The organism is Nocardioides sp. Z24_21 (assembly GCF_058134345.1).
The window spans coordinates 111,228-167,329 of the sequence record NZ_JBYTTH010000006.1; the positions used below are offsets into that span (position 1 = coordinate 111,228).

Annotated in this window: 56 protein-coding genes (2 of these 56 cut by a window edge); 40 read left to right on the forward strand and 16 right to left on the reverse strand. The window is 71.7% G+C overall.

Features of this window, described 5'->3' with window-relative positions:
* A protein-coding gene (locus AC3X7Z_RS17895) for a maleylpyruvate isomerase family mycothiol-dependent enzyme (RefSeq protein ID WP_489976780.1) crosses the window boundary here: on the reverse strand, window positions 1-515 show its 5' portion. The gene continues 202 nt to the left of window position 1, outside the view; the window shows 515 of its 717 coding nt (coding positions 1-515); its start codon is at window positions 513-515; its stop codon lies off the left edge, out of view.
* Between the two features lie 169 nt (window positions 516-684).
* Between AC3X7Z_RS17895 and uvrA the strand changes: the two genes are divergently transcribed.
* From uvrA to AC3X7Z_RS17950, 11 genes are all read left to right on the forward strand, one after another.
* Window positions 685-3,702 (forward strand): excinuclease ABC subunit UvrA, encoded by a 3,018-nt coding sequence (gene uvrA / locus AC3X7Z_RS17900; protein WP_489976781.1) that lies wholly within the window; start codon window positions 685-687, stop codon window positions 3,700-3,702.
* Window positions 3,703-3,746: 44 nt separating this feature from the next.
* Window positions 3,747-4,220 carry a Rieske (2Fe-2S) protein gene (locus AC3X7Z_RS17905; RefSeq protein WP_186342604.1) on the forward strand — a complete coding sequence of 158 codons (474 nt, stop codon included), beginning with the start codon at window positions 3,747-3,749 and terminating at the stop codon, window positions 4,218-4,220.
* A 55-nt stretch (window positions 4,221-4,275) separates the two neighbouring features.
* Window positions 4,276-6,303: an excinuclease ABC subunit UvrC gene (gene uvrC / locus AC3X7Z_RS17910; protein ID WP_489976782.1), complete on the forward strand. Its 2,028-nt coding sequence runs from the start codon at window positions 4,276-4,278 to the stop codon at window positions 6,301-6,303.
* Between the two features lie 14 nt (window positions 6,304-6,317).
* Complete coding sequence (rapZ, locus tag AC3X7Z_RS17915; protein ID WP_186342623.1) at window positions 6,318-7,187, forward strand: RNase adapter RapZ; 870 nt, start codon at window positions 6,318-6,320, stop codon at window positions 7,185-7,187.
* A 1-nt stretch (window position 7,188) separates the two neighbouring features.
* Window positions 7,189-8,157, forward strand: coding sequence for a gluconeogenesis factor YvcK family protein (locus AC3X7Z_RS17920; RefSeq protein ID WP_206054369.1), 969 nt, complete (start codon window positions 7,189-7,191; stop codon window positions 8,155-8,157).
* Window positions 8,158-8,226: 69 nt separating this feature from the next.
* Entirely contained in the window at window positions 8,227-9,213 is a 987-nt protein-coding gene (gene whiA, locus AC3X7Z_RS17925; RefSeq protein ID WP_186342602.1) for a DNA-binding protein WhiA, read from the forward strand.
* A 159-nt stretch (window positions 9,214-9,372) separates the two neighbouring features.
* On the forward strand, window positions 9,373-10,368 hold the full coding sequence (gap, locus tag AC3X7Z_RS17930; protein ID WP_186342601.1) for a type I glyceraldehyde-3-phosphate dehydrogenase: 996 nt from the start codon (window positions 9,373-9,375) through the stop codon (window positions 10,366-10,368).
* Window positions 10,369-10,373: 5 nt separating this feature from the next.
* The gene (locus AC3X7Z_RS17935) at window positions 10,374-11,603 is read left to right on the forward strand and encodes a phosphoglycerate kinase (RefSeq protein ID WP_489976783.1); all 1,230 of its coding nucleotides are present in this window, start codon (window positions 10,374-10,376) and stop codon (window positions 11,601-11,603) included.
* A gap of 35 nt (window positions 11,604-11,638) precedes the next feature.
* A complete protein-coding gene (gene tpiA, locus AC3X7Z_RS17940; RefSeq protein ID WP_206054628.1) occupies window positions 11,639-12,409 on the forward strand; it encodes a triose-phosphate isomerase in 771 nt (256 codons plus the stop codon).
* A gap of 43 nt (window positions 12,410-12,452) precedes the next feature.
* The gene (gene secG, locus AC3X7Z_RS17945; RefSeq protein WP_186342598.1) at window positions 12,453-12,692 is read left to right on the forward strand and encodes a preprotein translocase subunit SecG; all 240 of its coding nucleotides are present in this window, start codon (window positions 12,453-12,455) and stop codon (window positions 12,690-12,692) included.
* Between the two features lie 36 nt (window positions 12,693-12,728).
* A complete protein-coding gene (locus tag AC3X7Z_RS17950; protein ID WP_186342597.1) occupies window positions 12,729-13,088 on the forward strand; it encodes an RNA polymerase-binding protein RbpA in 360 nt (119 codons plus the stop codon).
* An 84-nt stretch (window positions 13,089-13,172) separates the two neighbouring features.
* Here the strand turns inward: AC3X7Z_RS17950 and AC3X7Z_RS17955 are convergent, their stop codons facing one another.
* The 7 genes from AC3X7Z_RS17955 to tkt form a co-directional block, all read right to left on the reverse strand.
* Window positions 13,173-14,126 carry a type IV toxin-antitoxin system AbiEi family antitoxin domain-containing protein gene (locus AC3X7Z_RS17955; protein WP_186342596.1) on the reverse strand — a complete coding sequence of 318 codons (954 nt, stop codon included), beginning with the start codon at window positions 14,124-14,126 and terminating at the stop codon, window positions 13,173-13,175.
* Between the two features lie 94 nt (window positions 14,127-14,220).
* Entirely contained in the window at window positions 14,221-14,946 is a 726-nt protein-coding gene (gene pgl / locus AC3X7Z_RS17960) for a 6-phosphogluconolactonase (protein ID WP_489976784.1), read from the reverse strand.
* Window positions 14,943-15,854, reverse strand: coding sequence for a glucose-6-phosphate dehydrogenase assembly protein OpcA (locus AC3X7Z_RS17965; protein WP_489976785.1), 912 nt, complete (start codon window positions 15,852-15,854; stop codon window positions 14,943-14,945). The genes pgl and AC3X7Z_RS17965 overlap by 4 nt, the downstream gene beginning before the upstream one ends.
* 55 nt (window positions 15,855-15,909) lie before the next feature.
* On the reverse strand, window positions 15,910-17,433 hold the full coding sequence (gene zwf, locus AC3X7Z_RS17970) for a glucose-6-phosphate dehydrogenase (RefSeq protein ID WP_186342593.1): 1,524 nt from the start codon (window positions 17,431-17,433) through the stop codon (window positions 15,910-15,912).
* On the reverse strand, window positions 17,430-19,118 hold the full coding sequence (pgi, locus tag AC3X7Z_RS17975) for a glucose-6-phosphate isomerase (protein ID WP_489976786.1): 1,689 nt from the start codon (window positions 19,116-19,118) through the stop codon (window positions 17,430-17,432). Before pgi ends, zwf begins: the two co-directional genes overlap by 4 nt.
* Window positions 19,115-20,230: a transaldolase gene (gene tal, locus AC3X7Z_RS17980; RefSeq protein WP_186342591.1), complete on the reverse strand. Its 1,116-nt coding sequence runs from the start codon at window positions 20,228-20,230 to the stop codon at window positions 19,115-19,117. Before tal ends, pgi begins: the two co-directional genes overlap by 4 nt.
* Before the next feature lie 35 nt (window positions 20,231-20,265).
* Entirely contained in the window at window positions 20,266-22,380 is a 2,115-nt protein-coding gene (gene tkt, locus AC3X7Z_RS17985) for a transketolase (protein ID WP_489976861.1), read from the reverse strand.
* Between the two features lie 225 nt (window positions 22,381-22,605).
* Here tkt and AC3X7Z_RS17990 point away from each other — a divergent pair, with 225 nt between their 5' ends.
* The 3 genes from AC3X7Z_RS17990 (at window position 22,606) to AC3X7Z_RS18000 (ending at window position 25,212) form a co-directional block, all read left to right on the forward strand.
* Window positions 22,606-23,571 carry a heme o synthase gene (locus AC3X7Z_RS17990; protein WP_489976787.1) on the forward strand — a complete coding sequence of 322 codons (966 nt, stop codon included), beginning with the start codon at window positions 22,606-22,608 and terminating at the stop codon, window positions 23,569-23,571.
* Between the two features lie 262 nt (window positions 23,572-23,833).
* Window positions 23,834-24,733 carry a hypothetical protein gene (locus AC3X7Z_RS17995; protein ID WP_186342588.1) on the forward strand — a complete coding sequence of 300 codons (900 nt, stop codon included), beginning with the start codon at window positions 23,834-23,836 and terminating at the stop codon, window positions 24,731-24,733.
* Window positions 24,734-24,756: 23 nt separating this feature from the next.
* Complete coding sequence (locus AC3X7Z_RS18000; RefSeq protein ID WP_489976788.1) at window positions 24,757-25,212, forward strand: class F sortase; 456 nt, start codon at window positions 24,757-24,759, stop codon at window positions 25,210-25,212.
* Between the two features lie 16 nt (window positions 25,213-25,228).
* On the opposite strand, the gene AC3X7Z_RS18005 is transcribed toward AC3X7Z_RS18000, so the two are convergent.
* From AC3X7Z_RS18005 to AC3X7Z_RS18015, 3 genes are read right to left on the reverse strand one after another with little or no spacing between them, the layout of a single operon-like run.
* A complete protein-coding gene (locus AC3X7Z_RS18005; protein WP_489976789.1) occupies window positions 25,229-26,164 on the reverse strand; it encodes a COX15/CtaA family protein in 936 nt (311 codons plus the stop codon).
* Entirely contained in the window at window positions 26,164-27,009 is an 846-nt protein-coding gene (locus AC3X7Z_RS18010; RefSeq protein ID WP_313960529.1) for an ABC transporter permease, read from the reverse strand. Before AC3X7Z_RS18010 ends, AC3X7Z_RS18005 begins: the two co-directional genes overlap by 1 nt.
* Entirely contained in the window at window positions 27,006-27,944 is a 939-nt protein-coding gene (locus tag AC3X7Z_RS18015) for an ABC transporter ATP-binding protein (RefSeq protein WP_489976790.1), read from the reverse strand. Before AC3X7Z_RS18015 ends, AC3X7Z_RS18010 begins: the two co-directional genes overlap by 4 nt.
* Window positions 27,945-28,008: 64 nt before the next feature.
* Between AC3X7Z_RS18015 and AC3X7Z_RS18020 the strand changes: the two genes are divergently transcribed.
* The 10 genes from AC3X7Z_RS18020 to AC3X7Z_RS18065 all read left to right on the forward strand — a co-directional run bounded on the left by AC3X7Z_RS18020 (window position 28,009) and on the right by AC3X7Z_RS18065 (window position 36,595).
* Window positions 28,009-29,022: an ATP-binding cassette domain-containing protein gene (locus tag AC3X7Z_RS18020; protein ID WP_186342585.1), complete on the forward strand. Its 1,014-nt coding sequence runs from the start codon at window positions 28,009-28,011 to the stop codon at window positions 29,020-29,022.
* Window positions 29,019-29,843 (forward strand): ABC transporter permease, encoded by an 825-nt coding sequence (locus AC3X7Z_RS18025; RefSeq protein WP_186342584.1) that lies wholly within the window; start codon window positions 29,019-29,021, stop codon window positions 29,841-29,843. The genes AC3X7Z_RS18020 and AC3X7Z_RS18025 overlap by 4 nt, the downstream gene beginning before the upstream one ends.
* 96 nt (window positions 29,844-29,939) lie before the next feature.
* Window positions 29,940-30,662 carry a helix-turn-helix transcriptional regulator gene (locus AC3X7Z_RS18030; protein ID WP_313960528.1) on the forward strand — a complete coding sequence of 241 codons (723 nt, stop codon included), beginning with the start codon at window positions 29,940-29,942 and terminating at the stop codon, window positions 30,660-30,662.
* On the forward strand, window positions 30,659-32,086 hold the full coding sequence (gene sufB, locus AC3X7Z_RS18035) for a Fe-S cluster assembly protein SufB (RefSeq protein WP_186342583.1): 1,428 nt from the start codon (window positions 30,659-30,661) through the stop codon (window positions 32,084-32,086). Before AC3X7Z_RS18030 ends, sufB begins: the two co-directional genes overlap by 4 nt.
* 43 nt (window positions 32,087-32,129) lie before the next feature.
* Window positions 32,130-33,350, forward strand: coding sequence for a Fe-S cluster assembly protein SufD (gene sufD / locus AC3X7Z_RS18040; RefSeq protein ID WP_186342582.1), 1,221 nt, complete (start codon window positions 32,130-32,132; stop codon window positions 33,348-33,350).
* A complete protein-coding gene (locus AC3X7Z_RS18045) occupies window positions 33,350-33,685 on the forward strand; it encodes a non-heme iron oxygenase ferredoxin subunit (RefSeq protein WP_186342581.1) in 336 nt (111 codons plus the stop codon). Before sufD ends, AC3X7Z_RS18045 begins: the two co-directional genes overlap by 1 nt.
* Window positions 33,682-34,440: a Fe-S cluster assembly ATPase SufC gene (sufC, locus tag AC3X7Z_RS18050; protein WP_489976791.1), complete on the forward strand. Its 759-nt coding sequence runs from the start codon at window positions 33,682-33,684 to the stop codon at window positions 34,438-34,440. Before AC3X7Z_RS18045 ends, sufC begins: the two co-directional genes overlap by 4 nt.
* A 70-nt stretch (window positions 34,441-34,510) precedes the next feature.
* Window positions 34,511-35,746: a cysteine desulfurase gene (locus AC3X7Z_RS18055; RefSeq protein ID WP_186342579.1), complete on the forward strand. Its 1,236-nt coding sequence runs from the start codon at window positions 34,511-34,513 to the stop codon at window positions 35,744-35,746.
* A gap of 1 nt (window position 35,747) precedes the next feature.
* Entirely contained in the window at window positions 35,748-36,203 is a 456-nt protein-coding gene (sufU, locus tag AC3X7Z_RS18060) for a Fe-S cluster assembly sulfur transfer protein SufU (protein ID WP_489976792.1), read from the forward strand.
* Window positions 36,200-36,595, forward strand: a complete 396-nt coding sequence (locus AC3X7Z_RS18065; protein ID WP_186342577.1) for a metal-sulfur cluster assembly factor — start codon at window positions 36,200-36,202, stop codon at window positions 36,593-36,595. The genes sufU and AC3X7Z_RS18065 overlap by 4 nt, the downstream gene beginning before the upstream one ends.
* Window positions 36,596-36,604: 9 nt before the next feature.
* Here the strand turns inward: AC3X7Z_RS18065 and AC3X7Z_RS18070 are convergent, their stop codons facing one another.
* Window positions 36,605-37,561 (reverse strand): NHL repeat-containing protein, encoded by a 957-nt coding sequence (locus AC3X7Z_RS18070; protein WP_489976793.1) that lies wholly within the window; start codon window positions 37,559-37,561, stop codon window positions 36,605-36,607.
* Between the two features lie 147 nt (window positions 37,562-37,708).
* On the opposite strand from AC3X7Z_RS18070, the gene AC3X7Z_RS18075 reads away from it, so the two are divergent.
* The 11 genes from AC3X7Z_RS18075 to AC3X7Z_RS18125 all read left to right on the forward strand — a co-directional run bounded on the left by AC3X7Z_RS18075 (window position 37,709) and on the right by AC3X7Z_RS18125 (window position 46,565).
* On the forward strand, window positions 37,709-38,491 hold the full coding sequence (locus AC3X7Z_RS18075; protein WP_489976794.1) for an aminoglycoside adenylyltransferase domain-containing protein: 783 nt from the start codon (window positions 37,709-37,711) through the stop codon (window positions 38,489-38,491).
* Window positions 38,492-38,509: 18 nt separating this feature from the next.
* Window positions 38,510-38,893 carry an ASCH domain-containing protein gene (locus AC3X7Z_RS18080; RefSeq protein WP_186342574.1) on the forward strand — a complete coding sequence of 128 codons (384 nt, stop codon included), beginning with the start codon at window positions 38,510-38,512 and terminating at the stop codon, window positions 38,891-38,893.
* A gap of 54 nt (window positions 38,894-38,947) precedes the next feature.
* Window positions 38,948-39,493: an NYN domain-containing protein gene (locus AC3X7Z_RS18085; RefSeq protein WP_186342573.1), complete on the forward strand. Its 546-nt coding sequence runs from the start codon at window positions 38,948-38,950 to the stop codon at window positions 39,491-39,493.
* Window positions 39,494-39,566: 73 nt separating this feature from the next.
* Entirely contained in the window at window positions 39,567-40,493 is a 927-nt protein-coding gene (locus AC3X7Z_RS18090) for an ABC transporter ATP-binding protein (protein ID WP_186342572.1), read from the forward strand.
* A 1-nt stretch (window position 40,494) separates the two neighbouring features.
* Window positions 40,495-41,370, forward strand: coding sequence for an ABC transporter permease (locus tag AC3X7Z_RS18095; RefSeq protein ID WP_186342571.1), 876 nt, complete (start codon window positions 40,495-40,497; stop codon window positions 41,368-41,370).
* A complete protein-coding gene (locus AC3X7Z_RS18100; RefSeq protein WP_489976795.1) occupies window positions 41,367-41,609 on the forward strand; it encodes a helix-turn-helix transcriptional regulator in 243 nt (80 codons plus the stop codon). The genes AC3X7Z_RS18095 and AC3X7Z_RS18100 overlap by 4 nt, the downstream gene beginning before the upstream one ends.
* A 20-nt stretch (window positions 41,610-41,629) precedes the next feature.
* A complete protein-coding gene (locus AC3X7Z_RS18105; protein ID WP_489976796.1) occupies window positions 41,630-42,235 on the forward strand; it encodes an acVLRF1 family peptidyl-tRNA hydrolase in 606 nt (201 codons plus the stop codon).
* A 33-nt stretch (window positions 42,236-42,268) separates the two neighbouring features.
* Complete coding sequence (locus AC3X7Z_RS18110) at window positions 42,269-43,186, forward strand: ABC transporter ATP-binding protein (RefSeq protein ID WP_489976797.1); 918 nt, start codon at window positions 42,269-42,271, stop codon at window positions 43,184-43,186.
* Window positions 43,183-44,760: an ABC transporter permease gene (locus AC3X7Z_RS18115; protein ID WP_489976798.1), complete on the forward strand. Its 1,578-nt coding sequence runs from the start codon at window positions 43,183-43,185 to the stop codon at window positions 44,758-44,760. The genes AC3X7Z_RS18110 and AC3X7Z_RS18115 overlap by 4 nt, the downstream gene beginning before the upstream one ends.
* Window positions 44,761-44,770: 10 nt before the next feature.
* Complete coding sequence (locus AC3X7Z_RS18120; RefSeq protein WP_489976799.1) at window positions 44,771-45,700, forward strand: phosphotransferase; 930 nt, start codon at window positions 44,771-44,773, stop codon at window positions 45,698-45,700.
* Window positions 45,701-45,788: 88 nt separating this feature from the next.
* Window positions 45,789-46,565, forward strand: coding sequence for a phosphotransferase family protein (locus AC3X7Z_RS18125; RefSeq protein ID WP_489976800.1), 777 nt, complete (start codon window positions 45,789-45,791; stop codon window positions 46,563-46,565).
* On the opposite strand, the gene AC3X7Z_RS18130 is transcribed toward AC3X7Z_RS18125, so the two are convergent.
* The gene (locus AC3X7Z_RS18130; RefSeq protein WP_489976801.1) at window positions 46,559-47,422 is read right to left on the reverse strand and encodes a hypothetical protein; all 864 of its coding nucleotides are present in this window, start codon (window positions 47,420-47,422) and stop codon (window positions 46,559-46,561) included. The genes AC3X7Z_RS18125 and AC3X7Z_RS18130 overlap by 7 nt on opposite strands.
* Before the next feature lie 471 nt (window positions 47,423-47,893).
* Here AC3X7Z_RS18130 and AC3X7Z_RS18135 point away from each other — a divergent pair, with 471 nt between their 5' ends.
* The gene (locus AC3X7Z_RS18135; RefSeq protein WP_489976802.1) at window positions 47,894-48,532 is read left to right on the forward strand and encodes a GNAT family N-acetyltransferase; all 639 of its coding nucleotides are present in this window, start codon (window positions 47,894-47,896) and stop codon (window positions 48,530-48,532) included.
* A gap of 37 nt (window positions 48,533-48,569) precedes the next feature.
* On the opposite strand, the gene AC3X7Z_RS18140 is transcribed toward AC3X7Z_RS18135, so the two are convergent.
* Together AC3X7Z_RS18140 and ypfJ are read right to left on the reverse strand one after the other, a co-directional pair.
* Window positions 48,570-49,148 (reverse strand): DinB family protein, encoded by a 579-nt coding sequence (locus tag AC3X7Z_RS18140; RefSeq protein WP_489976803.1) that lies wholly within the window; start codon window positions 49,146-49,148, stop codon window positions 48,570-48,572.
* 90 nt (window positions 49,149-49,238) lie between these two features.
* On the reverse strand, window positions 49,239-50,177 hold the full coding sequence (gene ypfJ / locus AC3X7Z_RS18145) for a KPN_02809 family neutral zinc metallopeptidase (protein WP_489976804.1): 939 nt from the start codon (window positions 50,175-50,177) through the stop codon (window positions 49,239-49,241).
* 109 nt (window positions 50,178-50,286) lie between these two features.
* Between ypfJ and AC3X7Z_RS18150 the strand changes: the two genes are divergently transcribed.
* The 3 genes from AC3X7Z_RS18150 to AC3X7Z_RS18160 all read left to right on the forward strand — a co-directional run bounded on the left by AC3X7Z_RS18150 (window position 50,287) and on the right by AC3X7Z_RS18160 (window position 54,826).
* Window positions 50,287-51,885, forward strand: coding sequence for an ABC-F family ATP-binding cassette domain-containing protein (locus AC3X7Z_RS18150; RefSeq protein ID WP_186342561.1), 1,599 nt, complete (start codon window positions 50,287-50,289; stop codon window positions 51,883-51,885).
* Window positions 51,886-52,058: 173 nt separating this feature from the next.
* On the forward strand, window positions 52,059-52,844 hold the full coding sequence (locus AC3X7Z_RS18155) for an enoyl-CoA hydratase/isomerase family protein (RefSeq protein WP_489976805.1): 786 nt from the start codon (window positions 52,059-52,061) through the stop codon (window positions 52,842-52,844).
* Between the two features lie 98 nt (window positions 52,845-52,942).
* Complete coding sequence (locus AC3X7Z_RS18160; RefSeq protein ID WP_489976862.1) at window positions 52,943-54,826, forward strand: ABC transporter ATP-binding protein; 1,884 nt, start codon at window positions 52,943-52,945, stop codon at window positions 54,824-54,826.
* Here AC3X7Z_RS18160 and AC3X7Z_RS18165 read toward each other — a convergent pair.
* A complete protein-coding gene (locus AC3X7Z_RS18165; RefSeq protein ID WP_489976863.1) occupies window positions 54,823-55,686 on the reverse strand; it encodes an SURF1 family cytochrome oxidase biogenesis protein in 864 nt (287 codons plus the stop codon). The two genes, AC3X7Z_RS18160 and AC3X7Z_RS18165, sit on opposite strands and share 4 nt — an antisense overlap.
* Window positions 55,687-55,764: 78 nt before the next feature.
* On the opposite strand from AC3X7Z_RS18165, the gene moaA reads away from it, so the two are divergent.
* Window positions 55,765-56,102, forward strand: the start of a protein-coding gene (moaA, locus tag AC3X7Z_RS18170; RefSeq protein ID WP_489976806.1) for a GTP 3',8-cyclase MoaA. The gene runs 652 nt beyond the window's last position; 338 of the gene's 990 nt are visible here — the first part of the coding sequence; it begins with the start codon at window positions 55,765-55,767; its stop codon lies off the right edge, out of view.

The following is a 56,102-nucleotide window of genomic DNA, read 5'->3' on the forward strand; positions in this document are numbered from 1 at the left end:
TTGGTCATCGACTCCAGCAGCATCGCGCGGAAGTCCTCGGGCCAGTCGTCGGCCGTGTAGCCGGTGCCGAGGTCGGCGTGGTGGATCTCCACCTCGCGCAGCCGCATCAGCACCGCGTTGCGCAGCGCGAAGCCAGGTCCGCCCGGAGTGCGCTCGAACCGGCCGTCCCAGTCGTCGGGCCGCATCGCGGTGAGCGCCTCGCCGAAGCGGGCCGTCGACGCCGCGAGGCGCTCGCGCAGCTCCTCCGGCCCGGTCGACGCGAGGTCGTCGATGTCGGCGTCGCGCGCCTGCGGCGAGGCGTACATCGGCTGGGGTCGTCCGGTGCGGGCTCCGTGCAGGACGCCGGCGAGACCCTCGGCGTTGAGCGCGAGGTGCGCGAGCACGTGGCTGCGGGTCCAGCCCGGCAGTTGGGAGGCCTCCGCATACTGGGCACCAGCGAGCGCCTCGACCGTGCGGCCGAGCGCTCGATCGGCTCGGGCGACGGTGTCCGGGCCTGGTCTCGGGAGGTCGATCACCCGACCATCGTGCCACCACCGGCGCCTCCGTGCGGTCCACCCTGCCGGGTGGACGATGGGGCGCTGTCGGTGCTGCGTGAGAGGGTGGATCGGTGCGTCGACTTGATCGCGGCGCGCCTCCGGGACGAACATGCGTTCGACTCCGTCAAAAGCCAGAACGAGGACCACTGTGGCCGACCAGCTCATCATCAGGGGCGCCCGCGAGCACAACCTGAAGGACGTCTCGCTCGACCTGCCGCGCGACTCGCTCATCGTCTTCACGGGCCTGTCCGGCTCGGGCAAGTCGAGCCTCGCCTTCGACACCATCTTCGCCGAGGGCCAGCGCCGCTACGTCGAGTCGCTGTCGGCCTACGCCCGCCAGTTCCTCGGCCAGATGGACAAGCCCGACGTCGACTTCATCGAGGGCCTGAGCCCGGCCGTCAGCATCGACCAGAAGTCCACCTCGAAGAACCCCCGCTCGACGGTGGGCACGATCACCGAGGTCTACGACTACCTCCGCCTGCTCTACGCCCGCGCGGGCCGCGCCCACTGCCCCACCTGCGGTGCCCCGATCGAGCGGCAGACGCCGCAGCAGATCGTCGACCGCATCCTCGCGCTGGAGGAGGGCCGCCGGTTCCAAGTGCTGGCGCCGGTGATCCGCGGCCGCAAGGGGGAGTACGTCGAGCTGTTCCGCCAGCTGCAGCAGCAGGGCTTCAGCCGGGCGCGCGTCGACGGCCAGACCCACTCCCTCGACGACCCGCCGACCCTCGACAAGAAGCTCAAGCACACGATCGAGGTCGTGGTCGACCGGCTCGCGGTCAAGGAGTCGTCCAAGCGCCGCCTCACCGACTCGGTGGAGACCGCCCTCGGCCTCGCCGGCGGGCTCGTCGTCTTCGACTTCGTCGACCTCGACGCCAAGGACCCGGGCCGGGAGATGAAGTTCTCCGAGAAGATGGCCTGCCCCAACGACCACCCCATCGACACCGACGACCTCGAGCCGCGCTCGTTCTCGTTCAACTCGCCGTTCGGAGCGTGCCCGGTCTGCTCCGGCCTCGGCACCCGGATGGAGGTCGACCCCGACCTCGTCGTCCCCGACCCCCGCGCCACGCTCGGCGAGGGCGCGATCGCCCCGTGGAGCGGCGCGCACGTCGCCGACTACTTCCTGCGCCTGGTCAACGCGCTGGGCGAGGAGCTCGGCTTCGACCTCAACACGCCCTGGGAGGACCTGCCGGCCAAGGTGCGCACCTCCCTGCTGGAGGGTCACAAGACCAAGGTCCACGTCGTCACCCGCAACCGCTACGGCCGCCAGCGGGCCTACTACGCCGCGTTCGAGGGCGTGCGCCCCTACGTCGAGCGCCGCCACCGCGAGGCCGAGTCCGACACGAGCCGCGAGCGGTTCGAGGGCTTCATGCGCGAGGTGCCGTGCCCGGCCTGCCGGGGCACCCGCCTCAAGCCGGTCTCGGTGTCGGTCACCCTCGGTGCCCGCGACCAGGGCGGCAAGAACATCGCCGAGGTGTGCGCCCTCCCGATCGACGAGGCCGCCCACTACCTCCGCACCGTGGAGCTCTCCGCGCGCGAGCGCCAGATCGGCGAGCAGGTGCTCAAGGAGATCCAGGAGCGCCTGCGGTTCCTGCTCGACGTCGGCCTCGACTACCTCTCCCTCGACCGGCCCAGCGGGTCGCTGTCGGGTGGCGAGGCCCAGCGGATCCGGCTCGCCACGCAGATCGGCGCCGGCCTCGTCGGCGTCCTCTACGTGCTCGACGAGCCCTCCATCGGCCTCCACCAGCGCGACAACCAGCGCCTGATCGAGACCCTCGTGCGGCTCAAGGAGCTCGGCAACACGCTGATCGTCGTCGAGCACGACGAGGAGACCGTCCGGGTGGCCGACTGGGTCGTCGACATCGGCCCCGGCGCCGGTGAGCACGGCGGCCAGGTCGTCCACTCCGGCACCGTCGAGGGTCTGCTCGCCCACCCCGACTCGATGACCGGGCAATACCTCAGCGGCCGCCGCGAGATCCCGGTGCCGGCCGTGCGCCGCCCGCGCACCAAGGGCCGCGAGCTCGTCGTCCACGGTGCGCGCGAGCACAACCTCCGCGACGTCGACGTCGCCTTCCCGCTCGGGGTCTTCACCGCCGTCACCGGCGTCTCGGGCTCGGGCAAGTCGACGCTGGTCAACGACATCCTCTACACGTCGCTGGCCAAGCAGATCTACAACGCCCGCACCGTTCCCGGCCGCCACACCAAGATCACCGGCCTCGAGCACGTCGACAAGGTGATCCACGTCGACCAGTCGCCGATCGGCCGCACCCCGCGCTCCAACCCGGCCACCTACACCGGCGTCTTCGACCACGTGCGCCGGCTCTTCGCCTCCACCCCCGAGGCCAAGATGCGCGGCTACCTCCAGGGCCGGTTCTCGTTCAACGTCAAGGGCGGGCGCTGCGAGGCGTGCTCCGGCGACGGCACGATCAAGATCGAGATGAACTTCCTCCCCGACGTCTACGTCCCGTGCGAGGTGTGCCACGGCGCCCGCTACAACCGCGAGACGCTCGAGGTGCACTACAAGGGCAAGACCATCGCCGAGGTCCTCGACATGCCGATCGAGGAGGCCGCCGAGTTCTTCGCCGCGGTGCCCGCGATCGCGCGCCACATGAAGACCCTGGAGGAGGTCGGGCTCGGCTACGTCCGTCTCGGGCAGCCCGCGACCACGCTGTCCGGCGGCGAGGCGCAGCGCGTCAAGCTCGCCAGCGAGCTGCAGAAGCGGTCCACCGGCCGCACGGTCTACGTCCTCGACGAGCCCACGACCGGCCTCCACTTCGAGGACATCCGCAAGCTGCTCGGCGTGCTGTCGAGCCTGGTCGACAAGGGCAACACCGTCCTGGTGATCGAGCACAACCTCGACGTCATCAAGACCGCCGACTGGATCATCGACATGGGTCCCGAGGGCGGCTCGCGGGGCGGCATGGTCGTCGCCGAGGGGACGCCCGAGCAGGTCGCGGCGGTCCCGGAGAGCCACACCGGTCACTTCCTCGCGCCGACCCTGGAGGGTCGCGGCGCCCAGCAGCCGGGGGCACCGCGCCGGCAGCCGGCCGTGGCCGCGAAGTCGGGGCCGGCGACGCGCACCGCGACGAAGGCCACCGCGAAGAAGACGGCGGCGAAGAAGGCCCCTGCCAAGAAGACCGCGGCCAGGAAGACGACGAAGAAGTCCTGACCGACCATCAGGTTTCTCACAGGTCCGCTGGCTAGGGTCGCGGCATGACCGCCCTCAACAGACGTCGCGCCCTCACCGGATCGGCGGCGATCGCCGTCGGTGTCCCCGTCCTCGCCGCCTGCGGCTCCGACGGCGACTCGACGGCCACCGACCCCGCCGACTCGGCAACGCCCTCGCCGAGCGACACGAGCTCGGCGCCGAGCACCGACGGCACCCAGACGCCGAGCGGCGGCGCGGCGCTGGCGAGCGCCTCGGACGTGCCCGTCGGCGGGTGCGTGGTCAACACGGACGCGAAGGTCGTGGTGACCCAGCCGACCGAGGGCGACTTCAAGGCGTTCTCGGCCGTGTGCACCCACCAGGGCTGCCTCGTCCAGTCCAGCAGCGAGGGCGACATCCCCTGCCCGTGCCACATGAGCCGGTTCTCGCTGGACGACGGCTCGCCGCTGTCCGGACCCGCCACCGCGCCGCTCGCCGCGGTGCAGATCACCGTCGACGGGGACTCGATCACCGAGGCCTGATCGGCAGCGCAGCGGGGCCCTCCGGGCTGTCGGGGGGCGCCCGTAGGGTTGACCCGTGGCCAGTCCGAGCTCCTATCGACCCGCACCTGGATCGATCCCGACGAAGCCGGGGGTCTACCGCTTCCGCGACGCCAAGGGCCGCGTCATCTACGTCGGCAAGGCCAAGAGCCTGCGGCCCCGCCTCTCGTCCTACTTCCAGGACATCGGCAACCTCCACCCGCGCACGGCGAGCATGGTCACCACCGGTGCCAGCGTCGAGTGGACGGTCGTCGACACCGAGGTCGAGGCGCTCCAGCTGGAGTACAGCTGGATCAAGGAGTTCGACCCCCGCTTCAACGTCAAGTACCGCGACGACAAGTCCTACCCCTGGCTGGCGGTGACCGTCGGCGAGGAGTTCCCCCGGGTCATGGTGGGCCGCGGCGCCAAGCGCAAGGGCACCCGCTACTTCGGCCCCTACAGCCACGCGTGGGCGATCCGCGAGACCGTCGACCTGCTCCTGCGCGTCTTCCCGATGCGGTCGTGCAGCAACGGCGTCTTCAAGCGCTCCGCCCAGATCGGCCGTCCCTGCCTGCTGGGCTACATCGACAAGTGCGCGGCTCCCTGCGTGGGCAACGTCACCGCCGAGCAGCACCGCGAGATCGTCGACGACTTCTGCGACTTCATGGCCGGCAACACCGCGGCGTTCACCCGGCGCATCGAGCGCGAGATGTACGCCGCCTCCGAGGCGCTCGACTTCGAGAAGGCCGCCCGGCTGCGCGACGACCTCGGGGCGCTCACCAAGGCGCTGGAGAAGCAGGCGGTGGTGCTGCGTGACGGCACCGACGCCGACGTGATCGCGCTCGCGGAGGACCCCCTCGAGGTGGCGGTCCAGATCTTCTACGTCCGCGGCGGCCGCATCCGCGGCCAGCGTGGGTGGGTCGCCGACCGCACCGACGAGGGCGGCACGCCCGAGCTGGTCCAGGACTTCCTCCTCCAGCTCTACGGCGGCGAGGACGACTCCATCCCGCGCGAGGTGCTGGTGCCGGCCCTGCCGCCCGACAGCGACGTGCTCGAGCAGTTACTCAGCGAGCGGCGGGGGAGCAGGGTCGTCATCCGGGTCCCGCAGCGCGGCGACAAGCGCGACCTCCAGCAGACGGTCGCCAACAACGCCGCCCAGGCGCTCGCCCTCCACAAGACCAAGCGCGCCAGCGACCTCACCACCCGCAACCGCGCCCTCGAGGAGATCCAGAGGTCGCTGGGCCTCGACGAGGTGCCGTTGCGCATCGAGTGCTACGACGTGTCCAACCTCCAGGGCACCGAGGTCGTCGCCTCGATGGTGGTCTTCGAGGACGGTCTGGCCCGCAAGTCCGAATACCGCCGCTTCGTCATCCGCGGCGTCGACGGGCAGAACGACGTCGCCTCGATGCACGAGGTGATCACCCGTCGGTTCCGCCGGCTGCTCGACGAGCAGGCCCGCAGTGAGCTCCAAGACGCTCCTCGGGCGGCGCCAGCGGGCTCGGCTGCTTCGCCGGCTCAGCAGGACGAGCCGCAGGCGCCCCTCCTCGTCGACCCGGAGACCGGGCGTCCCCGCAAGTTCGCCTACGCGCCCTCGCTGGTGGTCGTCGACGGTGGCCCGCCCCAGGTGGCGGCGGCCCAGCAGGCGCTCGCCGAGCTCGGCATCGACGACATCCCCGTCTGCGGGCTCGCCAAGCGCCTCGAGGAGGTGTGGCTGCCGGGGGAGGAGGACCCGGTGATCATGGCGCGCACCAGCGAGGGCCTCTACCTGCTCCAGCGGATCCGCGACGAGGCGCACCGCTTCGCGATCACCCACCACCGCGGCCGGCGGTCCAAGTCGATGGTGGAGAGCGCCCTCGACGACGTCCCCGGCCTGGGCGAGGTGCGGCGCAAGACCCTGCTCAAGCACTTCGGCTCGCTCAAGAAGCTGCGCGAGGCCGACATCGACCAGATCGCGCTCGTGCCCGGCATCGGGCCGCGCACGGCGACGGCGATCAAGGACGCGGTCGCGCAGGCCGACGCGACGCGCAAGACTGCTCCCCGCGAGCCGGCCGTCAACACCGCCACCGGCGAGATCCTGGAGGACTGAGAGGCATGCCCGCGATGAACGAGACCGCCCCCGGCGAGCTGGTGATCGTCACCGGCATGACCGGTGCAGGCCGCAGCACCGCCGCCAAGGAGCTGGAGGACCTCGGCTACTTCGTCGTCGACAACCTCCCGCCCACCCTGGTGCGCGACGTGGTGCGGCTCGTCGACGACAGTCGCGGCGTCCACCAGCCGATCGCCGTGGTGGTCGACGTGCGCTCCGGCTCGTTCTTCGACTCCCTCCAGGCCAACCGCCACCAGCAGGTGACCGGGCGGCCCACCACCCTGCTGTTCCTCGAGGCCACCGACGAGGTGCTGGTTCGGCGCCAGGAGGCGGCGCGCCGGCCCCACCCGCTGCAGGGTGGCGGACGGCTGCTGCACGGCCTGCACCGCGAGCGGACCGCGCTGGCCGACCTCCGAGGCGACGCCGACGTCCTCCTCGACACCTCCAACTTCAACGTCCACCAGCTCAAGGACCGCATCGCCGAGCTCTTCGGCACGGCCGCGTCGACGCGGCTCAAGGTCACCGTGATCAGCTTCGGCTTCAAGTACGGCATCCCGGTCGACGCCGACTGGGTCGCCGACATGCGCTTCCTGCCCAACCCCCACTGGATCCCCGATCTGCGTCCCCAGGACGGCCGCGACCCCGACGTGTCGGCCTACGTGCTCTCGCAGCCCGGTGCCGGGCGGTTCCTCGAGCAGTACCTCCCGGTGCTCGAGACGGTGGCCGAGGGCTACCTCACCGAGGGCAAGCGGTTCATGCGCGTGGCGGTCGGGTGCACCGGCGGCAAGCACCGCAGTGTCGCGATGAGCGAGGCCATCGGCGCGCTGCTGCGCGAGTCCGGCTACGACGTGCGCACCTCCCACCGCGACCTCGGCAGGGAGTGACGTGGCCCGCGACACCGCCCAGGCCGCGGTGGCGCTCGGCGGCGGCCACGGCCTCTACGCGACCCTGTCGGCGCTGCGCCGCCTGCACGACGACCTCACCATCGACGACCTCACGGCGGTCGTGACCGTCGCCGACAACGGCGGCTCGTCCGGACGGCTGCGCGGCGAGTTCGGCGTGCTGCCGCCGGGCGACCTGCGGATGGCGCTCGCGGCTCTGTGCGGCGACGACGAGTGGGGCCGCACCTGGGCCGAGGTCCTGCAGCACCGCTTCGCGGGACAGGGCCAGATGAACGGCCACGTGGTGGGCAACCTGCTCATCGTCGGCCTCTGGGAGCTGATGGGCGACCCGGTGCGGGCGCTCGACTGGGTCGGGCGGCTGCTCGGGGCCCACGGCCGCGTCCTGCCGATGGCGACCACGCCGATGGACATCACCGCTCGGGTGCGCGGCGCCGAGGCCGCGCATCCCGACGCGGTCACCGTCGTACGCGGGCAGGTCGAGGTCGCCACGACCGCGGGACGCATCGAGTCGGTCGCCCTGGTGCCGGAGGACCCGCAGGCGTGCGCCGAGGCGGTCGACGCGATCCTCGCCGCGGAGTGGGTGGTGCTGGGTCCGGGCTCGTGGTTCAGCTCGGTGATCCCGCACCTGATGGTCCCCGGGCTGCGCCGGGCGCTCGCCGAGACCGCCGCGCGGCTCGTCGTCGTGCTCAACCTCGAGGCCCAGCCGGGGGAGACCACCGGCTTCGGTCCCGCCGACCACCTGGCCGTGCTGTTCGAGCACGCCCCCGACCTCACGGTCCACGCGGTGCTGGTCGACTCCTCGGCGCTCGCCGACGACCACGAACGGCTCGCGAAGGACGTCGCCGAGCGGGGCGCCCGGCTCGTCGTCGCCGACATCGCCGTGCCGGGGGAGCCGCGCCACGACCCGGAGAGCCTGGCCGCGGCGTTCCGGCGGATCGTGGAGGAGGCATGAGTCACGCCGGGAGGGCGGTTGCCGCCGTTCCCGCCGGGGGTCGTTGACCCGCGTGGCAGGATTCGCCTCATGGCTATGACGGCGCAGGTGAAGGCAGAGCTCGCCTCCACCCAGATCACCAAGACCTGCTGCCGCAAGGCCGAAGTGGCCTCGATGCTGCGCTTCGCCGGGGGCCTGCACATCGTGAGCGGGCGCATCGTCGTGGAGGCCGAGCTCGACACCGGCGCCGCCGCGCGGCGGCTCCGCACCGACATCGCCGAGGTCTACGGGCACCCCTCCGACGTGGTCATGGTGCAGGGCAACGGCATCCGCAAGGGCAGCCGCTACCTCGTGCGGGTGACCAAGGACGGCGAGGCGCTGGCGCGCCAGACCGGGCTGCTCGACCAGCGCGGTCGGCCCGTACGCGGGCTGCCGCCGGCCGTGGTCAGCGGCGGCGGGTGCGACGCGGTCGCAGCGTGGCGCGGCGCGTTCCTCGCGCACGGCTCGCTCACCGAGCCCGGACGCTCGTCCTCGCTCGAGATCACCTGCCCCGGCCCCGAGGCCGCACTGGCCATCGTCGGCGTCGCCCGCCGGCTCGGCATCTCCGCCAAGGCACGCGAGGTCCGCGGCGTCGACCGGGTCGTGATCCGCGACGGCGACGCGATCGGCGCGCTCCTCACCCGGCTCGGCGCTCACGAGTCGCTGATGGCGTGGGAGGAGCGCCGGATGCGGCGCGAGGTGCGGGCCACCGCCAACCGGCTCGCCAACTTCGACGACGCCAACCTGCGCCGCTCGGCCCGTGCCGCCGTCGCCGCCGGTGCCCGCGTGGAGCGGGCCCTGGAGATCCTCGGCGAGGAGATCCCCGACCACCTGCGCCAGGCCGGACACCTGCGCCTCGAGCACAAGCAGGCGTCGCTGGAGGAGCTCGGGCAGCTCCACGAGCCGGTCCTGACCAAGGACGCCATCGCCGGCCGCATCCGCCGGTTGCTGGCCATGGCCGACAAGCGCGCCGAGGACCTCGGCATCCCCGACACCGAGTCGTCGCTGACGCCGGAGATGCTGGCCGAGGACGCCTGAACGGGCCGTTCCGGGCCAATTGGATCGTTCCAAGTTACCGGTCCGTACCGCGGGAGACCCGGGGTCGACGGGTCTCGGGCACCCAGTAGGGTCGTAACTGGTCACCAAAGGCCAACTGTCGACGGGGTCACCGAAGGCCCCACCAAGGAGGCACGGATCATGACTGTCCGCGTAGGCATCAACGGCTTCGGCCGCATCGGTCGCAACTTCTTCCGCGCGGTGCGCGCCTCGGGCGCCGACATCGAGATCGTGGGCGTCAACGACCTCACCGACAACGCCTCGCTCGCCAACCTGCTCAAGTTCGACTCCATCCTGGGTCGCCTCGACGCCGACGTCACCAGCGACGACACGTCGATCCGCGTCGGCGACCAGACCATCGCGGCGTTCGCCGAGCGCGACCCGGCCGCCCTCAAGTGGGGTGACATCGGTGCCGACGTGATCGTCGAGTCCACCGGATTCTTCACCGACGCCACCAAGGCGCGCGCCCACCTCGACGCCGGCGCCAAGAAGGTCATCATCTCGGCGCCCGCCAAGAACGAGGACATCACCGTCGTGATGGGCGTCAACCACGAGCTCTACGACCCGGCCTCCCACACGGTCATCTCCAACGCGTCGTGCACCACCAACTGCCTCGCGCCGATGGCCAAGGCGCTCCACGAGGGCCTCGGCATCAACAAGGGCCTGATGACGACCATCCACGCCTACACCGCCGACCAGAACCTCCAGGACAACATCCACAAGGACCCGCGTCGTGCCCGCGCGGCCGCGCTCAACATGGTGCCCACCTCCACCGGTGCCGCCAAGGCGATCGGCCTGGTCCTGCCCGAGCTCAAGGGCAAGCTCGACGGCTACGCGATGCGCGTCCCGGTCCCGACCGGCTCCGCCACCGACCTGACCTTCGAGGCGTCCCGCGAGACCTCCGTCGACGAGGTCAACGAGATCGTGAAGGCCGCGGCCGACGGTCGCTACCTGAAGTACTCCACCGACCCGCTCGTCTCCACCGACATCGTCACCGACCCGGCGTCCTGCATCTTCGACGCCCCGCTCACCAAGGTCAACGGCAACCAGGTCAAGGTGCTCGGCTGGTACGACAACGAGTGGGGCTACTCCAACCGGCTCGCCGACCTGATCACCTACGTCGGCTCCTCGCTCTGACGCCGATGCCCGCCACCACTCCCGGCATCGACTCGCTCGGTGACCTGAAGGGCAAGCGCGTCCTGGTCCGGTCCGACCTCAACGTCCCGCTCGACGGCAGCACGTCGGGGGACATGAAGGTGGCCGACGACGGCCGGATCCGCGCGAGCGTGCCGACGATCAAGCAGCTCTCCGACGCCGGCGCCCGGGTGGTCGTCACCGCCCACCTGGGCCGGCCGAAGGGCGCGCCCGACCCGAAGTACTCGCTCCGGCCCGTGGCCGAGCGGCTCTCCGAGCTGCTCGGCCGCCCGGTGGCGTTCGCGACCGACACGGTCGGCACGAGCGCCACGGAGACGGTGGCGGGCCTGCAGGACGGCGACGTCGCCCTGCTGGAGAACGTTCGGTTCAACGACGGCGAGACCAGCAAGGACGACGAGGTCCGCGCCGCGTTCGCCGACCAGCTCGCCCAGCTGGCCGACGCGTTCGTCTCCGACGGCTTCGGCGTCGTGCACCGCAAGCAGGCCAGCGTCTACGACGTCGCGCTGCGGCTGCCGTCCGCCATGGGCGGCCTGGTCGCCAAGGAGGTCGACGTGCTGCGACGGCTCACCGAGGACCCCCAGCGCCCCTACGTCGTCGTGCTCGGCGGGTCGAAGGTCTCCGACAAGCTCGGCGTCATCGACAACCTCATCGACAAGGCCGACAAGCTGCTCATCGGCGGCGGGATGGTCTTCACCTTCCTCAAGGCCCAGGGCCACGAGGTGGGCAAGAGCCTGCTCGAGGCCGACCAGGTCGACACCTGCGCCCGCTACCTCACCGAGGCGGCCGAGCGCGGTGTGGAGATCCTGCTGCCGACCGACGTCGTGGTCGACACGGCGTTCCCGTCGGGCGACCGCGAGCCGCAGCCCAGCGTCGTACCCGCCTCGGAGATCCCGGCCGACGCCATCGGGCTCGACATCGGGCCCGAGTCGGCGGCGGCGTTCGCGGCGGCCCTGGCCGACGCGCGCACGGTCTTCTGGAACGGCCCGATGGGCGTGTTCGAGACCGACGCGTTCGCCGGCGGCACCCGTGCCGTCGCCGAGGCGCTGACGAAGGTCGACGGGCTGTCCGTCGTCGGCGGTGGTGACTCCGCCGCGGCCGTGCGCAAGCTCGGCTTCGACGAGGCCGCGTTCGGCCACATCTCCACCGGCGGTGGCGCGTCGCTGGAGTTCCTGGAGGGCAAGGAGCTCCCGGGCATCGCCGTACTCGAGAGGGGCTGACCGTGGCCGGGACCAACAAGAGCCGCACGCCGTTGATGGCGGGCAACTGGAAGATGAACCTCAACCACCAGGAGGCGGTGGTGCTGGTCCAGAAGCTCGCCTGGACGCTGGCGGACAAGCGTCACGACTTCGGCAAGGTCGAGGTCGTCGTGGTGCCGCCGTTCACCGACCTGCGCTCGGTGCAGACGCTGGTCGACGGTGACCGCCTCTCGATCCGCTACGGGGCCCAGGACGTCTCCGTCCACGACAACGGCGCCTACACCGGCGAGATCTCCGCGACGATGCTGGCCAAGCTGGGCTGCTCCTACATCGTGGTCGGCCACAGCGAGCGCCGCATCTACCACAACGAGTCAGACGAGCTGGTCAACGCCAAGGCGCACAAGGCGCTGCACGCGGGGATGACCCCGATCGTGTGCGTCGGGGAGGGCCTCGACGTGCGCCAGGCGGGCGAGCACGTGCCGTTCACCCTCACGCAGCTCGACGGCTCGCTCGACGGTTTCACCGCCGAGCAGGTCGCCGACCTCGTGGTCGCCTACGAGCCCGTCTGGGCCATCGGCACCGGCGAGGTGGCGACCCCGGACGACGCCCAGGAGGTCTGCGCGGCGATCCGCGAGCGCGTCCGGCACGTGCACGGCGACGGTGCCGCCGACGGCCTCCGGATCCTCTACGGCGGGTCGGTGAAGGCGGCCAACGTCGGCGGGATCATGGACAAGGCCGACGTCGACGGCTGCCTGGTCGGTGGCGCCAGCCTGCAGGTCGACGAGTTCGGCGGCATCTGCCGGTTCTACGACATGCCGGTGCTGTGAGGCGGCCTCCGGTCCTCGAGCTGCGTGACGTAGGCTGCGCCACGTGATTCTGCTCTTCACCATCCTGCTCGTCATCACGAGCGCGATCATGATTCTGCTGGTGCTCCTCCACAAGGGACGCGGAGGCGGCCTCTCCGACATGTTCGGCGGCGGCGTGTCCAGCAGCCTGGGGGGATCGTCGGTGGCTGAGCGCAACCTCGACCGGTTCACCATCGGGGTCGGCGTCATCTGGTTTGCGTGCGTGGTTGCCCTGGGCCTGCTCATGGCCTACCAGGGCAACTGAATACCCCCCTCTGAGCGTTTGTGAGAAGGAGTCGACATGGCTGGTGCTGGTAACGCGATTCGCGGTAGTCGAGTCGGAGCCGGCCCGATGGGCGAGGCCGAGCGCGGCGAGGCCGCGCCGCGGCAGATGGTCACCTACTTCTGCAGCCACGACCACCGCTCGGTGGTGACGTTCGCGATCGAGGCCGCGGCCCCGGATTCCTGGGACTGCCCCAAGTGCGGCCTCCCGGCCAGCCTCGACTCCGACAACCCGCCCCCGGCACCCAAGATCGAGCCCTACAAGACGCACCTGGCCTACGTGAAGGAGCGTCGCAGCGAGACCGAGGCGGCCGACATCCTCGACGAGGCGGTCGCCCTCCTCCGCAGCCGCCGCAAGGCCGGCGAGATCATCTTCTGAGCCGAGTGGGCGCGTCCTGACGTCGGGGACACGTCGAGTCGGCGCGTCCTGACGTCGGGGACACGTCGAGTCGGCGCGTCCTGTTCAGGCGGCGCGACGCCTGCGCGCTCGACGTACGCCGTCCAGGATGATGTCGTCGATCCGCCGGTCGGGGCCGTAGACATCGGCTGACCACGCCGGCTCGACCAGCCAGTCGGCATCCTGGCGCAGCCACCCGAACCGCACCTCGTCGTCGTCCGCGTGTGCGCCGGTGTGCCACTCGACCCCCTGGAACTCGACGCCGAAGCGCAGCGCCTCGTTGCCGACGTCGACGAACGCGACCCGGCCGTTGACGCGGACCTCGACCTGGGGTTCGGGCGGCGGGACCGGCAGCTGGAGCCAGCGCCACCGGACGACCGTCTCGCCGCCGGACTGCGCCCGGCCGTCGGTGTGCGGAGCGACCAGCCGCAGCGTCGTCACCCAGCGCATCCGGCTGAAGCGGCCGACCTCCGACAACAGCTCTCCGACGCCGAACGCGCCGAGCCGGTGGAGTGCGTCCAGCGCGGTGAGAGCCGGCTCGGGCCACCTCTGACGCCCGAGGTCGAGCGCCGTGCGCAACGGCGTCGTCATCCGCACGCCGCCCGCCTCGATGAGATCGCGGTCGTCGAAGGTGCGCTCACCACTCTCGGCGAGCTTGTTGCGCAGCCGCCCGCGGCCGTGGGGAAGGAACATCGCGATCGGCATGGCATCGAGGTGCTCGTTGGGGTGCAGGAGCATGTCGGCGCCCTGTGCCCAGCCCGCGTGGCGGTCCACGACGATGGCGTCCGGGGGAGTAACCAGCCGCAGGCAGGCGAGTCGGTGGGCCGTGTCGTCACGCACCTGGGCGGCGACGTAGACACCCTTGATCGGGGTGCGCAGGAGCCCTTCGCGGCACAGCAGGGTCAGCTCGCGCGCCGTCACGCCGGCCGCCAGGGCGTCGCGCGTGGCGAACGGCGCATCCACGGGAAGCGGGAAGCTGTGATCGAGACAGGTCTGGGTGAACCACCGGGATGCGCGCATGCCGGAACGATTCCCGCCGGGGCCGATGTCAGTCCCAGCAGTCCCGGCGCTGTGGACAACGGTCAGGACGCGCCCACTCGACGAGAGGTCGGGGTCAGAGGGCGGAGGCGGCGGCCTCGTCGAGCCACCAGACGGTCTCGTCGCCGCGTACGCCCCGCGCGGGGGTCTCGGCGACGGACCCGTCGGGGGCGAGCGCCCGGGCGACGGCGTCGGCCTTGCCGTCGCCGCTGGCGATGAACCAGACCGCGCGACACCGCTCCATCGCCTCGAAGGTGAGGGTGACGCGGTCGGGGGGCGGCTTGGGGGAGTCGTGGACGGCGACGGCGATCGCGTCGCGCGCCCCGAGCGCCGGGTGGCCGGGGAAGAGCGACGCGCAGTGCCCGTCGGGGCCGATGCCGAGCATCAGCACCTCGAAGAACCCGGCGCCGTGCTCGCGCATCGCCTCGCTGTAGGCCGCGGCGGCGTCCTCGGCGGTCGGCACCTGGTCGCTCGCCGGCACCTCGTGGACGTTGGCCGGGTCGACCGGCACGTGGTCGAGCAGCGACTGGCGGGCCTGGACGGCGTTGCGGTCGGGGGAGTCGGACGCGACGAACCGCTCGTCACCCCACCAGATCACCACCCGGGACCAGTCGAGCGAGGAGTCCACGGACCGGCGGGCGAGCTCGCGGTGGAGCTGCTCGGCGATGCTGCCGCCGGTGAGGCCGACCTGCGGCACCTCGCCGCGCGCCTGGGCCGCCTCGAGCCGGTCGAGCAGCGCGGACGCGACGTCGCCGACCAGCGCGTCGGCGTCGTCGTGGCGGCGGACCTCGGGATCGTTCACGTCGTGCTCCTCAGCGTGACCAGGTGGGCGGCGACCTCGGCGTAGATGTCGTCCTCGTCGAGGCGGCGCAGCTCCTCGGCGAGGAGCGCAGGCACCTCGCGCCGCTTGAGCGCGATCGGCCGGTCGGGGCGGTTGGGCGAGCTGAACGTCGCCAGCCGTCCGTCGGCGCGCGAGATCCGGATCGGGCCCTCCCGGGTGTCCATGCTGACCTCGGTGATCCCGGGCCCGTCGGAGGTGCCCCGGGCGACGTCGACCTTGAGGCGGTCACTGAGCCAGGCCACCAGCAGGTCGGCGCTCGGGCTGATCCGCTCGGCGGTGACCTTGGCGCTGCGCACCTTGAGCGGGTGCTGGTCGAGCGCCGCGGCGAGCAGGGCGCGCCACGGCGTGAGCCGCGTCCAGCTCAGGTCGGTGTTGCCGGGGGCGTAGGTCTGGCACTGGGTCAGCATCGCGGTCGCCTTGCCCCGCGGGACCGCGGCGGAGTCGGTGATGCGGCGTTGCGCCAGCGAGCCGAGCGGGTCGGCGGCAGGGTCGGCGGGCGCCGAGGTCGGCCACCAGATGGCGACGGGGGAGTCGGGCAGGAGCAGCGGCAGGACGACCGAGTCGGCGTGCTTGACCACCTCGCCCTTGAGCCGGATCAGGGCGATCTCGCCACCCCAGCCGTCACCGCTGCCGACCTGTGCGTCGACCTGGCCGGTGCCGCGCCCGTCGCCCAGGATCACCCCGAGCACCCGGGAGGGGTGCTCGCGGGAGGCGCGCTTGGCCGCGACCATCGCCTCGCCTGCGTCCTCCTCCGGCGCGACGATGATGAGCGTCATCACCATCCCCATCGCGGGGCTGCCGGCGCGGGTGCGCGAGCGGACGAACTCGGCCGCGATCTTCGCCGAGGTGGTGTCGGTGAGCTCGATCATCTCGGGGTCCCGTCGGAGGCGTGAGCGGAAGGTGCGGCGTCGCGGCGCGGGGCCATCACGGCCTCCGCCAGGTGCGCCCGTCGCGGGCGAGCATCTGGTCGGCCGACGCGGGACCCCAGGTGCCGGAGTCGTAGGGCTCCGGCGTGCCCTTCCTGGCCCACGCGGCGATGACGGGGTCGAGGATCTTCCACGACAGCTCGACCTCCTCGTGGCGGGGGAACAGCGGCGGGTCGCCGAGGAGCACGTCGAGGATGAGGCGCTCGTAGGCCTCGGCGCTGGCCTCGGTGAAGGACCCGCCGTAGGCGAAGTCCATGTTGACGTCGCGGATCTCCATGGCGGTGCCCGGCACCTTCGACCCGAAGCGCATCGTCATGCCCTCGTCGGGCTGCACGCGGATGACGAGGGCGTTCTGGCTGAGGTCCTCGGTCGCCGTCTGGGTGAACGGCAGGTGCGGGGCGCGCTTGAAGACGATGGCGACCTCCGTCACCCGCCGCCCGAGCCGCTTGCCGGTGCGGAGGTAGAACGGCACCCCGGCCCAGCGGCGGGTCTCGACGTTGACGGTGATCGCCGCGTAGGTCTCGGTGGTGGAGGTCTTCGGGATGCCCTCCTCGTCGAGGAAGCCCTTGACCTTCTCGCCCCCGGCCCACCCGGCGGTGTACTGGCCGCGGGCCGTGGTGGTGTCGAGGCGAGGAGGGAGGGTCGCGGACGCGAGCACCTTCTGCTTCTCCAGGCGCAGGCTCTCCGCGTCGAACGCGATGGGCTCCTCCATCGCCACGAGCGCCATCAGCTGGAGCAGGTGGTTCTGGATGACGTCGCGTGCGGCGCCGATGCCGTCGTAGTAGCCGGCCCGGCCGCCGATGCCGATGTCCTCGGCCATCGTGATCTGCACGTGGTCGACGTAGTTGGCGTTCCAGATGGGCTCGAACATGTTGTTGGCGAAGCGCATCGCCAGGATGTTCTGGACCGTCTCCTTGCCGAGGTAGTGGTCGATGCGGAACACCGATCCCGACGGGAAGACACCGTCGAGGATCGCGTTGAGCTCGCGCGCCGACTCGAGGTCGTGGCCGAACGGCTTCTCCACCACGACCCGGCGCCACTGGTCGGGTGCGGGGTCGGCGAGGCCGTGCTCCTTGAGCTGGCCGACCACATTGCCGAAGAACGCCGGCGGGATGGCGAGGTAGAACGCCATGTTGCCGCCGGTGCCGCGGAGCTGGTCGAGCTCCTCCACCGTGCGGCGCAGGTGGTCGAAGGCGTCGTCGTCGTCGAAGTCGCCGGGGACGAAGCGGAACCCCTCGGACAGCTGGTTCCACACCTCCTCGCGGAACGGCGTGCGCGCGTTCTCCTTGACCGCGTCGTGGACGATCTGGGCGAAGTCCTGGTCGGCCCACTCGCGCCGGGCGAAGCCCACCAGGCTGAACCCCGGCGGCAGCAGGCCGCGGTTGGCGAGGTCGTAGATCGCCGGCATGATCTTCTTGCGCGACAGGTCGCCGGTGACGCCGAACAGGACCATGCCGCACGGGCCCGCGATCCGCGGCAGCCGTCGGTCCTGCGGATCGCGCAGCGGGTTGACGTAGGTCATGCGGGGTCCCCCAGTCGTGGTTCGGAGGAGCGGTGCTCCCGGTAGAAGCGGATCAACGCCTGGGTGGAGGGGTCCTGCCCGGCCGCGGCCGACGCGTCGCCGGCGACCGCCGGGCGCACCTCCTGGGCGAGCTGCTTGCCCAGCTCGACGCCCCACTGGTCGAAGCTGTCGATGCCCCACACCGCGCCCTGGACGAACGTGATGTGCTCGTAGAGCGCGACCAGCTGGCCGAGCACGGAGGGGGTCAGCGCCGGCGCCATGATCGAGGTGGTGGGCCGGTTGCCGGGGAACGTCCGCGCCGCCACCAGCTCCTCCGCGACGCCCTCGGCGCGTACCTCGTCGGCCGTCCGGCCGAAGGCGAGGGCCCTGGTCTGGGCCAGGAAGTTGGCCAGCAGCAGCTCGTGGACGTCCACCCGCTCGCCGTCGACCTCGTCGACGAGGTCGTACGCCGGCCGCGCGAAGGCGATGAAGTCGGCCGGCACGAGCCGGGTGCCCTGGTGGATGAGCTGGTAGAACGCGTGCTGGCCGTTGGTGCCCGGCTCGCCCCAGAACACCTCGCCGGTCTCGTAGTCGACCGCCGAGCCGTCCCAGCGCACGCCCTTGCCGTTGGACTCCATCGTGAGCTGCTGGAGGTAGGCGGGAAAGCGGTGCAGCAGCTGCGCGTAGGGGAGCACGGCGTGGGTGTGGGCGCCGAGGAAGTTGGCGTACCAGACGTTGAGCAGCCCCATCCGGAGCGGGACGTTGTCCTCCGGCGGGGAGGCGCGGAAGTGCTCGTCCATCGCGTGGAAGCCCGCCAGCATCTCGGCGAAGTGCTCGGGACCGATGGCCACGACCAGCGAGAGGCCGATGGCGGAGTCCATCGAGTAGCGCCCGCCGACCCAGTCCCAGAAGCCGAACGCGTTGTCGGGGTCGATGCCGAAGTCGGCGACCTTGTCGAGGGCGGTCGAGACGGCCACGAAGTGCCGGGCGACCGCGTCCTGCGGGTCGCTGCCGTCGGGGAGCCGGTCGAGCAGCCACGCCTTGCAGAGCCGGGCGTTGGTGAGCGTCTCGAGGGTGCCGAAGGTCTTGCTCGAGACGATGAAGAGCGTGGTCTCGGGGTCGAGCCCGGCCAGCGCCTGGCCGGCGTCGGTCGGGTCGATGTTGCTGATGAAGCGGCAGGACAGCCCGTCCTGGCGGTAGGGCTCGAGCGCCTCGTAGGCCATCACCGGGCCCAGGTCGGAGCCGCCGATGCCGATGTTGACGACCGCCTCGATGCGCCGCCCGGTCACACCGGTCCACGCGCCCGACCGGACGCGCTCGGCGAAGTCGTAGACCCGGGCGAGCACCTCGTGGACCTCGGCGACGACGTCCTGGCCGTCGACGATCAGCGACGCGTCGGCCGGCAGCCGGAGCGCGGTGTGCAGGACCGCGCGGTCCTCGGTGACGTTGATGTGCTCGCCGGCGAACATCGCGTCGCGTCGCGCGGCGACCCCGACCTGGTCGGCCAGCGCCAGCAGCGCGGCCTCCACGTCGGCGTCGACGAGGTTCTTCGACAGGTCGACGTGCAGGTCGGCAGCAGTGAGCGTCTGCCGCTCGACCCACGCCGCCGTCAGGTCGCGTCGCAGGTCGGGCTCGTAGGACTCCGCGAGCGCTGCGAGCCGCGCCCACGCCTCGGTGGTCGTGGGGTCGACGGCGCCGCCGCTCATGCCCGAGCGGCCTCGAGTGACTTCGAGAGGGTCGACTGCAGCTCGTCCCAGGCGACGACGAACTTGTCGACGCCCTCCTTGATCAGGGCCTTGATCACGTCGTCGTAGTCGATCCCGGCCTCGGCCAGTGCCTGCATGTGGGCGTGCGCGTCGTCGTAGAACGGTCGCACCCGGTCGCCGCGCACCTCGCCGTGGTCGGCGACGGCGTCGAGGGTCTTCTCCGGCATCGTGTTGACGGTGTTCTCCACGACCAGGTCGACGACGTACATCGTGTCGTCGTAGTCGGGGTTCTTCACGCCGGTCGAGGCCCACAGCGGGCGCTGCCTGCGCGCGCCCTTGGCCTCGAGGGCCTCCCAGCGCTCGCCACGGAAGAACTCCTCGTACATCTGGAACGCCAGCCGCGCGTTGGCGACTCCCGCCTTGCCGCGCAGGGCCGGGTCGGTGCCGGGCCCCTGGGTCGTCGCCTCGAGCCGCTTGTCGACCTCGGAGTCGACGCGCGAGACGAAGAAGGACGCGACCGAGTGGATGTCGGCGAGCTCGTGGCCGTTGGCGGCGGCCTGCTCGAGCCCGGTGACGTAGGCCTCCATCACGTTGCGGTACTGCTCGAGGCCGAAGATCAGCGTCACGTTGACCGAGATGCCGGCGGCGATGGTCTGGGTGATCGCCGGCCAGCCCTCCTTGGTGCCGGGGATCTTGATCATCACGTTGGGCTCGCCGACGGTCTCGTGGAGCGTCGCCGCCTCCGCGACCGTCTCGTCGGTGGCGTGCGCCAGCCCGGGGGAGACCTCGATCGAGACGCGGCCGTCGACGCCGTCGGTGGCGTCGAAGACGGGGCGCATCACCTTGCAGGCCTCGCGCACGTCGTCGGTGGTGATGACGAGCGTGGCGCGGTCGACGTCGGCGCCCTCGGCGGCCAGCTCGCGGACCTGGGCGTCGTAGCGCTCGCCGTCGGCGAGCGCGGTCTGGAAGATGGCGGGGTTGGACGTCACGCCGACGACGTTGCTGTTCTTCACCAGGTCGGCCAGGTTGCCGGTCTCCAGGCGCTCGCGCGAGAGGTCGTCGAGCCAGATGGACACCCCGGCGTCAGCCAGGGCCTTGAGACGGTCGTTCATGTGGTGCCTCCTGTGGGTCGTCGTGCGGGACGCGGTCAGTCGGTCAGGGTGCGCAGGCTGTCGCGGGCCGCGTTGGCCACGGCCTCGCCGGTGATGTCGAACTCCTCGTAGATCCGCGCGTAGTCGGCCGAGGCGCCGTAGTGGTCGATGGAGACGATGCGGCCGTGGTCGCCGACATAGTCGCGCCAGCCCTGCTTGACGCCGGCCTCGACCGACACGCGGGCCTTGACGGTGGGCGGCAGGACGGTCTCGCGGTAGGCCTCCTCCTGCTCCTCGAACCACTCCAGGCAGGGAAGCGAGACGACCCGGGCGCGGATGCCGTCCGCGGCGAGGAGCTCGCGGGCCGCGACCGCCACCTGCACCTCGGAGCCGGTGCCCATCAAGATCACGTCGGGCTCGCCGGCGCGGTCGTCGATGGTGGGGGCGTCGATCAGGACGTAGCCGCCGCGGTGGACGTTGGAGGTGTCGCTGAAGCCGTCCTCGCCTCGCGGGAAGACGGGTACGTTCTGGCGGGTCAGCGCGATGCCGGCGGGCCGGTCGGTGTGCTGGAGCACGGCGTGCCACGCGGCGGCGGTCTCGTTGGCGTCGGCAGGGCGTACGACGTCGAGGCCGGGGATCGCGCGCAACGCGGCGAGGTGCTCGATCGGCTGGTGCGTCGGGCCGTCCTCGCCGAGGCCGATGGAGTCGTGGGTCCAGACGTAGGTGACCGGCAGGCCCATCAGCGCCGCCAGACGGACCGAGCCGCGCATGTAGTCGCTGAAGGTGAGGAACGTGCCCCCGAAGACGCGGGTGCCGCCGTGCAGCGCGATGCCGTTGAGGATGCCGCCCATGCCGTGCTCGCGGATGCCGAAGTGCAGCACCCGGCCGGCGAGCGGGTCGCCCGTCCACTGGTCGGTGGACCGGCTCTCGGGGATGAACGACGGGGCGTCCTCGATGGTGGTGTTGTTGGACTCGGCGAGGTCGGCCGAGCCGCCCCACAGCTCCGGCATGACGGCCGCGACCGCGTTGATGACCGCGCCCGAGGCCTTGCGGGTGGCCACCCCCTTGGGGTCGGCGTCGAAGCTCGGCAGCACGTCGGCGAGCCCGGCGGGCAGCGCGCGGGTCTGCATCCGCTCGAACGTCTGGAGGACGTCGTCGGACGCGGCGGAGCGCCACGCGTCGAAGCGCTCCTGCCACGCGGCCTGCTGCTTCTTGCCGCGCGCCACCAGCGAGCGCGTGCGCTCGATCACGTCGGTGGGCACCTCGAAGTGCTTGTCGGGGTCGAAGCCGAGGACCTCCTTGGTGGCCGCGACCTCCTCCGCGCCGAGGGCGGAGCCGTGGGACTTGCCCGTGCCCTGTGCGTGGGGGGCGGGCCACGCGATGAGCGTGCGCAGCACGATGAGGCTGGGCCGGTCGGTGACCGCGTCGGCCGCGCGGACCGCGGCGTAGAGCTCGGGGACGTCCTCGACGTAGTCCGTGCCGTCGTTGGTCCAGTCGACGTGCTGCACGTGCCAGCCGTAGGCCTCGTAGCGTGCGCCGACGTCCTCGGTGAACGCGACGTCGGTGTCTCCCTCGATCGAGATCCGGTTGGCGTCGTAGATCACCGTGAGGTTGCCGAGCTGCTGGGTGCCGGCGATCGAGGAGGCCTCGGCGCTCACGCCCTCCTGCAGGTCGCCGTCGGAGCACAGCGCGTAGACGTGGTGGGTGAACGGGGAGTCGGCCTCGGGGGTGTCGGGGTCGAGCAGGCCCCGCTCGCGGCGGGCCGCCATGGCCATGCCGACCGCGTTGGCGACGCCCTGGCCGAGCGGGCCGGTGGTCGTCTCCACGCCGGCGGTGTGGCCGTACTCGGGGTGCCCGGGGGTCTTGCTGCCCCAGGTGCGCAGCGTGCGCAGGTCCTCGATCTCCAGGCCCCACCCGCCGAGGAACAGCTGGGTGTAGAGCGTGATCGAGCTGTGCCCGCACGACAGCACGAACCGGTCCCGACCGGTCCAGTTCGGGTCGGCCGGGTTGTGCCGCATCACCTTCTGGAAGAGCAGGTAGGCGGCCGGGGCCAGGCTCATGGCCGTGCCGGGGTGGCCGTTGCCGACCTTCTGGACCGCGTCCATCGCCAGCACCCGCGCCGTGTCGACGGCGCGGCGGTCGATGTCGTCCCACTCGAGGGTGGCGGGCAGGGCGGACTTCTCGGTCAACGCAGTTCCTCTCAATGGGTGCAACCAGGTGCAGTCGAGATCACAGCCCGGCAGGGGTGGCCTCGACTGCGACCCTATCGTCGCGGCCGAGTAGACTCGACCTTGCTCGAGGGTCGTCCCGCACGCCGGGAACCAGCTGGAAGCTCACCCTCCGGTTCCCTCGCCGTCCGCGTTCCATCCGCTCCCGTCCTCCCGAGGTTCTGCACTGTGTCCCACGCCGGCCCGCACGCAGCCGCGTCCGCCCGGCCGTCGACCGGCGGGGGTGCCGATCCCGAGGGGCCGAAGACCTGGCGCGACGTCGTCGGGGCCTACGTCGGGCTCACCAAGCCGCGCGTCATCGAGCTGCTCCTGCTCACGACCGTCCCGGTGATGTTCTTCGCCGAGCGCGGGATCCCGCCGCTCGGCCTGGTGGCCGCCACGGTCGTCGGCGGAGCGCTCTCGGCCGGCTCGGCGTCGGCCTACAACTGCATCTACGACCGCGACATCGACGAGCAGATGCGGCGTACGCGCCGGCGCGCGCTGCCGCGCCACATCGTCTCGCCGGTCTCGGCGCTCGTCTTCGCGACCGTGCTGGCGGTGCTGTCGACGGTCGTGCTGGCGCTGTGGGTCAACGGGCTCTCGGCCGTGCTGGCGGTGCTCGCCAACGCGTTCTACGTCTTCGTCTACACGATGCTGCTCAAGCGCCGCACCACCCAGAACATCGTCTGGGGCGGGCTGGCGGGCTGCTTCCCGGCGCTGATCGGCTGGACCGCGGTGACCGGCGAGCTGGCGTGGACGCCGGTCGTGCTGTTCCTGGTCGTGTTCTTCTGGACGCCTCCGCACACCTGGGCGCTCGCCCTGCGCTACCGCGAGGACTACCGCAACGTCGACGTGCCGATGCTGCCGGTCGTCAAGCCGGCCGCCGAGGTCGGCCGCCAGGTCGTGATCTACAGCTGGGTGATGGTCGCGACCTCGCTCCTGCTCTGGCCCGTCGCCGACACCAGCCTCGTCTACCCGGTCGCCGCGGCCGTCCTGGGTGCGGTGTTCCTCCTCGAGGCGCACCGGATGTGGAAGCGGGCCAAGGGCTCGGAGGCGCTGGTCGACATCAACCCGATGCGGCTCTTCCACGCGTCCAACCTCTACCTCTCGCTGCTCTTCGTCGCCGTCGCGCTCGACCCCCTGCTCGGCCGATAACGCAAATTTCGTGCGTTTAGCGCAACTTTGAAGGTCTTGTCAGGCGAATGCGGAAGATTTGGCCGTTTTCTTGAGGAGACGTTTCGGGTCTTTCTGCTCGAACCCACGTTGAATGCAACGTGAGGGGATGGCAGTGGGCCATCCCCGTGGGAGCAGGGGGTAGTTCTGCATGTCTTCACCACGAGTACGACGTGACCGGACCGCGGGGGGCGCGACCGGCACGGGGGTTCGTCCTCGCACGCTTCACCGGGGGGTCTCGAGGGTGCTCACCCTCGTCCTGGGAGTGGGCTTCGCCGTCGTCGGCATCGCGGGCGCGGCCAGCGCCCACCACAACACGATCAGCGGAACGGTGGCCTGCAAGACCGGAGGCGGCTGGGCCGTCACCTGGCGCGTCGTCAACAGCGAGGCGCGCACCGAGACCATCACCGCGAGCAACCGTTCCGCCGTCGTCCCGGTCGGGACGCCGCTGACCAGCAGGCAGACGCGCACCTTCACCGAGACGGTCACCACCAAGCCGACCTCCACCCAGACGCTGACGCTGTCGGCGCGGTGGGACAACGGCTCCACCAACACCAGCTCCGGCAGCATCCCGGTCGAGAAGTTCGAGGACGGCTGCAACGTCACGACCGTGGAGCCGCCGACGATCCCGGTCGTCGACGACTGCGGCCCGGGCAACGCGCACTACGGCCAGGTGCCCCCGGGCCCCTGGAGCGCGGTCACCAACCCCGACGGCAGCGTCACGGTCACGACCACCGCGGGCACCCAGTTCCCGGGCGGCGCGACCACCGTCACCTTCCCGGCGCCGGTCGACAGCAACCAGCCGTGCCCGACCCCGGTCGTCACCCCGCCGGTCGTCACCCCGCCCGAGGTGCTGCCGGCCGAGGCGCGCGTCGTGTCGGCCCGCGCCCGCATGATCGACAAGTGCGGCACCCGCGGCGACGTCTTCAAGGTCCACAAGCGCACCGGCGTCGTCTACACCTCGAAGGGCAAGGTCCTGCGTCAGGGTGCCTGGCTCAAGGCCACGTCGCCCCGCGTGACGGTCCGTGCGCACGCGGCCGACGCGACGTTCCGCCTGCAGGGCAAGCAGGTGTGGAAGATGACCTTCCGCACCCGCCCGTGCGCCAGCGCACCGGAGGTCGCGCCCAACACCGGACACCGATGACACGGGTCCGGGCTGCAGGGCTCGTGGCTGCGCTCACGCTCGGCGTGACCGTGGCGGCCGGTCAGGGCGTGGCTCACGCCGCCCCTGACCGGCTCACGATCGCGCGCACCGGCACCGACGCCGTGGTGGTCAAGGTGCCGGCGCGCAACGACACGCTCGCCGTCGGCGACCGGCTCCGCGGCGCCGTCTACACCTGGGCCAAGGGCGACCCGCCGTGCGACCCCACCGGCAGCACCGTCTACGCCGGCCACGCGTGGCGCGCCGGCAACGGGGTGGCCGACCACTGGGCGACGCTGCGGCGCGGCGACAGGATCACCGTCGCCGGCTGCCGGTTCGAGGTCACCAAGCGTGAGTTCTGGTCGGCCATGAGGCGGATGGGCTCGCTCTACTCGGTGGCCGGGCCGGCCCGCATCGTGCTCGTCGGCTGCAAGGCCGACGACTACGCCAAGCGGACGGTCATCTTCGCCCGCAAGCTGTGACCGGTCGGCCCGCGTCCTAGGAGGGGCCGATGCGCGTGGCGGCGAGCCTCTGCGGCTCGCCGCCCGCGCGCGCCTCCGCGGAGCCCTGGTGGGGCAGCACGGCCAGCGCGATGCGGGCCAGCCCCGCCGCGAGCAGGCCGGCGCCGAGCATGTGCAGCGCGACCAGGCCGATCGGGAGCTCCAGCCAGTACTGCACCCACCCGAGGACGCCCTGGAGCACCTCGATCAGCAGCACGAGCGCCGTGACCTGCGCCAGCCACCGGTGCCCACCACGCAGCGCCACCACGAGCAGCGCGACGGTGAGCGCGACGAGGACGTAGACCGCGATCGCGTGGACCTGCGAGACGACGGCCGGGTCGAGGCCGTTGCGCGGGGAGTCGGTGTCGCCGGCGTGCGGGCCCGCTCCGGTCACGACCGTGCCGAGGTAGAGCACCACCCAACCGACGGCGAGGTTGGCCCAGGCGAGCGTGCGCGGCAGGGCCGGAGCCAGCCCCCGCGAAGGGCTGCGCAGCTCGTCGAGCAGCGCGACGCAGACCATGATGATCGCCATCGACACCAGGAAGTGGCCCGCCACGATCCACGGGTTGAGGTCGGTGAGCACGGTGATGCCGCCGAGCACGGCCTGCAGGGGGATCCCGAGGCCCACGACGAACGACAGCCGCGTCGCCCGTCGGTGCCGGGCGCCGACGGCCGCGAGGAAGCACAGCACCGCCACCGCCGCGAGCACGAAGGTGAGCAGCCGGTTGCCGAACTCGATGGCACCGTGCATGCCGAGCTCGCCGTGCGCGACGTAGGACTCGTCGGTGCAGCGCGGCCACGTCGGGCAGCCCAGTCCTGAGCCGGTCAGCCGCACGGCGGCGCCGGTGACGACGATGCCGATGTTGGCGAGCAGGTTGGCCACCGCGAGGGGCCAGAGGAACCGTGCGAGACGGTCGAGCAGGGTGTGTCCCATCATTCCCACCTGAAGGTCCGTGCCGTGAGCAGCGTGCCGAGCAGCGTCCACGCCGCCAGCACGAGCAGGGATCGAGCGTCGATGCTCGCGTGCACCAGTGCCGCGCGCATCGCCTCGCCGAGCGCGCCCGAGGGCAGCCACTCGACGAACGCGCCGGCGGCGCCGTAGGTGCTGGCGGGCAGGACGATGCCGCCGCCCGCCATGAGGAGCAGGTAGACGAGGTTGGCCAGCGCGAGAGTGGCCTCGGCCCGGAGCGCGCCGGCGACGAGGAGCCCGAGCGAGGCGAAGGCCGCCGTGCCGAGCGCCACGGCGAGCGCCACGCCGAGCAGCGTGCGGGCCGGGTGGTCGAGCGACGGCTCCCACCCCATGACGAGGGCGACGGCGACCAGCACCACGAGCTGGAGCGCGACGACGCTGAGCAGCGCCACCACCTTGCCCAGCAGCAGGCCGTGGCGCGGCAGCGGCGACGAGCCGAGCAGCTTGATGACGCCGTAGCGCCGCTCGAAGCCGGTGGCGATGGCGACCGAGGTGAACGCGGTCGACATGACGGCGAGCGCCAGGACGCCCGGGGCCAGGACGTCGATCGCCGCGCGGCCGTCGACCGTGCGGTCGAGGCGCGCGGCTGCCACGACGCCGCCCACGAGCACGATCACCGGGATCACGATGGCGAGGAGCAGCTGCTCGCCGTTGCGCAGCATCAGCCGCGCCTCCATCCGGGCCTGGGTCAGCACCATCGCCGCCAGCGACGCCGCACCCGGGTCGGGCGCGAACATGCCGGTGGAGCGAGCGGCACCGGCGGTGCCGACGGCGGTGAGCCCGGTGTCCGGAGTCGGTGTCGTGCTCACGGCGCCAGCTCCCGTCCGGTGAGCTCGAGGAACACGTCCTCCAGGGTGCGCTGGCCGAGGGTCAGCGTCTGGGGCAGCACCTCGTGGTGCTCGCACCACCGCGACACCCGACCGAGCGTGGAGCCGTCGGCGGGACCGTGGACGAGCATGCTCACCTCGTCGAGCTGGCGGACCTCGGTGTCCGGGCCGAGCTCGGCGCGGAGCGACTCGGGCGCGCCCTCGGGGAAGGGCCGGTTGACCACCAGCCGGATGGTCGCCGAGCGCCCACCGCGGGTGAGCTCTGCCGGTGTGCCGCTCGCGATCACGGTGCCGCGGTCGATGATGTGGATGCGGTCGGCGAGGTGCTCGGCCTCGTCCATGTGGTGGGTCGTCAGCACGACGGTCACCCCGTCGGCGCGGACCTCCTCGAGCAGCTCCCACGTCGTGCGCCGCGCCTGCGGGTCCATGCCGGCGGTCGGCTCGTCGACGAACACGAGCTCGGGGCGCCCGACCAGCGCGATGGCGAGCCCGAGCCGCTGCTTCTGGCCGCCCGAGAGCCGACGGTAGGGCGTCCGACCGCAGTCGGCGAGGCCGAGCCGCTCCACGAGCATCCCCGTGGGGAGCGGGCGGGCGTGCAGCGAGGCCATGTGCTCGAGCATCTCCACCGCGCGTACGCCGCTCCACGCACCGCCGCTCTGCAGCATCACCCCGATCCGGGGGTGGAGCGCCGCGCGGTCGCGCTGGGGGTCCAGGCCGAGCACGCGCACGGTGCCGCGCTGCGGAGCGCGGTAGCCCTCGCACGTCTCGAGCGTGGTCGTCTTGCCTGCCCCGTTGGGGCCCAGCACGGCGGTGACCGTGCCGCGGGCCACCTCGAGCGACAGCCCGTCGACGGCCACCTTGTCGCCGTAGGCCATCACCAGGCCGTCGATCTCGACGGCGGGGGAGGCGGGTGGCACGTCCCGATTCTAGGTGCGGGTTAATCAGGAGCGGTTGTCGGTCCCCGCGACTAGCGTGAGGTCCATGGCACGCGCGTACGCGATCGAGGCCGAGGGCCTCGTCAAGCACTTCGGCGACACCGTCGCGGTCGACGGGGTCTCCTTCGTCGTCCCCGAGGGCTCGGTGCTCGGACTCCTCGGCCCCAACGGCGCCGGAAAGACGACCACGGTGCGGATGATGACCACCCTGACCCGCCCCACCGCGGGCACCGGGCGGGTGGCCGGCCACGACATCCTGGCCGACGCGGCGGCGGTGCGGCGCAGCATGGGCCTGACGGGGCAGGCCGCGACCGTCGACGAGCTCCTCACCGGCCGGGAGAACCTCCGCCTCATCGGGAGCCTCTACGGCCTCGACCCGGTCTACATCCGGCGCGCCAGCGACGAGCTGCTGGAGCGCTTCTCGCTCGCCGACGCCGGCAACCGCACGGCCAAGACCTACTCCGGGGGCATGCGACGACGCCTCGACCTCGCGGTCAGCCTCATCGCGACGCCTCCCGTGCTCTTCCTCGACGAGCCGACCACCGGCCTCGACCCGCGCTCGCGCGTGGAGCTGTGGGAGGTGCTCCGCGAGCTCGTCGGCGACGGCACGACGCTGCTGCTGACGACTCAATACCTCGAGGAGGCCGACCAGCTCGCCGACAACATCGTGGTCATCGACCGCGGGACGGTGATCGCGGAGGGCACCCCGCTCCAGCTCAAGGACCAGTCCGGCGCCGCCGCCCTCGTCGTGACGGTCTCCCACGCCGGCGAGCTCGAGGCGGCCCGGGCGCTGCTCGGCCCCCACGTGCGCGAGGTGCACGTCGACGTCGGCGCGCGCCAGCTCACCGCGCCCGCCGAGGGTCTGGGTCACATGACCCGCGTGGCCGCGATCTTCGACGAGAGCGACATCGTGCTCGACGACATCGGGTTGAAGAGGCCGAGCCTCGACGACGTGTTCCTCCACCTCACGGGGCACCGCGCCGAGCAGCCGACCGACGACGAGAGCGACGACCACGCCGGTCAGGGCGCGGGGGAGACCACAGGAGGGAGAGCCCGATGACCACGCTCGAACGACCCGAGATCCGCGCCACCGGGCTGCTGACGCAGTCGTGGGCCATCGCCCGGCGCAACTTCCTCCACATCCGGCGCATGCCCGAGATGCTGATGGACGTCACCATCCAGCCGGTCATGTTCGTGCTGCTGTTCGCCTACGTCTTCGGCTCCTCGATCGACGTGGCGACCCCCGCCGGCTACCGGGCGTTCCTGCTGGCCGGGATCATGGCCCAGACCGTCGCGTTCGCCTCGTTCATCGTCGCCGTCGGCCTCACCGCCGACCTCGACAAGGGCATCGTCGACCGGATGCGCTCACTCCCGATCAACCCCGCGGCGGTCCTGGTGGGCCGGAGCATGTCGAGCCTGGTGCACGCCTCGATCGGTCTGGTCGTGATGTCGCTGACCGGGCTGGTGATCGGCTGGCGCATCCACACCAACGTGCTGGAGGCGGCCCTGGGCTACCTCCTGCTGCTCGGGTGGGGCTTCGCGATGATCTGGGTCGGCATCTGGGTCGGCTCGGCGATGAGGTCCGTCGAGGCGGTCAACGGCGTCATGTTCGCGACGATGTTCCCGATCACGTTCCTGGCCAACACCTTCGCTCCCACCGACCGGATGCCCACCTTCCTGCGGGTCATCGCCGAGTGGAACCCGATCTCCTCGCTCACCCAGGCCGTGCGCGAGCTCTGGGGCAACGACCAACCCCTGGCCGCGGGGGCGGCGTTCCCCATGCACCACCCGATCCCCTTCACGATCGGCTGGATCGTGCTGATCACCGCGGTCGTGGCGCCCCTGGCGATCCGCACCTTCCGGGCCCGCACCGCCGACTGAGCGACCGGCCGCTGCGACCGGCCGCTGCGTGGTGGCCGGGGTCACTTAGGTGACCCTTGCTTGAACCACGGGAAGCAATAACGACACACTTGCGTTGTGGAATTCGTGAGGACGGCGACCGGACAGCGTGAGGGCGATGCGCCCACGCGCGACCGCGTGGCCCGCACCATCCTCGAGAACGGCCCGTCCACGGCCGCCGACCTGGCGCTCCGCCTCGACCTCACGCCCGCCGCCGTGCGCCGCCACCTCGACCACCTCGCCGACGAGGGAGTCGTGGAGTCGCGCGAGCAGAAGGTCTACGGCACCCGCGGGCGCGGGCGCCCCGCCAAGGTCTTCGCCCTGACGCAGGCCGGGCGCGACAGCTTCGACCAGCAGTACGACGACCTCGCCGTGCAGGCGCTGCGGTTCCTGGCCGAGACGCAGGGCGAGGACGCCGTCGTGGAGTTCGCCCGGCGCCGGGTCTCGTTCGTGGCGCGCGACTACGCCACCGCCATCTCCGGCGACCCCGACCTCACGCCCGCCGAGGCCCTCGCCCAGGTCTTCACCCAGAACGGCTACGCCGCCTCTGTGCGCGACCTCGCGCCCGTCCGCGGCATCAGCGTGGGGGAGCAGCTGTGCCAGCAGCACTGCCCGGTCTCCCACGTCGCCCACGAGTTCCCGCAGCTCTGCGAGGCCGAGACCGAGGCGATCGCCTCCGTGCTCGGCACCCACGTCCAGCGGTTGGCGACCATCGCCCACGGCGACGGCGTCTGCACCACGTGCATCCCCCAGACCCTCAAGACGGACCCGGAGACGGACCCGACAAAGGAGCAGGCATGACCCAGAACCTGAGCATCGAAGACCTCAACCCCGAGCTCAAGGGCATCGGCCGCTACGAGTTCGGGTGGGCCGACAAGGACGACGCCGGCGCGACCGCGACCCGTGGCCTCAACGAGGACGTCGTACGCGACATCTCCGGCAAGAAGTCCGAGCCGCAGTGGATGCTCGACCTGCGCCTGAAGGGCCTCAAGCTCTTCCACCGCAAGCCGATGCCGACGTGGGGCTCCGACCTGTCGACGATCGACTTCGACAACATCAAGTACTTCGTGCGCTCCTCGGAGAAGCAGGCCACCTCGTGGGAGGACCTGCCCGAGGACATCAAGAACACCTACGACAGGCTCGGCATCCCCGAGGCGGAGAAGCAGCGCCTCGTCGCCGGTGTGGCCGCGCAGTACGAGTCGGAGGTCGTCTACCACTCGATCCGCGAGGACCTCGAGGAGAAGGGCGTCATCTTCGTCGACACCGACACCGCGCTGAAGGAGCACGAGGAGCTCTTCAAGGAGTACTTCGGCACCGTCATCCCGGTCGGTGACAACAAGTTCGCCGCGCTCAACACCTCGGTGTGGTCGGGCGGCTCGTTCATCTACGTGCCCAAGGGCGTCCACGTCGACATCCCGCTCCAGGCCTACTTCCGGATCAACACCGAGAACATGGGCCAGTTCGAGCGGACGCTGATCATCGCCGACGAGGACTCCTACGTGCACTACGTGGAGGGCTGCACCGCGCCGATCTACTCCTCCGACTCGCTGCACTCCGCCGTCGTGGAGATCATCGTCAAGAAGGGCGCCCGGGTCCGCTACACGACCATCCAGAACTGGTCCAACAACGTCTACAACCTCGTCACCAAGCGCGCCACCTGCGAGGCCGGCGCGACGATGGAGTGGGTCGACGGCAACATCGGCTCCAAGGTGACGATGAAGTACCCCGCCGTCTACCTGATGGGCGAGCACGCCAAGGGCGAGACGCTCTCGATCGCGTTCGCGGGCGAGGGCCAGCACCAGGACGCCGGCGCCAAGATGGTGCACGCGGCGCCGCACACCTCGAGCTCGATCCTGAGCAAGTCGGTGGCGCGCGGCGGCGGGCGCACGTCCTACCGCGGGCTGATCCAGGTCAACGAGGGCGCCTACGGCTCGAAGTCCAACGTGCTCTGCGACGCGCTGCTGGTCGACCAGATCAGCCGCAGCGACACCTACCCCTACGTCGACATCCGCGAGGACGACGTGTCGATGGGCCACGAGGCGAGCGTCTCGAAGGTCTCCGACGACCAGCTCTTCTACCTCATGTCGCGCGGCATGGAGGAGGACGAGGCGATGGCGATGATCGTGCGCGGCTTCGTCGAGCCGATCGCCAAGGAGCTGCCGATGGAGTACGCCCTCGAGCTCAACCGCCTGATCGAGCTGCAGATGGAGGGCGCGGTCGGCTGATCGACGCCGCCCGCCCTCGTCCGACGTACCAGAAAGAGATGTAGTGACCGTCACCACCGATTCCGTCCGCTCCGCCCTGGAGCAGGCACCCGCCGACCGGGTCGAGAGCCACCTGCACCCGGCCGGCTCGTTCGCCGTCGCCGACCACGTGGTCCCCACCGGCCGCGAGGAGATCTGGCGCTTCACGCCGCTCAAGCGGCTCAAGGGCCTGCACGCCGACGCCCCGCTCGACGGGCGCAACGTCGACGCCACCTGGACCGCGCCCGAGGGCGTCTCCGTGGGCGTCGTCACCGGCGACGAGGCCACGGCGCTGCGCGGCGTGAGCGGCTGGGTGCCCAACACCCGGTTCACCGCCCGCGTCCTCGCCGACGTGCCTGCCACGCTGCTCGTCGACGTGCCCGCCGACGTCGAGGCCACGGAGCCGATCGTCCTCGAGGTCGACGGCACCGACGCCGACGTCACCAGCGGTGCCCACGTCGTGCTGCGGTTCGGGCGCCACAGCAAGGGCGTCGTCGTGCTCAACCACACCGGCTCGGCCGCGGTCGCGGCCGTGGTCGAGGTCGTGGTCGCCGACGGCGCCGAGGCGAGCGTCGTCTCGATCCAGGACTGGGCCGACGACGCCGTCCACCTCTCGCACCACCAGGCGCTCGTGGGTCGCGACGCGACCTACAAGCACGCCGCCATCTCCTTCGGCGGCGACCTGGTGCGGATGGACGCCAACGTCACCTACGACGGTCCCGGTGGCTCCGCCGAGCTGCTCGGCCTCTACTTCGCCGACGCCGGCCAGCACATCGAGCACCGGATCTTCGCCGACCACACCGCCCCCCGCACGAAGTCCCACGCCGTCTACAAGGGCGCGCTGCAGGGCGAGAAGGCGCACACCGTGTGGGTCGGCAACGTGCTGATCCGCAAGATCGCCGAGGGGATCGAGACCTACGAGGAGAACCGCAATCTGGTCCTCACCGACGGCTGCCGGGCCGACTCGATCCCCAACCTCGAGATCGAGACCGGCGAGATCGAGGGCGCCGGCCACGCCTCGGCCACCGCGCGGTTCGATGACGAGCAGCTGTTCTACCTCCAGTCCCGCGGCATCTCCGAGGCCGAGGCCCAGCGACTGGTCGTGCACGGCTTCTTCAACGACCTGATCCGCCAGGTCGGCGTGCCGTCCATCGAGGAGCGCCTGCTCTCGACCGTCGAGGCCGAGCTCGCCAAGAACGTCCTCAAGGACGTCGGCTCGCTCGCCGCCTTCGCATCGGGGGCCTGATGGCGTTCGAGCGCGCCTGCTCCCTCGACGAGGTCTCGGCCGACCAGGGCCTCGCCGTGACCCTCGGGCGCTACGAGATCGTCGTCGCCCGCAACGGCGACGAGGTCTTCGCGCTGGAGAACGAGTGCAGCCACGCCGCGGTCGCGCTCAGCGAGGGCGAGGTCGCCGACTGCCAGATCGAGTGCTGGCTGCACGGGTCGATGTTCGACCTGCGCACCGGCAAGCCGACCAACCTGCCGGCGACGGAGCCCGTCGCCACCTTCCCGATCGAGGTACGCGGCACCGACGTGTACATCGACACCGAGACCACCCTGAACGGAGTCACCCCCGCATGAGCAAGCTGGACATCCAGGACCTGCACGTCACCGTCGACACCGAGGACGGCCCCAAGGAGATCCTCACGGGCGTCACCCTCACCATCATGGACGGGGAGACGCACGCCATCATGGGGCCCAACGGCTCCGGCAAGTCGACGCTGGCCTACTCCATCGCCGGCCACCCCAAGTACACGATCACCGGCGGCTCGGTGACGCTGGACGGCCAGGACGTGCTGTCGCTCTCCGTCGACGAGCGCGCCCGCGCCGGCCTGTTCCTCGCCATGCAGTACCCCGTCGAGGTCCCCGGCGTCTCGGTGTCCAACTTCCTGCGCACCGCCAAGACCGCCATCGACGGCGAGGCCCCCAAGCTGCGCACGTGGGTCAAGGACGTCAACGGCGCCCTCGAGCGGCTCAACCTCGACTCGTCCTTCGGCACCCGCAGCGTCAACGAGGGCTTCTCCGGCGGCGAGAAGAAGCGCCACGAGATCGCCCAGCTCGAGCTGCTCGACCCCAAGGTCGCGGTGCTCGACGAGACCGACTCCGGCCTCGACATCGACGCGCTCAAGATCGTCGCCGAGGGCGTCAACCGGTTCCGCGGCCGCGAGGGCAAGGGTGTCCTGCTGATCACCCACTACACCCGCATCCTGCGCTACATCGAGCCCGACTACGTCCACGTGTTCGTCGACGGCAAGGTGGCCGAGTCCGGCGGCAAGGAGCTCGCCGACCAGCTCGAGGCCGAGGGCTACGACCGCTACCTCACCGCGGCGCGCTGAGCGGCACCCCGCACCCTCCACCCTCCGCCGTGACCAGCACGGTGCGCCCACCGCCCGAAAGGGGTACGACATGGAAGGACTGCTTCCGGATCTCGACGTGATCCGCAAGGACTTCCCGATCCTCGAGCGCACGCTCGCGGGCGGAGTGCCGCTGGTCTACCTCGACAGCGCCAACACCTCGCAGAAGCCGCAGATCGTCATCGACACGATGGTCGACCACCTCGAGCGGCACAACGCCAACATCGCCCGGGCGATGCACCAGCTCGGCGCCGAGTCGACCGAGGCCTACGAGGCGGCGCGCGACCAGGTGGCGACGTTCCTCAACGCGCCCTCGCGCAACGAGGTCGTCTTCACCAAGAACGCGACCGAGGCGCTCAACCTGCTGGCCCGCACCATCGAGCTCGGCCCCGGCGACAATGTCGTCATCACGGAGATGGAGCACCACTCCAACATCGTGTCGTGGCAGCTCGCCTGCGAGCGCGCCGGCGCCGAGCTGCGCTGGTTCGGGCTGACCGACGACGGCCGGCTCGACATGACCGACGCCGACCGGCTGGTCGACGAGCACACCAAGGTGGTCGCCTTCACCTGGGTCTCCAACATGCTCGGCACGATCAACCCGGTCACCGACCTGGTGGCGCGCGCCCGAGCGGTCGGAGCCGTGTCGGTGATCGACGCCTCGCAGGCGGCGCCCCAGCTGCCCGTGGACGTCCAGGCGACCGGGTGCGACTTCCTGGTCTTCACCGGCCACAAGGTCTGCGGCCCGACCGGCATCGGCGTGCTGTGGGGGCGCGAGGAGCTGCTCAACGAGCTTCCGCCCTTCCACGGCGGCGGCGAGATGATCGAGACCGTGACCATGGCGCGCTCCACGTACGCCAAGGCGCCCCACCGCTTCGAGGCCGGCACCCCGCCGATCGTCGAGGCGGTCGGGCTCGGCGCGGCCGTCGACTACCTCCGTCACATCGGCCTGGACTCCGTCCACCGCCACGAGCAGGCGATCACGGCCTACGCCCTCGAGGGCCTGCAGACCGTCCCGGGCCTGACCGTCCTCGGTCCGCTCGACGCGGCCGACCGCGGCGGCGCGATCGCCTTCGAGCTCGAGGGCGTGCACCCGCACGACATCGCCCAGGTCCTCGACTCGCGCGGCGTCGCCGTGCGGGCCGGGCACCACTGCGCCAAGCCGGCGCACGCGCGGTTCGGGGTGCAGAGCTCGACGCGGATGTCGTCCTACCTCTACACGACCCCCGCCGAGATCGACGCGCTGGTCGAGGGCCTCCACCACACCCGCAGCTACTTCAAGGTGGGTTGAGATGAGCACCGAGCTCGACGCGCTCTACCAGGAGATCATCCTGGACCACTACAAGAACCCTCACCACAAGGGCCTGCGCGACCCCTTCGAGGCCGAGGTGCACCACGTCAACCCGACCTGCGGCGACGAGGTCACCCTGCGGGTGCACCTGTCGGACGGGGTGGTGGCGGACGTGTCGTACGACTCGGTCGGCTGCTCGATCTCGCAGGCGTCGGCGTCCGTGATGACCGACCTGGTGATCGGCCGGCCGGTCGACGAGGCGATGACGATCCACCAGACCTTCCTCGAGCTGATGCAGGGCAAGGGTCAGGTCGAGCCCGACGAGGACGTCCTCGAGGACGGCATCGCCTTCGCCGGTGTCGCCAAGTTCCCCGCGCGCGTGAAGTGCGCGCTGCTCTCCTGGATGGCGTGGAAGGACGCGACCAGCCAGGCCCAGACCGAAGGAGTGACCCGATGACCGAGTCCACCCACCAGACCGACCACAGCGACCTGCCCGAGGTGCCCGAGGCCATCGGTGGCGGCGGGACCGGCGGCACGTCGACGGTCACCGTCGACGACGTCACCGAGGCGATGAAGGACGTCGTCGACCCTGAGCTGGGGATCAACGTCGTCGACCTCGGCCTGGTCTACGGCGTGCACCTCGACGAGCACAGCAACGCCGTGCTCGACATGACCCTCACCTCGGCGGCCTGCCCGCTGACCGACGTCATCACCGACCAGACCGAGTCGGCCCTCGAGGGCCTCGTCGGCGACGTCGCGATCAACTGGGTCTGGATGCCGCCGTGGGGCCCGGACAAGATCACCGACGACGGGCGAGAGCAGCTGCGCGCGCTCGGCTTCAACGTCTGAGGCCGCCGCTCAGCTGCCGGCCCGCGCCGACACCTTCGTCACCCAGTAGGGCGTCGTCGGTGTCGGCGTGGTGTTGAACCGCGCGTTGGGCAGGTAGAGGTCGCCGCGGTAGCGGGCGACCGTGGTCGGCACGTCGAAGCTGGTGTCGTCGTCGAGGTCCGCGGCGGTGATCGTGCGGACCAGCCGACCGCTGAGCCCGCTGCGTGACAGGCGCAGGACGGCGACCTCGTTGATCCGGTTGCGCACGACGTAGAGGGTCTGGCCGTGGCGCAGCATGCCGTCGCCCATCGTGAGCGACGCGCCACCCAGGTCGACCTCGGTGGCCACCCCGGTGCCGGGGTCGACCCGGTAGAGCAGCCCGCTGGTCGAGTTGACCACGAGGAGATGGCGACCGCTCGGCGTGGTGCTGATGCCGTTGGCCCCGAAGCCCGTGCCCTGCACCCACTCGCCGGTGAGCGGGAGGGTGGTCGCCGTGGCGGCGGGTCCCCGCGCACTGCGGCCGAGCCGGTAGAGCTGGGGTTGGGAGGAGTCGGTGAACCAGGCGGCATCCCGGGTCAGGACGACGTCGTTGACGAACGCAGGCCCGGCGGTGAGGGCGAGGTCCGCCACCACGGCTCCGGTGTCGGTGTCGACGACCCGGGCCGTGCCGGACGTGCCGCCGGCGACGTACAACAGGCCCCTGCGGTCGGACTTCAGCCCCACCGACGGCGTGCCGGGTCCCTCGCTGATGACCGTGCCCCGGCCGGTGCGCAGCGACACCTCGTAGATGTCGCCGTCTGCCCTCGAGCCGAACCAGGCCGTCGGTCCCGGTCCGATCGCGATCCCCTCGGGCTGGAAGCCGTCCGGCAGTGCGATGCGGGAGGGGAAGGTGCCGTCGAGCGGCACGGCCCGGGCCGCGGCGGGCGGCATGGTGAGCACGGTCAGGCCGAGCAGAGCAGCGGCGCCGGAGACGAGCAGACGACCCATGGTGGACCTCCGAGTAGGTGAGACCTTCGACCGTAGCCCCGCCATGGTGGGCGGACCCGGACCCGGCCCTGCCACTCCCGCGTCGGCCGTGGTCGGCGACCCTGATATTGCGTGGCGGCGGGACGCGGGCAGGCGCACACTCCAACCGTGCTCAACCCCCATCCCACGCGCTACGCCCTGCTCAACGGCGTGCTGCACGACCTCGTCACCGGCGCCCACGACGCGCTGGGCGACGCGCTGGTCGGTGCCTACCTGCAGGGCTCGTTCGCCCTCGGCGCGGGGGACGAGCACAGCGACTGCGACTTCCTCGTCGTGGTGAGCGCGCGGCCCGACGCCACGCAGGAGGCCGCGCTGCGGCGCCTCCACCACGACCTGCCCCACCGCGACGGCTTCTGGTGGGGGCACCTCGAGGGCTCGTACGCGGTGGCGGTCGACCTGCGCACGACGGCGGGCCTCGGCCGCGAGTGGCTCTACGTCGACCACGGGTCGGACCGGATGGAGTGGTCGACGCACTGCAACCAGCCATGGACCCGCTGGATCCTGCGCGAGCACGGCATCACGCTGGCCGGGCCGTGCCCGGTCGGGCTGGTCGAGCCGGTGCCCGAGGAGGTGCTGCGCGACGCGGCGCGCGCGGGCCTGGCGACGCTGGTCGACGAGGTGCTCGGCTGGTGCCCGCCGAGGGTCGCGTGGTGCCAGCGCTACCTGGTGGTGCAGGCCAGTCGTAGCCTCTACACGGTCCGCACCGGCGAGGTGGCCAGCAAGCGCGACGCGCTGCGCTGGGCGATGGTGCACGGTGACCCGAGGTGGCGGCCGCTGCTGCAGCAGGTGCTGGCCGACCGCGACCAGGGGCTCGACCCGCAGGCGCCGCCGCGGCCCGGGACGATGGAGGCGGCGCGCGAGTTCGCGGCGTACGTCGCGCGCGTTGCCTGACTCGCTACCCTTCGGGGCATGCAACCCGAGGTCGACCCGTCCGAGACCGACTTCGACCACGAGGAGCTGCGCGTCTTCTGGGACCTCGCCCGCTTCCACGCCAAGCTCAACGCGGCGCCGACCTACTTCGGCCCCACCGCGCTGGAGTCGGTGCCGCCGCCCGCCTGGGCCTACGGCGAGACGGCGGGGGAGTCTGACGCGTTCGTCGCGCAGGTGCTCGCCGACGAGAAGGGCGCGACGACCGCCCCCGCCGAGGAGTACGCCGGCGAGCTGCCGGAGGTCGGCGTGCTCTCGATCCTGTGCGACGGGTCGGGGAAGCCGCGGGCGCTCGTCCAGGTCTCCGACGTGACGCAGTCGGGCGACGACGTCGTCGAGTCCTTCACGGTCGTCTACAGCGCCTGAGCCCACACGCTGCTCGCCCACGGGTGCGGGGGAGTCGTGTGGGAGAGTCCTCGCATGGCTGAGCGGATGACCTACCTCCTCGTCGACGGGGAGAACATCGACGCCACCCTGGGCACCTCGATCCTGGGTCGGCGACCGCGTCCGGAGGAGCGTCCGCGCTGGGACCGGCTGCTGGAGTGGGCCGAGCGTGCCTTCGACCAGGACGTGACCGGCCTGTTCTTCCTGGCCGCGAGCACCGAGCTGCCGACCAGCTTCGTCCAGGCGCTGCTCGCGATCGGCTTCAAGCCGATCCCGCTGAGCGGCGAGGGCAAGATCGTCGACATCGCGATCCAGCGCACCGCCGAGGCGCTGGTGCACCGCGAGGCCGACGTGGTGCTGGTCAGTCACGACGGCGACTTCGTCGACCAGGTCTCCGCGTTGTGCGACGGCAGCCGGCAGGTCGGCGTCATCGGGTTCACCGAGTTCGTCAACTCGCAGTTCCGCAGCCTCCCCGGCGTGCGGATCTTCGACCTCGAGTACGACCTCGGTGCCTTCAACTCCCCGCTCCCGCGGGTGCGGGTGATCCCGATCGACCAGTTCGACCCGCTCGACTTCCTCTGACCCCGGCTCGCGCCTCGAGATCGTGCATGTAGCACTCTTGCTATCTCCGTAGCATGAGGACTACCGTCGGGTGATGGACACCACACGGGGGACGGTCATCGAGGTCAGCGACCTCCGGATGCGCTACGGCGACAAGGACGTGCTGCGCGGCGTCGGGTTCGCGATCGAGGCGGGCGAGGTGGTCTGCCTGCTCGGTCCCAACGGGGCGGGCAAGACCACGACCATCGAGATCCTGGAGGGGTTCCGCGACCGGTCCGCCGGCGACGTCCGCGTCCTCGGTGAGGACCCCCGACGGGCGAGCGAGGCATGGCGGGCGCGTACGGGCGTGGTGCTGCAGTCGTGGCGCGACCACCCGCGCTGGACCCCCCGCACGCTGCTCGACCAGATGGGCGGCTACTACGCGCCCTACTCCACGGACGAGCGGACGCGACCGGTGCCGACCGACGAGCTCCTCGAGACGGTCGGCCTCGTCGACCTCGCCGACCAGAAGATCGCCACCTTCTCCGGGGGCCAGCGTCGCCGCCTCGACGTCGCCATGGGCATCATCGGCCGCCCCGAGGTGCTGTTCCTCGACGAGCCGACGGCCGGCTTCGACCCGCAGGCGCGACGCGACTTCCACCAGGTCGTGCACCGCCTGGCCGACCTCGAGCACACCACGATCCTGCTGACCACCCATGACCTCGACGAGGCGGAGAAGCTCGCCGACCGCGTCCTGGTGCTCGCGGGCGGCCGGATCGTCGCCGACGACACGGCCGAGCGGCTGGCGTTGCGCGCCGCGCTCGGGGTCGAGGTGAAGTGGACGCGCGGAGGTGAGCGCTTCGTGCACTCCGCCGACGACCCCACCGACTTCGTCCGCAGGCTCCTCAACGAGCCGGGTGAGCCGGTGGTCGACCTGGAGGTGCGGCGGGCCAGTCTCGAGGATGCCTACCTCGACCTCGTGCAACGGCACGAGGCGGGGGAGGCCGACGAGGCCGTCCGCGCATTCTCGAGGGCGGTGTGAGATGGCGACGCTGACGACACGGGCGACGGCCGGCACGGCGCACGCCGTACGCCTCGGGCTGGGTCGCGGGTGGACGGAGTTCGTCCAGGGCCTGCGCAGCTCCCAGGACCAGTGGTTCTACCTCTCCACGGCGGCCCTCGCCGTGGGCTACCTCTACCTGCGTCGCGACACCGTGGTCGACGGCTCCGGCCTGCTGCTGCCGTCGGTCGCCCTGCCCAGCATCCTCGGCGGCCTCATCGTCTTCGGACTGATCGTGGGTCCGGCCTACAGCCTGGCCATGGAGAAGGAGGACGGCACCCTGCTGCGCGCGAAGGCCGTGCCGCGTGGCCTGACGGGCTACTTCGCCGGGCAGCTCGTGCTCCACTCGGCGAGCCTGGTGCCGCAGACGGTCGCCGTGCTGGTGCCGAGCTTCCTGCTCTTCGACAACCTCATGGCCCACCCGAGCGGCTGGTTCACCCTCGCCTGGGTGATGGTGCTGGGTCTCCTGGCCGCGCTGCCGATCGGCATGATGATCGGCGCGCTGGTCCCGTCGGCGCAGAAGGTCGGCATGTGGGGGATGCTCCCGGTGATGGTGCTGGCCGGCATCTCCGGCATCTTCTACCCCATGCAGGCGCTGTGGGGCTGGGTGCAGGTCGTGGCGCAGGTCTTCCCGATGTACTGGATGGGCCTGGGCATGCGCTCGGCGTTCCTGCCCGACTCCTACGTCGGCGCCGAGCTCGGCGACTCGTGGCGCACGGCCGAGACGGTCGCCGTGCTCGGCGCCTGGGCAGTCCTCGGCGCCCTCGTCGCCCCGGCGCTGCTGCGCCGCATGGCACGCCGCCAGTCGGGCTCGCAGGTCGCCGCCGCACGCGAGGCCGCCACCCAGTGGGTCAAGTGAGCGAGTCGGTGCACAACCGCATCGCCCTGCTGCGCGCCGAGCAGGGCGTCTCGCGCCGCGAGCTCGCCTCCGCACTGGGGGTCCACTACCAGACGGTGGGCTACCTCGAGCGCGGCGAGAACAGTCCCAGCCTCGACCTCGCGCTGCGCATCGCGGAGTTCTTCGGCGTGCCAGTGGAGGCGGTCTTCTCGCTGAGGCCGTTCCCCCGCATCAGCGACCAGTCCGGGCAAAGCGCGTGACGGCCCGCTAGCGTGCGGGCGTGCCCGTCGTCCTCGTCCCGACCGCCCGCTGGCAGCGGTGGGTCGCCAACTTCACCGCGCGCCACGGCGGCACGGAGCTGACGGTCGCCGACGGGACGCTCCGGGGACAGGCGGGCGACGGCTCGCACTTCACCGCCCGGCTGCCGTTCGGGGCGACGTACGCCGGCGTCCCCGAGGCCGGTGCCTTCGCGGCGGCGTCCCGCCCGCCGGGGGAGTGGGGCGTGCTGCTCGTGCGCAAGGGCGGCTTCGCCGTCGCCCGCCTGCGCGGTGACTCGCTGGTCGAGCACAAGATCGGGCAGCGGCACGTGCAGGGCCGCACCAAGGCCGGCGGCCAGAGCCAGCAGCGCTTCGCCCGCCGTCGCGACAACCAGGCGCGGCAGGCCTACGAGGCCGCGGCCGACCACGCCGCGCGGATCCTGGCCGGGGTGCGCGTCGCCGTCGCCGGCGGCGACCGTGGCGCGGTCGACGCGGTCCTGGGCGACCCGCGGCTCTCGTCGCTCACCCTCGTCGACCCGTGGCTCGCGGTGCCCGACCCGCGGCGGGCGGTCCTCGACGCGGCGGTCCTGGAGGCCCAGGCGATCGAGGTCGACGTCGTCAACGCCTGACGCGCCGCCGCGACGCGCCTATCCTCCGTGAGTGTGAGCACTCCGATCGAGGTCCGGGGCCTGGTCAAGACCTTCGGCAGCACCCGCGCCCTCGACGGGCTCGACCTCGACGTGGCGGCCGGGGAGGTGCACGGCTTCCTGGGGCCCAACGGGTCGGGGAAGTCGACCACGATCCGGGTGCTGCTCGGGCTGCTCCGCGCCACAGCGGGGGAGGCCCGGCTGCTCGGCGGCGACCCGTGGGCCGACGCCGCCCGGCTGCACCGGAGGCTGGCGTACGTCCCGGGCGACGTGACGCTCTGGCCGAGCCTCACCGGTGGCGAGGTCATCGACCTGCTCGGCCGGCTGCGCGGAGGCGTCGACGAGCGGCGTCGGGCCGCCCTGGTCGAGCGCTTCGAGCTCGATCCGTCGAAGAAGGGCCGCACCTACTCCAAGGGCAACCGGCAGAAGGTGGCCCTGGTCGCGGCCCTCGCCAGCGACGTCGAGCTGTTGCTCCTCGACGAGCCCACCAGCGGCCTGGACCCGTTGATGGAGGCGGTGTTCCAGCAGTGCGTCGAGGAGTTCCGCTCCGCCGGCGGCACCGTGCTGCTGTCGAGCCACATCCTGGCGGAGGTGGAGCGGCTGTGTGACCGGGTGAGCATCATCCGGGCCGGTCGCTGCGTGGAGTCCGGCACGCTCGCCGAGCTGCGGCACCTCACCCGGACGACGGTGCGCGCGGAGACCACCCGCCCGGTGGACCGGCTGGCCGGGATGGGTGGCGTGCACGACCTGGCCGCCGAGGGGCAGCGGGTCGCCTTCGAGGTCGACTCCGCGGCGCTGCCCGGCGCGCTCGCCGCCCTGCAGGACGCCGGCCTCGTGAGCCTCACCGCGACCCCGCCGACGCTCGAGGAGATGTTCCTGCGCCACTACGGCGACGACGTCTCCGCGCACGCGGGGCCGGAGCGGGCGCCGTGACGGGAACGCTGGTGCTGCTGCGCCACTTCGTGCGGCGCGACCGGTGGATGATCCTCGCCTGGTCGGCCGGCATCACGCTCCTCTACTGGTCGCAGGCGGTCAGCGTCGGAGGGCTCTACGCCACGCAGGAGGAGCTCGACCGGGCCGCCGCGGCGATGGACGGCAACGCCGCCTTCGTCGCGATGGCCGGACCGGCCCGGGCGCTGGACACCGTGGGTGGCCAGGTCGCGTGGCAGGCGACGGCGTTCGGCGCGATCTGCGCCGGGTTGATGTCGATGTTCCTGGTCGTGCGGCACACGCGGGCCGAGGAGGAGTCCGGTCGCGACGAGCTGCTGCGGGCGGCCGCGGTCGGCCGCGCCGCGCCCACCGCGGCGACGCTGGTGGTCGCCGTGACGGCCAACGTCCTGACCGGCGCGCTGGTGGCCGCCAGCCTGGTCGCCTTCCCGCTTGCCGTCGCCGACTCGGTCGCCCTGGGCGTCGGGCTCGCGGCCGTCGGCCTGGTGTTCGCCGCGGTCGCCCTGCTCGCGGCCCAGCTCACGTCCGGCCCGCGGGCGGCGTACGGGCTCACCGGTGCGGTGATCGGCGCCGCGTTCGTGCTGCGGGCGATCGGCGACGTCGGATCGCCCGCGCTCACCTGGCTCTCGCCGATCGGGTGGTACCAGGCGATGCACGCCTTCTCCGGCCTCCGGTGGTGGCCGCTGCTGCTGCTCGCCGCAGCGGGCGCGGTCACCGTGGTGGCGGCGGTGTGGGCCTTCGACCACCGCGACCACGGCGCCGGCGTGCTCGCCGACCGCCCCGGTCCGACGAGGGCCGGGCCACGGCTCGGCACGCCCCTCGGCCTGGCCTGGCGACTCCAGCGCGGCACGCTCGCGGCGTGGGGCCTCGGGCTGCTGCTCACCGGGATGGCCTACGGGTCGCTGGGCAGCGACGTCGGCGACGTGCTCGGCGACTCGGCCGCCACCGAGGAGATCCTCGCCCGCGGCAGCGCCGACCTCGTCGACGGCTTCTACGCCACCTCGATTCTGATGCTGGGCCTGATGGCGTGCGGATACGCCGTCTCGACCGCGCTCCGCCCGCGCCACGACGAGGCCACCGGCGTCGTCGAGGTGCTGCTGGCGACCGGGCTGTCCCGGCGCCGCTGGCTGCTCGCCCAGACCGTCCTGACCGTGGCCGGATCGGCGGTCGTGGTTGCCGCGGCCGGGCTGGGGCTCGGGGTGGGCTACGCCCTCACGACCGGCGACTCGGGCGCGGTCGGCACCTACCTCGTCGCGTCCCTGCCCTACCTCGCCCCTGTCCTGGTGATGAGCGCACTGGCGCGCCTGCTCTTCGGCCTCCGTCCACGGCTCGCGTCGCTGGCCTGGCTGGCGCTGCTGTTCGCCGTGGTCGTGATGCTCTTCGGCGAGCTGCTCCGGATGCCCGAGTGGCTGCAGGACCTCTCGCCCTTCCACCACCTCGCCCTCGTGCCGGCCGAGGACTTCCGGTGGGGCCCGTTCCTGGCCCTGCTCGTCGTCGCGGGCGCGCTGAGCGCCGCGGGGCACCTGCTCTTCGGCCGCCGCGACGTCGAGGTGCGCTAGGTTCGCGCGCATGGACGGGTCGACCGCGGCGGTCTGGCAGCCCGAGCCCGGGTGGCAGCGGCTGTCGGGAGCGGGCCCGGCGACCGTGGGGCTCTGGGCCGCGACCCACCGCGGTCGCGAGGTCGTGGTGAAGCGGCTCGGCAGGCCCGACCCGCACGATGCGCCGGGCGTCCTCGTGCCGGCCGACGTCAACTACTGGCGCCGCGCCGCCGATGTCGCCCTGAGCGGGGTGGTGGCCGACTCGCCCGGGCTCCACGAGGCCCCCGTCGTGCGGGTGGAGGAGGACGGGGAGGGCATCACCCTCGTGCACGAGCGGGTCGCGACCGCCGACCCGCCGGGCCTGTGGCTGGCGGCCTGTCTGGGCCGGTTCGCCGCGGTCGACCTCGGCGGCCACGCCTGGCTGGCTCGCGACCAGCTGCGCAGCCGGCTGCGCCTGGTCGAGCGCCGCGGCGGCTGGCGCACGCTGGCCCGCACCCCCGTCGCCGACATCGCCGACCACCTCTGGGCTCGTCGCACGAGCTGGCTGGACCGCTGCGACGCGCTGCCCCAGGTCGCGCAGCACGGCGACCCGTCGGCGGGCAACATCCCGGGCCGCGACGGCGACGGCGCGGTGGCGATCGACTGGGCGCACCTGGGCCGGGGACCGGTGGGCGCCGACCTGGGCTACCTCTCGCTGGCCACCCGCGAGGACATCGACCCCCTCGTGGAGGCGTACGTCGACGCGCTCCCTCCCGGGCTCGCGAGCCGTGCCGACGTGGTCACCGGCGCCCGGGTGATGGCCGTCTACACCGCGCTCACCCGGCTCGACTGGGCGCTCGCCCGCGTCGCCGACGGCGAGGGCGCCCTGGCCGGGAAGTTCCGCCACCCCAGCGTGGCGCCCTACATCCACTCGATGCAGCGCCAGGTCGCGCAGATCGAGGCGCTGCTCGACGACCGTTGAGGCGCGGTCAGGACCGGCGGCCGGCGTCATGGACAGTAGCGTTCGGTGGATGCCGCACACTCATGACGTCGAGGTTGGCCGGCACCGGGTGCGCAAGACATTCGTGTCGTGGGCGATGGACGAGCCGGACAGGGAATGGGCCGGGCTGATGCACCTCAGCGCCTGCGCACCGGGCCTCGTGCCATCACCCATCGTGCGCACCGAGGTCGGCGGTCGCCCCACAGTTGTCATGTCGCGCGTCCCCGGCACGGCGTTGGCCGGCGAGATGACCGTTGCGCAGACGCGGGCTCTGGCACGGGCACTGCGGCGGTTGTTCGACGTACCCGTGCCGCCAGGCCTGGCGGTGCGGGCGAACGCCCCGCCCGGGTTCTCTCGGCGCTTCGAGCAATGGCTGGCCGCGGAGTACGACTGGGCGGCATGCCAGGACGCCGGGCTGGTTCGTGAAGCCGTTGAGGCGGCCCGATCCTGGCTGAGCCGACACGAGTTCTCCGAGGAGTGGATCGTCGATCCCGTCATCGCTCTCGGGGACGGCAACCTCGACAACGTGCTCTGGGACGGCGAGACCTGTCGGCTGATCGACTGGGAGGAGTACGGCGTCTCCGATCTGGCCTACGAGATGGCCGACGTGGTGGAGCACGCCTCGTCCAGGCTGGGTCACCGGCTGGACACCGACGCCTTGATCGAGGCGATGTCCCTCAGTGATCCCCAACGCCGCCGTGTCGAGCGACACCGCCCGTTCTTCGCCGCCTTCTGGCTCGCCATGCTCCTGCCGGGAAACGCCGGCTGGGGCCGCAACCCCACCGGTTCGACCGAGGACCAGTCCCGGCACCTGCTCCGCCTGCTCGAGGGCAGCGGGCGTCAGTGAGACGGGATGGCGACTGTCGCGGCGGCCCACTCGCCAGCGGCGGGGTACGGGCCGGTCAGGTCCAGGACTCGTCTGAGGTCCCCGGTGCGCGGCTCCCAGTCGACGAGCCGGCGGTTCGCGATGAGCAGCCGAAGTGTGTCGTCGTCCGTCCACCCGACCAGGCTGCTCGTCGCCGGGACTTGTAGCCGCGCGCCCATCGCTCCCGTGCTCTTGTCCAGCACCCAGACCTGTGCCGGTGCGCGGCTCGGCCATTCGCGGCGGGCGGCGTGGAGCGCGAGGTGGCTGGTGCTGAACACCCCGAACGCATGACGGCGCATTGGGCGCGGGACCGTCGCACCGGGAGCGACGGTCCTCGACGAAACACCGTCGCCGGTCCATCGCTTCACCATCAGTCCCTCATGTGTTGCACCGATGATCTCGGTCGGTGTGCCGTCAACGTCGAATCTGGTGCGCCACCCCGGGTATCGGGCAGGCGTCACGCGGCCCGCTGCGTCGATGTGGAAGGTGCCGTAGTCGGACGACTCCGGAGGGGCCGCGTAGGCGGACACGACGTCCTTGCCCGGTATCCAGTCCACGCGCACGACATGGGGGTGGCTTGCCGGAAAGGACACGTGTCGAACGTCGCCGCTGGTCAGGTCGAGCAGGACCACACCGCGGTGAGTCTGTGCTGCCCACAGGCTTCCGTCGCGGGACAGGGAGCCGGACCCGTAGGTGTCCGGGCCCGGCCATGACTCCTCTGCGAGGCCCAGGCCGTCCATGGCCAGGCTGCGCCAGCGGTCGTCCACACCGAGGAAGAGGAGGCGTTCCCCGGCCCATCCCTCGCGGTCACTGAGCCGTTCGGTGGGGTGGTACACCATCTGCGCCCGCGCAGGGTCCTCCAGGACACTCGGCAACTCTGCGGCTGCCTCAGGTGCGACCCTGCGGCTGCCATCCTCCCAAGCGACGCGGCTCCAGTCGCGTGGAGACATCTGCGCCCTCGGCGCTGGCGCACGGTTCGACACGAAGGCCTCCGGCGCCGCAGTGGGTCGCTGCGCTGTGTCTGCGGGTCCCGACCTCGGCAGCTCCTCCGTCTCGTCGACGGAGGTGCTGCACGCCACGAGGACGGTCATGAGCGCGCAGGAAAGCGCAGTTCGCAACACCCGCGCCTCCCTTCCCCCGATGAGCGACCGCGATCATCCGCTGGCTGACTCTCACCGTAGACGCCTTCGGACTATCGCCGGTGTGCATGAGGTGAACGCGTAGACGGGCATCCGCGACCCACAGTGGCGTGGGCGGAGGTTTCGGAGATGGCGCAGCGGGGACAGGACGAGTCCCGCTAGGGTCGCCGGATGGTCGACGGAGCAACCGAACGGTGCGTGTTTCCCTCGCTGTCGACCAACCGCCTCGTGCTTCGACCCGTCGGAGCCGGGGATCTGGATCTGATGATCGACCTGAACTCCGATCCGGTCGTCATGACCTACATTCGCGGGCGTTGCGCGACCCCCGAGGAGACCGCCGCTGAGTGGCGGCAGCGCCTTGACCATCAGAGTGACGCAGCGCGTGGACTCGGATACTGGGTCGGGTTCGACGCGAACGGCTTCGTGGGCTGGTGGTCGGCGTCAGCGTTTGAAGGACGTACCGAGATCTCCGGCATCGGCTACCGGCTGAGCTCTACGGGGTGGGGACGCGGACTTGCCACGGAGGGCGCCCAGGCCATGATCCGCCAAGCGTTCTCGTGCCGAGACGTAGACCGGGTCTTCGCCTCCACGATGGCGGCGAACACCGGCTCACGTCGAGTGCTCGAGAAGTTGGGGATGACGCAGAACGCGTCGCGGGCGGCCTCTCAGGACAGGAAGCCGATTGCGGGCTGGCAGCACGGCGAGGTGCACTACGAGCTGACCCGGGCCGACTGGACGGCTCGCACACCGAAAGGCGGAGTAGCAGTGCTCCGACGTACGTCGGCTCACCGACAGATCCGGTTGAGCTGAGCGCGGCAGATCCTTGCACGGGGCCGGCGGTGAAAGGTCAGCCCGCAGACCTGGCGGCAGCCTCGATCTTCTCTCGCTGCTCCGTCCAGAAGGCGGCGTCGTGCTGTTGCTCGGCCATCGCCTCGGCGTCGGTCCCGAAGGCACCGTCGAGCTGTTCGCGCAGGATGTCAGCGTGGCCGGCATGCCGGCTGGTCTCGGCGAGCAGGTGGACAAGCACGTTGAGCAGAGGAACCTCGGCGTTCCCCCACCAGGGCACACGGCCTGTGTCGTCCAGGGCGAGCGAGCCCACGGTGACGTCGCTGTGCGCCCAGACCCGCTGGTAGCGGTCGACGACTGCCTGGCGCGACTCGTCCTCGGTCGCCCACATGTCGGCGAGACGGTCTGCCTCGACATCCCACCGCGGCAGCGGTTCTGGGAATGGCCGGTCGAACACCTCGCCGAGATACCTCGCCTCCCACGTCGCCAGGTGTTTCACCAGGCCGAGCAGGTTGGTCCCGGTGACGGTGAGCGGGCGGCGGGCGTCGTACTCAGAGAGCCCTTCCAACTTGGCAAGCACCGCTTGGCGCTCGTGCTTCAAGTAGTTGTGCAGGTTGGTCTTCGCTGCCGTGTCGTCCACGAGACAACACCTTGCCACTGGTGTGCCTGATCCGGTCGCAACTCCCGCCCGCACCTCGGGATGAGTGGATCACCGTTGGGGAGGCGCCGGTCAGAGCCTGCTGGTCGAGAAGGTGTCGCACGCCTCGAGGGTGCCCTCCTCGTAGCCGCGGGTGAACCACGCCATCCGCTGGGCGGCCGACCCGTGGGTCCACCCCTCGGGGTCCACGCCCTGGCCCGACTTCTGCTGGATGCGGTCGTCACCGACGGCCTTCGCCGAGTCGAGCGCCTCCTCGATGTCGCCCTGGTCGAGGTCGGCGAGGATGCCGTCGCCGTCGCTGGCGTCGCGGGTCCACATGCCGGCGTAGCAGTCGGCCTGCAGCTCGAGCCGGACGGCGTCGGAGTCGGGGCCCTTCTGCGTGCGGACCTTGCCCATCGTGCCCATCAGGTTCTGGATGTGGTGGCCGTACTCGTGGCCGAGCACGTAGGGCTCGACGAAGTCGCCGCCCTGCCCGCCGAGCTGGCCCTGGAGGACGTCGTCGAAGAAGGTGGTGTCGAGGTAGATCTGCTGGTCGGGCGGGCAGTAGAACGGGCCCACCTGCGACGACGCCTCGCCGCAGCCGGTCGACACGGCGCCGGAGAACGTGTTGATGGCCGCGGGGGAGAGCTCCGTGCCGGCCTGCTCGGGCAGGGTGTCGGCCCAGTAGTTCTCCAGCGACAGCGCCACGGCCACGCGCGCGCAGTCGGGGTCCTCGTTGGCGTCGGCGCCGGTGCGGCAGTTGGCGTAGCGCTCGTCGCCCGTGTCGATGCCCTCGGGCTGGGCCTGGCCCTGGGAGCCGGTGCCCCCGCCGCCGTCCGACATCAGGCCGGTGCACTGGGTGAGCACCACGAACAGCACGACGATCAGGATGCCCCCGATGCCGCCGCCGGCCCGGGCGCCGCCCGGGAGCGGCATCCGCATCCCGCCGCCGGCGGCGCCACCGCGGCCACCGCCGCGGCCCGCGTCGCTGACCCGGCCCCTGCTGATGTCGGCCTTGGGGTTGAAGCGCATGGACGTGCCTTTCGAGCGGTCGAGACGGTCGGATCGACCTCCGGGGAGGTTAGCGCCTGCATCGCCGATGGGGCTGCGACCCTCACCCCTTCGTAGGATGGCGCCCGAGATGATCACCGCCCAGAAGCTCGAGGTCCGAGCCGGCGCGCGACTCCTCATGGAGGACGTCACCTTCCGCATCGCCGCAGGCGACAAGGTGGGCCTCGTGGGGCGCAACGGAGCCGGCAAGACGACCCTCACCCGTATCCTCGCCGGCGAGGGCCAGCCCGCCTCGGGCCAGGTCCTGCGCACCGGCGACGTCGGCTACCTCCCGCAGGACCCCCGCGTCGGTGACCCCCAGGTGCTCGCCCGCGACCGCATCCTGTCGGCCCGCGGCCTCGACGACGTCGTACGCCGCCTGCGCGAGGCCGAGATCGACATGGCCAGCGAGGACCCCCGCACGCACGAGCGCGGCATGAAGCGGTGGACCCGCGCCGACGCCGAGCTGCACGCCGGCGGCGGCTACGCCGCGGAGTCCGAGGCCGCCCAGATGGCGGCGGCGCTCGGCATCGAGGAGCGCCTGCTCGCCCAGCCGATCGGCACCCTCTCCGGCGGCCAGCGACGCCGGGTCGAGCTCGCCCGCATCCTCTTCTCCGGCGCCGAGATCATGCTGCTCGACGAGCCGACCAACCACCTCGACGCCGACTCGATCGTCTGGCTGCGTGACTTCCTCAAGGCGCACCGTGGCGGGTTCGTGGTGATCAGCCACGACAACGCGCTGCTCGAGGCGACGGTCAACAAGGTGTTCCACCTCGACGCCAACCGCGCGGTGATCGACATCTACAACATGGGCTGGCACAACTACCTGACCCAGCGCGAGGACGACGAGAAGCGTCGTCGCCGCGAGCGCCAGAACGCCGAGAACAAGGCCAAGGTGCTCACCGACCAGGCCAACAAGATGCGCGCCAAGGCCACCAAGGCGCAGGCCGCGCAGTCGATGCTCAAGCGCGCCGAGAAGATGATGGCCGGCATCGAGACCGAGCGGCAGGCCGACAAGGTCGCCCGGATCGCGTTCCCCGATCCCGCCCCCTGCGGCAAGACCCCGCTGATGGGCAAGGACCTGTCGAAGTCCTACGGCTCGCTCGAGGTCTTCACCGCCGTCGACCTGGCGATCGACCGGGGCAGCCGCGTGGTGATCCTGGGCCTCAACGGCGCCGGCAAGACCACGATGCTGCGCATCCTGGCCGGCGTCGACAAGCCCGACACCGGCGAGGTCGTGCCCGGCTACGGGCTCAAGATGGGCTACTACGCCCAGGAGCACGAGACGCTCGACGTCAACCGGACGGTGCTGGAGAACATGCACGGCGCCGCCCCGGAGCTCACCGACACCCAGGCGCGCTCGGTGCTCGGGTCGTTCCTCTTCTCCGGCGACGACGCCCACAAGCCCGCGGGCGTGCTCTCGGGCGGGGAGAAGACCCGGCTCGCGCTCGCGATCCTGGTGGTCTCCAGCGCCAACGTGCTGCTGCTCGACGAGCCCACCAACAACCTCGACCCCGCCTCTCGCGAGGAGGTGCTCCACGCGATCCGCAGCTACACCGGCGCGATCGTCCTGGTCACCCACGACGAGGGCGCGGTGCGCGCGCTCGACCCCGACCGGGTGCTCCTGCTGCCCGACGGCGACGAGGACCTCTGGAGCGACGACTACGCCGACCTGGTGTCCCTCGCCTGACCGGCCCCCTGCCGGGCCGTCGTCGTGTCTGTCTGAGTCCCCGCTCGAGCGGGGACTCCGACACCTGGAGGCCGTTGCAACCCCCTCCGAGTGTCAGACTCCCCCCACAAGTCGGGCACGGGCCGGACGCGTACGCCCGCCCGGACGTTACTGATGAGTAGTAACCTGACGGCATGACTCCCGAAGAGCTCGCCGCGGTCGGCCTCCGCCTCGACGTCGTCGACGCCGTCGCCACGATCACCCTCGACCGACCCGAGGTGCGCAACGCGCAGACGCCGGCCATGTGGCTGGCCCTCGCCGAGCTGGGCGCCTCGTTGCCTGCGGAGGTCAGGGTCGTGGTGGTCACGGGGGAGGGCGAGACGTTCTCCGCAGGTCTGGACCGGGCGATGCTCGACCCTGCCAACTCCGGCGAGGGCACCGTGCTGGGGCTGCTGGCACTCAGCGACGAGGAGGCGTCCGCGCGGATCGAGGAGTTCCAGCGCGGCTTCACGTGGCTGCGCGACCCGCGCTTCGTCTCGATCGCGAAGGTGCGCGGCCACGCCATCGGCGCCGGCTTCCAGCTGGCGCTGTCGTGCGACCTCCGCGTGGTCGCCGACGACGCCAAGCTGTCGATGAAGGAGTCGGCGCTCGGGCTCGTGCCCGACCTCACCGGCACCAAGCCCCTGGTCGAGCACGTCGGGTACGCCCGGGCGCTGGAGCTCTGCGCGACCGCGCGCGTCGTGACGGGGGAGGAGGCGGCGCGCATCGGGCTCGCCACGGCGTGCGTCCCGGCGGCCGAGCTGGACGGCGCCGTCGCCGACCTGGCGGCTGCACTGGTCGCCCCGATGCCGGGGGTGCTCAGCGAGACCAAGGCGCTGCTGCAGGGTGCTGCCGACCGCGACCTCGACGGGCAGCGCCGCCTGGAGCGCGAGGCGCAGGTACGCCGGTTCCGCGCGGTCGCGGCGGCGTTCGCGGGCTGACGCCCGCCGACCGCCGACTGCGGTGTCGGCGGGGCGAGGAACAATCAGGCCCCGTCGCGGGTTGACGCGGGTGGACCTCAGGAGGAGTTTGCATGTCGATGGGACCGGGTGCTGGTGGCCCGCCGTGGCGACACCTGCGCAGTGACCGGAGCGTCGTCGACAACAAGATCGAGCGCAGCACGCTGCGCCGGGTGGTCGCCTTCGCCCGTCCGCACCGCAGGCTGATCGTCGCGTTCCTGGCCGTGACCGTCCTCGACGCCGCCCTGGTCGTGGCGCCGCCGCTGCTGCTCAAGGCGATCATCGACGACGGCGTGAGCACCGGTGACACCTCGCTCGTGGTGCTGCTGGCGGCCCTCGTGGCCGTCGTGGCGGTGGTGAGCGCCGGGTTCGGCCTGATCACCGGCTGGCTGTCGAGCCGCATCGGCGAGGGACTGATCTACGACCTCCGCACCCGTGTCTTCGCCCACGTGCAGCGCCAGTCGCTCGCGTTCTTCACCCGCACCCAGACCGGGGCCCTCGTCAGCCGGCTCAACAACGACGTCATCGGTGCGCAGCGGGCGTTCACCTCCACGCTCCAGGGCACCGTCTCCAACATCATCGCCGCCGTGGTGGTCGGCGTCACGATGCTCTTCCTGAGCTGGCCGGTGACGCTGCTGTGCCTGGCGCTCTTCCCGATCCTGCTGCTGGCCTCGCGCTGGGTGGGCAACCGCCTGGCCGACCTGTCGCGCGAGCAGATGGACGGCAACGCCGACCTCGGCAACGCCATGACCGAGCGCTTCAACGTCGGCGGGGCGATGCTGCTCAAGCTCTTCGGCCGGCGCGAGGTGGAGGACGTCGCCTACGCGCAGAAGGCCGCGGTCGTCCGCGACCTCGGCATCCGGATCTCCCTGCTGACCCGCATCTTCTTCGCCGCGATGATGCTGGTGCCGTCCCTCGCCACCGCGCTCGTCTACGGCATCGGCGGCTGGCTCGCCATCCGCGGCGACCTGTCGGTCGGCACGATCGTCGCACTCGGCGTCCTGCTCACCCGGCTGCTCGGTCCCCTCCAGGGCCTCTCCAACGTCCGCATCGACGTGATGACGGCCCTCGTCAGCTTCGACCGCGTCTTCGAGGTGCTCGACCTGCCGTCGCTGATCCAGGAGAAGCCGGACGCGGTCGTGCTGCCGCCGACGGCGTCCCGCCTGGAGTTCGACCACGTCGCCTTCACCTACCCGCGCGCCGACCAGATCTCCCTCGCCTCGCTGGAGACCGTCGCGCGCACCGAGTCGCGCGACACCGGCCAGGTGCTCCACGACGTCACGTTCACCGCCGAGCCGGGACAGATGGTCGCGCTCGTCGGTCCGTCCGGTGCCGGCAAGACGACCGTGACGCACCTCGTGGCCCGGCTCTACGACGTCGAGTCCGGCGCGGTGCGCGTCGGCGGCCACGACGTGCGCGACGTGACCCTCGAGTCGCTGGAGGACGTGGTCGGCTACGTCACCCAGGACGCCCACATGTTCCACGACACCATCCGCGCCAACCTGGTCTACGCGCGCCCCGAGGCGAGCGACGACGAGGTGTGGGCGGCCCTCGAGGCGGCGCAGATCGCCACGCTGGTGCGCTCGCTGCCCGACGGGCTCGACACCGTCGTCGGCGACCGGGGCTACCGCCTCAGCGGCGGGGAGCGGCAGCGGCTCGCGATCGCGCGCCTGCTGCTCAAGGCCCCGGCCATCGTGGTGCTCGACGAGGCCACCGCCCACCTCGACAGCGAGTCCGAGGCGGCGGTGCAGCAGGCGCTCGACGCCGCGCTGGAGGGGCGTACGTCCCTCGTGATCGCCCACCGGCTCTCCACGGTCCGCAACGCCGACCAGATCCTGGTCCTCGACGACGGCCGGGTCGTGCAGCAGGGCACCCACACCGAGCTGATGGCGGCCGGTGGCCTCTACGCCACGCTCCACGCGACGCAGTTCCAGGCCGACCGGGCCGTGCCCACGCCCGGCTAGCGGTGCTCCGGCTGGTCGGCGCGGTCCTCCGCGTCGTCCTGGTCGAGCCGGTCGCGCCACGTACGTCGGCGGGCGCGGGCGGGCTGCGCGGGCTCGGTGCCGGTCGGCTCCGGCGCGGGTGACTCGTTGCTGCCCCAGGGGCCGCGGCCGCCGCGCCACTCGTCGTAGATGAGGTAGAAGAACCCGAAGATGGCCAGCGCCCCGAAGAACCACCACTGCAGGCCGTAGAAGAAGTGCGGCCCGTTGTCGAGCTCGGGCAGCTCGACCGGCACGAGCGGTGTCTCGGGCTCCGGCGACTCCGAGCGCAGGTCGACCCAGCCGCCGAGCACCTCGCGGCCGAGCGCCTCGGCGATGCGGCTGCTGTTGACGGCGCGGGTCGACTGGTCGGTGACCTCCGCGCTGTCGCCCTCGGCGTCGCTGCGCACCCAGCCGGTCACCTCGACCTCGCCGGACGGCGGCTCGGGGACGTCGGCGGTGGTGGCGCCGCGGTTGTCGGTGGCGTACCAGCCGCGGTCGACGAGCAGGCTGGAGCCGTCCTCGAGCTCGAGCGGCACCACGACGTCGACGCCGGCGGCGCCCTCGCGCGTGCGGTAGCGCACGATCACGGTGTCCTCGACGGCGTAGGTGCCGGTGGCCTCCACGATGCGCCACTCGTCCTCCTTGGCCACCGACCGGCCCGGGGCCAGCACGTCGGTGACCGGGGAGGGGCCCGCCTTCTCGTTGCGCTGGATGACGTCGTTGCGCTCCTGGCGGTCCTCGAGGCGGTGGAACTGCCACTCGCCGAGCCGCCACGCGACCCAGGCCAGGAAGACGACGACGAGCGCGAAGGCGATCCAGCGGCGTGAGACCAGGAACCGCATCTTGTGCACGCGGCGAGGCTATCCGGCGCGTCCTGAGCGTTCCGGGGGTGGTGCGGAGCGCGTCGGTAGACTGTGACGATGACGACACCCCTCGCTGACCGCTTCGGCCGCGTGGCCACGGACCTGAGGGTCTCGTTGACCGACCGCTGCAACCTGCGCTGCAACTACTGCATGCCGGCCGAGGGGCTCGACTGGCTGCCCACGGAGCAGACGCTCAGCGACGACGAGGTCGTCCGGCTCATCACGATCGGCGTGGAGCGGCTCGGCATCCGCGAGGTGCGGTTCACCGGCGGTGAGCCGCTGCTGCGGCGCGGCCTGGTCGACATCGTCGCGCGTACGCACGCCCTCGGCGTCGAGACGTCGCTCACCACCAACGCCCTCGGGCTCTCCCGCACCGCCGTCGCCCTCGCCGAGGC

Bases quoted from the DNA above. Each gene is read 5' to 3' on its own strand.
- AC3X7Z_RS17965 (WP_489976785.1), bottom strand. From the start codon at position 15,854: ATGATCGAGCTCACCGACACCACCTCGGCGAAGATCGCGGCCGAGTTC.
- tal (WP_186342591.1), bottom strand. From the start codon at position 20,230: ATGAACGACCGTCTCAAGGCCCTGGCTGACGCCGGGGTGTCCATCTGG.
- AC3X7Z_RS18065 (WP_186342577.1), top strand. From the start codon at position 36,200: ATGACCGAGTCCACCCACCAGACCGACCACAGCGACCTGCCCGAGGTG.
- sufB (WP_186342583.1), top strand. From the start codon at position 30,659: ATGACCCAGAACCTGAGCATCGAAGACCTCAACCCCGAGCTCAAGGGC.
- AC3X7Z_RS17905 (WP_186342604.1), top strand. From the start codon at position 3,747: ATGACCGCCCTCAACAGACGTCGCGCCCTCACCGGATCGGCGGCGATC.
- AC3X7Z_RS18055 (WP_186342579.1), top strand. From the start codon at position 34,511: ATGGAAGGACTGCTTCCGGATCTCGACGTGATCCGCAAGGACTTCCCG.
- AC3X7Z_RS18150 (WP_186342561.1), top strand. From the start codon at position 50,287: ATGATCACCGCCCAGAAGCTCGAGGTCCGAGCCGGCGCGCGACTCCTC.
- whiA (WP_186342602.1), top strand. From the start codon at position 8,227: ATGGCTATGACGGCGCAGGTGAAGGCAGAGCTCGCCTCCACCCAGATC.
- pgi (WP_489976786.1), bottom strand. From the start codon at position 19,118: ATGAGCGGCGGCGCCGTCGACCCCACGACCACCGAGGCGTGGGCGCGG.
- sufU (WP_489976792.1), top strand. From the start codon at position 35,748: ATGAGCACCGAGCTCGACGCGCTCTACCAGGAGATCATCCTGGACCAC.
- AC3X7Z_RS18155 (WP_489976805.1), top strand. From the start codon at position 52,059: ATGACTCCCGAAGAGCTCGCCGCGGTCGGCCTCCGCCTCGACGTCGTC.
- tpiA (WP_206054628.1), top strand. From the start codon at position 11,639: ATGGCGGGCAACTGGAAGATGAACCTCAACCACCAGGAGGCGGTGGTG.
- AC3X7Z_RS18005 (WP_489976789.1), bottom strand. From the start codon at position 26,164: ATGGGACACACCCTGCTCGACCGTCTCGCACGGTTCCTCTGGCCCCTC.
- AC3X7Z_RS18070 (WP_489976793.1), bottom strand. From the start codon at position 37,561: ATGGGTCGTCTGCTCGTCTCCGGCGCCGCTGCTCTGCTCGGCCTGACC.
- ypfJ (WP_489976804.1), bottom strand. From the start codon at position 50,177: ATGCGCTTCAACCCCAAGGCCGACATCAGCAGGGGCCGGGTCAGCGAC.
- AC3X7Z_RS18025 (WP_186342584.1), top strand. From the start codon at position 29,019: ATGACCACGCTCGAACGACCCGAGATCCGCGCCACCGGGCTGCTGACG.
- sufC (WP_489976791.1), top strand. From the start codon at position 33,682: ATGAGCAAGCTGGACATCCAGGACCTGCACGTCACCGTCGACACCGAG.
- AC3X7Z_RS18090 (WP_186342572.1), top strand. From the start codon at position 39,567: ATGGACACCACACGGGGGACGGTCATCGAGGTCAGCGACCTCCGGATG.
- zwf (WP_186342593.1), bottom strand. From the start codon at position 17,433: ATGACCTACGTCAACCCGCTGCGCGATCCGCAGGACCGACGGCTGCCG.
- AC3X7Z_RS18120 (WP_489976799.1), top strand. From the start codon at position 44,771: ATGGACGGGTCGACCGCGGCGGTCTGGCAGCCCGAGCCCGGGTGGCAG.
- rapZ (WP_186342623.1), top strand. From the start codon at position 6,318: ATGAACGAGACCGCCCCCGGCGAGCTGGTGATCGTCACCGGCATGACC.
- AC3X7Z_RS17955 (WP_186342596.1), bottom strand. From the start codon at position 14,126: ATGCGCGCATCCCGGTGGTTCACCCAGACCTGTCTCGATCACAGCTTC.
- AC3X7Z_RS18020 (WP_186342585.1), top strand. From the start codon at position 28,009: ATGGCACGCGCGTACGCGATCGAGGCCGAGGGCCTCGTCAAGCACTTC.
- AC3X7Z_RS18085 (WP_186342573.1), top strand. From the start codon at position 38,948: ATGGCTGAGCGGATGACCTACCTCCTCGTCGACGGGGAGAACATCGAC.
- AC3X7Z_RS18045 (WP_186342581.1), top strand. From the start codon at position 33,350: ATGGCGTTCGAGCGCGCCTGCTCCCTCGACGAGGTCTCGGCCGACCAG.
- AC3X7Z_RS18130 (WP_489976801.1), bottom strand. From the start codon at position 47,422: ATGGTGTACCACCCCACCGAACGGCTCAGTGACCGCGAGGGATGGGCC.
- AC3X7Z_RS17935 (WP_489976783.1), top strand. From the start codon at position 10,374: ATGCCCGCCACCACTCCCGGCATCGACTCGCTCGGTGACCTGAAGGGC.
- AC3X7Z_RS18095 (WP_186342571.1), top strand. From the start codon at position 40,495: ATGGCGACGCTGACGACACGGGCGACGGCCGGCACGGCGCACGCCGTA.
- AC3X7Z_RS18080 (WP_186342574.1), top strand. From the start codon at position 38,510: ATGCAACCCGAGGTCGACCCGTCCGAGACCGACTTCGACCACGAGGAG.
- AC3X7Z_RS18135 (WP_489976802.1), top strand. From the start codon at position 47,894: ATGGTCGACGGAGCAACCGAACGGTGCGTGTTTCCCTCGCTGTCGACC.
- gap (WP_186342601.1), top strand. From the start codon at position 9,373: ATGACTGTCCGCGTAGGCATCAACGGCTTCGGCCGCATCGGTCGCAAC.
- AC3X7Z_RS18165 (WP_489976863.1), bottom strand. From the start codon at position 55,686: ATGCGGTTCCTGGTCTCACGCCGCTGGATCGCCTTCGCGCTCGTCGTC.
- AC3X7Z_RS18160 (WP_489976862.1), top strand. From the start codon at position 52,943: ATGGGACCGGGTGCTGGTGGCCCGCCGTGGCGACACCTGCGCAGTGAC.
- AC3X7Z_RS17950 (WP_186342597.1), top strand. From the start codon at position 12,729: ATGGCTGGTGCTGGTAACGCGATTCGCGGTAGTCGAGTCGGAGCCGGC.